This is a genomic window from Aciditerrimonas ferrireducens (genome assembly GCF_023130475.1).
Lineage (GTDB): Bacteria > Actinomycetota > Acidimicrobiia > Acidimicrobiales > UBA8190 > Aciditerrimonas > Aciditerrimonas ferrireducens.
The window spans coordinates 1-57,671 of sequence record NZ_JAKHEX010000006.1; the positions used below are offsets into that span (position 1 = coordinate 1).

Sequence of the window (57,671 nt, forward strand, 5' to 3'; positions counted from 1 at the left end):
GCTCGAACTGGTCCACGCCACGGCCGCAGCCCACCTGCCGACCCCCATGACCTGTGGTGCCACCACCGGTGCGGTGCTCCTGCTCGAGGGTGACGACTACGTGGGCCATGCGGTCAACGTGGCAGCCCGCCTCTGCGACCTGGCCGGCCCCGAGGAGGTCCTCGCCGAGCGCCAACTGGCCCCGGCCGTCCCCCGATGGGGCGAGGCCGTGCCCCTGCCCCCGCTCGAGGTCCGGGGCCTCGCCACCCCACTCGAGGTGGTGCGCCTTCGCCTCCGGCCAACGGGGCCCGAGGCCCACCCCGACCCGGTCTGCGGTCTGCCCCTGGTCAGCGCCACGGCGGCCGCCGTCCGACAGGACGCGGTCGGCCGGCCGGTCCTCCTCTGCTCGGCCAGCTGCCTGGAGACCTGGGAGGGCCGACCGGCCCCGACCCCCGAGGAGCAGGGCAGCCTCCGAAGCCCCTTCATCGGCTCCTGACCGTCGGCCGTCGGCTGGCGCGACACTCATCGACCGACTGATCAATCGAGATTCGACGGCTAGACTGGTCCCCGTGACGCTGCCCTCCTCCAGCGCCGTGCGCCACCCGCGGTCAGCGCCAGCACGGAAAGGACCAGCGCCGAAGGAGGCGCAGCGGGCAGTGGGTCGGCGGGCGTCGAGCCCCGAGGAAAAGGAGCGCCGCCGCCAAGACATCCTGGGGGCCGCCAAGCAGGTCTTCGCCGAGCGGGGCTACCACGCCACCACCATGGCCGATGTGGCCCGGGCCGCTGGGCTCTCCTACGGCTCGGTCTACTGGTACTTCGAAAGCAAGGAGATCCTGTTCCACGCCCTCATGGCCTCCGAGGAGCGGGCTCTTCGACGGCACCTGGCCCGGACCCTGGCGGCGGCCCCGAAGGACCCCCCCGATGCCGCTTTTCGCGCTGCGGTCCGGGCCACGTTCGAGTTCTTCGAGGACGACCGGGACGCGGTGAAGCTCCTGCTGCGTGACGCCACCGCCCTGGGCGATCCGTTCGAGCAGCATCTCTTCGGCATCAACGAAGGCTTCGTCGACGACATCGCCGCCGTCGTCACCGAGGCCCAGCAGCGCGGGGTCGTCATCGACGCCCCACCTCGGGTGGTGGCCTTCTCGATCGCCGCCTTGGTGGGGCAGCTGGCCTGCCGGCGGCTGGTCACCGACGACGGCTTGACGGCCGGGCAGCTGGCGGACTTCGCCGTCCGCTTGCTCCTCCACGGTCTGGTACCCCGTCAGCGACTCGCCCCGGTGGTCCGGGCTGGGCAAGACTGACGGGCCGATCGGGGAGCCGAGCCGGGAGCGCCCACGGGCGCCCCGTTCGGGCCGGGGGCCGGAGGGCCCACGACCGGGTCAGGACCAGGCCGGCGCACCGAAGCGCTGGATCGAGGAACCAACCGCACAGGAGGAGGGAAGTTCGTCATGGCAGTCGTCGAGCGTGAACGCCGGGGCCACGTGGAGATCCTGACCATCAACCGGCCCGAGGCCCGCAACGCCATCAACGCCGCGGTGACCACGGCCATGGCCGATGCCCTCGACGAGCTCGAGGCCGACCAGGACTGCTGGGTGGTGGTCCTGACCGGTGCCGGGGACAAGGCCTTCTCGGCCGGCATGGACTTGAAGGCCTTCGCTGCCGGGGAGGGCGCCGGCATCATGGGCAACCGAGGCGGCTTCGCCGGCATCACCCAGCGAGACTTCCCCAAGCCGATCATCGCCGCCGTCAACGGCTCCTGCCTGGCGGGGGGCTGCGAGATCATGCTGGCCTGCGACCTCGTGGTGGCTGCCGAGCACGCCGTCTTCGGCATCCCCGAGGTCAAACGGGGCCTCATCGCGGCCGGCGGGGGTCTCATCCGCCTGCCCAAGCGCCTGCCCCTGGCCGTGGCCCTCGAGCTGGCCCTGACCGGTGAACCCATCGACGCCGGCCGGGCCCTCCAGCTCGGCCTGGTCAACCGGGTCGTCCCCCTGGACCGCCTCCTCAGTGAGGCCCTCGTCCTGGCCGAGCAGATCGCGGCCAACGCTCCCCTGGCGGTCCGCTGGTCCAAGAAGGTCATGAAGGAAGCCATGGACCTCCCGGAGGCCGAGGCCTGGAAGCGCAACCAGGAGGCCACGGCCGTCGTGTTCACCTCGGCCGACGCCATGGAGGGGCCCCGGGCCTTCGCCGAGAAGCGCCCGCCGGTCTGGCAAGGCCGCTGACCGGGGCTCGGGGGGCCGCCGGCCCGGCCTCGTCGAGTCCGGCGTGCCGACGGCCTGGCCACGGTCCGGCGCGCTAGCCTTGGCGCGCGTGCCGTGGTGCCCGCGGCACCGTCGCCCCTGTCGGCGACCCGGAGCGTGGTGAAAGAGAGGGATGCCCATGCTCGCCGCCTTGGATTCGGACTGGGCCGTCATCCTCGTCGTCCTGGCCATCATCGTCTTCTTCGGGAGCAGCAAGCTGCCCAAGCTCTTCCGGTCGCTCGGCTCGGCCCAGGCCGAGTACAAGAAGGGGCTCGCCGAGGCGGGTCACCCGCCGGCTGAGGGCACCGCCTCGGCCCCCGGCCCCGACCAGGCCGCCACCCCTACCCCCTTGCCACCGGTGGGTCAGGCCCCCGCCTCCCAGCCGCCGGCAGCCCCCCAGCCCGTCCCCGGCCAGGTCGCCGTCCCACCCCAGGCCCCTGGCCAGCCACCTGCCGGCTGGGTCCCCACCCCGACCGGCTGGGTCCCAGCGCTGCCGGCTGGGTCCCCACCCCGACCGGCTGGGTCCCAGCGGCCCCCCAGCCCGTCCCCGGCCAGGGCCAGACCCCGCCGCCCGAGCAGCCGGGGGGCAGCACGCAGGCTGGTTGAGCTGGGCCTCGGCCCAGCAGAAGGGCCGAGGCCTCAACTAGTTCCGATCGGGTCGCGTTCGCTAGTGTCGGCGACGTGAGCGCTTCTCCCCTGTCCCCGACGCCCCCCGGCGACCAGCCGGCAGGGGTCGCGCCCGACACGGAAGCCGAGTCGTCGACGGCGGCATCGGCCGTCCCCGACCCCCGGCGGCGCTGGCGGCGTCGGCTGGCCGGCGTGGGCGGTCTGGTGCTCCTCGGCATCCTGCTCGGCGGCTGCAAGCTGCCGACCTTCTACGGCTACCGCGGGGTGACCAGCCAGTCGCACGACGAGTCCCTGCTCTACGAGGGCACGGTGATCGCGGCCATCGTCGTCGGTGTCATCACCGGGTCCCTCATCATCTGGTCGGCCCTTCGCTACCGCCGGAAGTCCGACACCATTCCTCGGCAGTTCCAGTACCACATCCCCCTGGAGATCTTCTACACGGTGGTGCCGATCGTCATCGTCCTGGCCCTCTTCGGCTTCACCGTCTACACCGAGAACAAGATCGACAACGTCGTGCCGAACCCGGCGTTGAACATCCGGGTCACGGCCTTCCAGTGGGGTTGGCGCTACGACTACACGAACTACCACGTCTTCGTGGAAGGGGTGCGGACCGAGGACCCCGATCCCGTCGGCCTCGACGGCAAGACCTGCGTCCAGAGCGCCCCGACCCCCAACGACTGCCTCGGTCCCGGCCTGGTCATGCCGGTCGGCGAAACCGTCCGGATCACCCTGCTCTCGAACGACGTGGTCCACGGCTTCTACGTCCCCCAGTTCAACTTCAGCCGCTACGCCCTGCCCGGGGTGGTGAACCGCTTCGACTTCAACGTGCAGAAGCCTGGCATCTACCGGGCCCAGTGCACCCAGCTCTGTGGCCTCTACCACGCAGAGATGTTCTTCCACGTCGTCGCCCTACCCCGGGCGCAGTTCCTCGCCTGGGTGCACGGGTCGCAGCCGCAACCCATCACGGACGCCGGGCCGATCCCCACCGCTGCCCAGTCCGCCAAGGCCTTCGTCCCAGCAGCCCCCGCCGCGACCACGAAGTCGTCGGCTGCGTCGTAAGGAGCACGTCGCCATGACCGTCCTTGCCGAGCGCCTGCCTGCCGGTGCCCACGCCGAGCACCACGATGAGCCGACGCTCATCGTCAAGTGGCTGACGACCACCGACCACAAGGTGATCGGCCTGTCCTACACGATCACCTCGGTCATCTTGTTCTTCCTGAGCGGCATCATGGCGCTGGCCATGCGGGTCCAGCTGTCCTCGCCCGGTGGCGCCGGCATGAGCCCCCAGACCTACAACGAGCTCTTCACCATGCACGGGGCGATCATGCTCTACCTGTTCGCCGGGCCCTTCGCCTTCGGTGGCCTGGCGAACTACATCGTGCCCCTCCAGGTCGGGGCCCCGGACATGGCCTTCCCCCGGCTGAACGCCTTCTCCTACTGGCTCTACCTGAGCGGCTCCATCACCATGCTGCTCGGGTTCTTCACCTCGACCGGGGCCGCCGCCTTCGGCTGGGTGGCCTACGCCCCGCTCTCCAGCTCGGTCTACTCGCCTGGACCGGGGGCTGACCTGTTCATCATGGGGCTCTTCCTCACCGGGTTCTCCGCCGTGTTCACCGCCGTCAACCTCATCACCACGATCTTCTACCTCCGGGCCCCGGGCCTCACCATGTTCCGGATGCCGATCTTCACCTGGAACATGCTCGTGACCGCCCTCCTCATCCTCATCGCCTTCCCGGTGCTCACGGCGGCCATGCTCCTGCTCTTCGCCGACCGCCACTTTGGGACCCACTTCTTCACTGTCTCCGGGGGCGGCGTGCCCGTGCTCTACCAAAACCTCTTCTGGTTCTTCGGCCACCCCGAGGTCTACATCCTGGCCCTGCCCTACTTCGGGATCATCACCGAGATCCTCCCGGTGTTCTCCCGGAAGCCCGTCTTCGGCTACAAGGGCCTGCCCTTCTTCTCCCTGCTCTCGCTCCTCATCGCCGTGCCGACCGGCATCAAGTTCTTCAACTGGATTGGCACCATGTGGCGGGGGCAGATCAGCTACAAGACCCCGATGCTCTTCGCCATCGGCTTCCTGCTCGGGTTCCTCATGGGTGGCCTGACCGGGGTCATGCTGGCCTCGCCGCCCATCGACTTCGCCACCCACGACACCTACTTCGTGGTGGCCCACTTCCACCAGGTGCTCCTGGCCACCGCGGTCTTCGCCGGCTTCGGCGGGATCTACTTCTGGTACCCGAAGATGTTCGGCCGCATGCTCCGGGACGGCCTGGGCAAGGCCCACTTCTGGACCCTCTTCGTCGGCTTCTGGCTGACCTACCTGCCCCAGTACGTCCTGGGCCTGAAGGGCATGCCCCGACGGGTCTTCATCTACCCGTCGGGCCTCGGCTGGGGCGCCCTCAACATGGCCTCGACCGTCGGGGCCTTCCTCATCGGCGCTTCCTTCCTCTTCATGCTGGTCAACCTCTTCGTCTCCTGGCGCAACCCCATCCCGGCGGGCGACAACCCCTGGGACGGCCACGCCCTCGAGTGGTTCACCAGCTCCCCGCCCCCGCACCACAACTTCGTGAAGCTGCCGCCGATCCGCTCGGAGCGGCCGACCTGGGACTTCAACCACCCTGACGCCCCGGTGCTGCCCCACGGCCGGCACGCCAAGGAGCAGCCGGCCCTCGTGGGCGTGGGCAGCCCGGCCGGCACCAGCGGCGGACCCGCCCAAACCCCCTCGGCCCCGGCCGACGGCGGGACCGCTCCGGGCGACGGATCTGGCGAGACCGGGCACTGAGCAGCCCGAGCGAAGGAGACCACCATGCGCACCGAAGCCCGTCTGCTCATCGGGGTGGCGATCTTCTTCGCCATCACCGGGGTCGGCTACTGGTTCTGGTCCTCCGAGCAGTCCGGCACGGCCATGCTCGTCGGTGCCGTGCTCCTCGGCATCGTGCCCGGGAGCTACTACCTCTGGTGGTCGCATCGGATGAAGCCCCGGCCCGAGGACCGGGCCGACGCCACCGTGCCGGAAGGTGCCGGCGTCATCGGGGCCTTCCCCGGCTCGAGCATCTGGCCCTTCGTCATGGGCATGGGTCTTTTCGCCTTGGTGCTCGCCGCCGTGTTCGGGCTCTGGCTGCTCGCCCCGGCCTTCGCGGCGATCTTCGCCGCAGCCATCGGCTACACCCGGGAGAGCCGCCGGGGCGGCACCGTGTAGGTTCCCGGGCGGCCAGCGGTCCGTTCGAACTCTCGGCCCCGCTCACCGAGCGGGGCCGAGTCGCGTCCGACGGACCCCGCCACCGCTGATCACCCCCTCCTCGGTACCATCGCCGACGTGCCCGGATCCAGTTGGGACGACAACCCCTGGCCGACACCCCCAGCCGCCAGCCCTCGGACCGTGGGGAGCACCCTGGCCAGCCCACCACCACCTCCGGGGGCCGCCGGCCCGGGTGCCAAACCCCCGGTGCGCGCCCGTCAGCGCCGCCGACGCTGGCCCCGGCGCCTGGTCATCGGCCTCTGCTGCCTGGTCGCCTTCCTCCTGCTCGTCGCCGGCGCCACCTACGGCTACCTCCGCTACCGCCTCGGCCAGGTCCACCGGGTCCAGGTCGCTACACTCCAGCCAGCGGCCAGCGGCCCTTTCAACGTCCTGCTCGTCGGCGCCGACGGGCAGGGCGGGGGCGAACGGGCCGACACCATGATCGTGGCCCGCATCGACCCCTTGACCGGTCGCGCCTCCCTGCTCTCCATTCCCTACGACTACTTCGCCCCCATCGCCGGCAGCGGCCAGTCCAACAAGATCAGCGACGCCCTGGATGGGGGCCCGAGCCGCATGGTGGCCACCGTCGAGCAGGACCTCGGCATCCCCATCAGCCACTACATCCAGGTCAGCTTCCAGGGCGTGGTGAAGATCGTGAACGCCCTCGGCGGCGTCCGCCTGGACTTCCCCTACCCGGCGAGAGACACCATGTCCGGGTTGAACGTCCCCGTGGCCGGCTGCCAAACCCTCGACGGCACCCAGGCCCTGGCCCTTGTCCGCAGCCGCTTCTACCAGTACGAGAAGGACGGCACCTGGTACGAGGACCCCACCGGGGCCTTCGGGCGGATCAGGCGTCAGCAGGCTTTCCTTCGGGCTCTCGTCCAGCGGGTCGAGCACTCCCTCCTCAGCGACCCCCTGCGCCTGAACGCCTTCATCGGGGCCACCGTGCACGACGTGACCGTCGACCAGGGCCTCGGGGTCGGCACCATCGTCCAGTTGGCCCAGGCGTTCCGCCACCTTGGGACGAAGGAACTGGACACCTACACGTTGCCGACCCAGATCGTGAACAACGACGGCCCGTACGGCGACGTGCTCTACCCGGTGCCCACCCTGGACGCCTCGACGATCCAGCAGTGGGAGCAGGCGGTCGCGCCTCACCGGACGGCAGCGAGCACCGCCAGCACCCCGAGCAGCGGCTCGAGCACCGTCAGCGGGGGGACGGACATCGCCACCCCGCCCCCGCCGCAAGCTCCCCGGGGCTCCCTGGCGATCGTCTCCGGCACGGTCTCCTACGACCCCACCCCTTGCTGAACCGTCCCAACCTTGGGCGTGCCGGGCCCCGGTGCGACCGTGGCCGGACGCGCCAGGGCGGCCCCGAGAGGACCGACACCCGATTCGGTCGGCGCCGGGTCCCCGTGAGGCCGCCCCGTCTCCGTGGCCCCCGCTCCGCTCGCCGAGTCGCCGGCGCCCCGGGCGAGGACCAGGTGGTTCAGCGGCGTCCTAGAGCAGCGAGCCTGCCTGCTTCGCCGCCTGGAACCGCCGGGCCACGTCCTCCCAGTTGACGACGTTCCAGACCGCGTTCACGAAGTCCGCCCGCACGTTCTTGTACTGCAGGTAGTAGGCGTGCTCCCAGACGTCGATGACGAACAGCGGGATGGCGCCGTTGGCGAGGTTGCCGTGGTGGTCGTAGATCTGTTCCACCAGCAGCCGCTGCCCGAGTGGGTCCCACGCCAGGGCTCCCCAGCCCGATCCCTGCACCAGGGTGGCCGCCTGGGTCAGCTGGGCCTTGAAGGCGTCGAAGGACCCGAAGTGCTCGTCGATCGCCTCCGCCAAGGGACCGGTGGGCTTGTCGCCGCCGTCGGGGCTCAGGTTCGTCCAGAAGATCGAGTGCAGGACGTGGCCCGAGAGGTTGAACGCCAGGGTCTTCTCCAGGCCGACCAGCAGGCTGCCGTAGTTCCCCTTCTCCCGGGCTTCCGCCAGTTGCTCACTCGCCGTGTTGGCCCCGTTCACGTAGGCCAGGTGATGCTTGTCGTGGTGCAGCTCCAGGATCTGGCCTGACATGTGGGGCTCGAGAGCTCCGTAGTCGTAGGGCAGGTCCGGCAAGGTGTACGCCATCAGCTTCCTCCTTCGCTCCGGCTCGGCCCGGCAGCGGACCGACAGACCTCAGCGTAGCGACGACCGTTGCGCACCGACCCGCCAGAGCGAGATTCGGGCGACCGGTCGTTCGGCCGGGATGGCCGTAGACCTCAGCGACCGACCCGCCGGACGCCCGGCTCCGTCTCGCCTGCGCCGTTGCCCTCGGCGATCCCCTCGATGAAGTCCGGCACTGGGGCCGGCTCGAGCTCCTCGTGGCCCTCGCCCGGTCGGGGCTCGGACTCGACGGTGTAGTACTCGCCCTCGGGGGTCCGCAGCACCACCATGGCCCGCTTCCGCTTGCCGACCCTCGGGGCGCCGGCCATGTCGAGGCAAATCCGGTAGGTGAACAGGCCGACGACGATCGGCACGATGATCACCAGGAACCGGAAGCTCCACAGGACGATGTTCAAGGAGATGCCGAAGAAGTTCGCCAGGAGGTCCGTGGAGCTGGCACAGAACAGCACGAAGTAGAAGCTCAGCGCCGCGGCCCCGATAGCCGTTCGCCGGGGCCGGTCCCGAGGCCGGTCCAGCAGGTGGTGCTCCGCCCGGTCACCGGTCAGCTTCTGCTCGATGAAGGGCCAGAGCACGAACAAGGTGGCCGTCAGACCGGGGAAGAGCACCCCGGGCAGGAAGACCTCGAACGGGATGGTATGCCCGAACCCGGCGAACTCCCAGGACGGCATGATCCGCAAGGCCCCGTCCAGCCAGCCCATGTACCAGTCGGGCTGGACGGCGTAGGAGACCTTGTAGGGGATGTAGGGGCCGAACTGCCAGATCGGGTTGATCTGGGCGAGCCCACCGAGGAGCCAGAGCACACCGGCCACCATGAAGAAGAACCCCGTGGTCTTCGCCATGAAGGTCGGGAACATCGGAGAACCCACCACGTTCTGCTCCGTGCGGCCCTTGCCCGGGAACTGGGTGTGCTTCTGCTTCACCAGCAACGCCAGGTGGGCGCCGATCAGCCCGGCGATGATCACCGGGATGATGAGCACATGCAGGATGAACATCCGCTGGATGATGTCCCCGTTCCCGGGGAACACCCCCCCGAAGACGAACTCGGCGAGGTACGAGCCGACCAGGGGGATGGAGAGGATGATCGAGTAGGCGATCCGAAGACCCGTCCCCGAGATGAGGTCGTCGGGGAGCGAGTAGCCGAGGAAGCCGTTCACGATCGCCAGGAACAGCAAGGTGACGCCGATGATCCAGTTCAGCTCCCGAGGCTTGCGGAACGCCCCGGTGAAGAAGATCCGGCACATGTGGACGGCGATGGCCCCGATGAACACGTCGGCCGCCCAGTGGTGCATCTGCCGGATGACGAGCCCCGAGCGCACCCCGAAGGAGATGTGGACCGTCGAGGCGTAGGCCGCCGACATCTTCACCCCGTCCAGGGGCTTGTAGCGGCCGTGGTAGACGACCTGGGCAGCCGAGGGCACGAAGTAGAGGGTGAGGAAGACGCCGGTGGCCACCAGGACCACGAATGAGTAGAGGGCGATCTCCCCGAGCAGGAACGACCAGTGGTCCGGGAAGATCTTGTCCAGGAAGGTGCGGCCGCCCTTCGCCACCCCCAGGCGGTCGTCCAGCCAGGTCAACCCGGCGTCGAGCGGCGACTGCTTCCGGCCGTTCCGCACGGCCACCGCTCCGTTGCCGCTGGCGGTGCCGGCGCTGGTCTCAGGCATAGTGGACACGGGTCGTACGCTCCCAGAATCCTGGTCCGATGGGCTGGTCGTAACCGGCCTGTGCGCGGAGGAAACCGTCCTCGTCGACGTAGAGCGGCAGCTGCGGTAGCGGCCTCGGCGCCGGCCCGAAGACCGGGTTGGCCGGCCGGCCCTCGCCGACGTCGAACAGGGACTGGTGGCACGGGCAGAGCAGCTGCAGGGTCTGGTGCTGGAACAGGCCCACGGGGCAGCCGGCGTGGGTGCAAACCTTCGAGAAGGCCAGGTAGCCGTCGGGCCCCCAAGTGGCCCGGTGGGGGGTGGTCACGACGTCCACGTCCGGCCCGGCCACCCGGATGAGGATGGTCTGGTCGACGGCCATGTCGACCTCGTCGTTCGTGAAGCCTTCCGGGAAGACCGTGAGGGCACCGCCGACCTCCAGGTCGGTCACGTGCACCCGCCGACCCAGGCTGTCCACCAGGTAGCTGCCCTTCGTCCAGTTGGTCGTGTCCAGGCTCTTTTTCGGCACCGGGCCGAGCGAGCGCAGCAAGGGGAAGGCCAGGACGACGCCCATGACCGTTGCGCCCAGGGCCAGGATGCCGCCCAGGAAACCCCGGCGACGCACGGCGATCCCACCCCGCTCGGTGATGACCGCCGCCATGGCCGCCCGCTCGTCGTCGGTCGAGCGCAGGGGGTGCCGCTGCTCGACGAAGGGCCCCTGGGGGAGCAGGTACTTCCCCCACGCGGCCAGGCCGAACCCGAAGGCGAAGAGCCCCACCCCGAGCGTGATGCCCTCGTAGGCCGCGAAGCCCAGGACGCCGATGGCCAGGAGGGCGGCCACGGCCACCTCGGCCCGGCGTGGGTGCTTCGCCAGGGGCTGCAGGTGGGGGTCGTCGAAGGAGGCCAGCGGGAGGGGCTCGGACCCGCCGTGCCCCTCGGTGGCCACCCCACCCTGGCTCGCCTGCTGCTCCTCGTCGCTCATGCCCGTTCTCCCAGCCAGAACGCCACGACCATCAGTCCTCCGACCCCGAAGAGCAGGGCCACGAAGCCCTCGGCCACCGGCCCAATACCGCCGAGGCCCAGGCCCCCTCGGTCGTCGGGGTGCTGGATCACCCCGGTCACGTAGGCCACGATGTCAGCCACCTGCCGGTTCGAGAGCGTGCCGGGCCCGAACACCGGCATGTTGCCCGGGCCGGTCCGGATGGCCTCGGCCACCTGGGTGCTGGTCGCCCGGTGCAGGCTCGGGGCGTAGGCCCCGTCGGCCAGGGCGTCACCGGCCCCGGTGATGGTGTGGCAGGCGGCGCAGTTCAGGACGAACAGCCGCATCCCCAGCTGCAGGTTGGCGTCCTTCGTGTTCACGTAGGGGATGCCGTCGGGATAGGACGGGGCCGTGGGAGCCAGCGAGGCCACGAAGGCGGCGATGTCGGTCGCCTGGGCCGACGAGTCGGCCAGGGGCATCCGACCGGTCGAGACCCAGAAGTCGACGGTGGCTGGCCCCAGGCCCTGGAGGTCGGGCGCCACGGCGCTGCCCTCGGCCCGGGTGCCGTGGCAGGTCGAGCAGTTCGCCTCGAAGAGGACCTCGCCCTCCTTCACCTGGCCGGTCGTGAAGTGGGTCACGTAGTGGATGGGCGGCGGCGTCAGGCTGTCCGCCGCGGTCTGCACCGAGGTGCTCCGCCCGACGGCGCCGGCGGTCAACGAGAAGGCCAACCCGCCGACCGCCGCCAGGGCGACGACCCCGGCAGGGAGCAGCGAGCGGAGATGGGGGCGACGCATCCGATCCTCTCCCCTAGCCCGTCTTGAGCAGGAACAGGCAGCTGAAGATGCCGATCCACATGAAGTCCACGAAGTGCCAGTAGTACCCGACGGCCTGGTAGACGTTCGTTTCCCCCGGGTCGCCCTTCAGGCCGGACATCCGCCCGAGGAGGAACAGCATGGCAACCAGGCCCAGCACCACGTGCAGCCCGTGGACGCCGGTCATCACGAAGAACAGCGACCAGTAGGCGTTCGTGTGGGGCGCGTACCCCTTGCTCAGGAAGTCGTGCCACTCGTAGAGCGTGTTGCCGATGAAGGCTGCCCCCATGAGGAAGCTGACGATCAGCCACGCCTTCGCCTTCTTCCGGTCACCCCGCTCGATGGCCCAGACGCCCAGCTGGTAGGTGGGGCTCGAGGCGATGAGGACGATGCTGAAGATCCCGGCCTGGACCAGGTCCAGGTGGGTCCCGAGGGGCGGCCACACCGGCGCGTGGGCCCGCAGGGTGAAGTAGGTGGCGAACAGCCCGGAGAAGAACATGAGGTCCGAGCCCAGCCAGATGAGCACGCCGATCGCCAGGAGCGGCGGGCGCTCGGGCACATGGCGCGTGGCAGCGGGCTGGTCGACCGTCAGGGCCTCGGTCACAGCCGCTTTCTTAGCGGACCGGCCCTCCGGCGTGCCAGCTGGCAGCCAGCCCCTGACGGACCGGCTCCGGCAGGGGCTGGTGGTGGACGAGGGTGAGACGCCGGGTCGGTCGGGTCAGGGCCACGTAGAGGCCCCGGAGGCCCTGGGGGGACTCCCCGACCACCACCCCCGGTTCCACCAGGACCACGGCGTCGAACTCCAGGCCGTTGGCCAGGTCGACCGGCAGGAGGCTCAGCGGGCCCCCCAGCCCGTCCCGCCGGGGATCACGCACCGCCACCCCTGCCCGGTCCAGAGCCAAGGCCACCTCGGCCACCAGCGAGCTGGGCACCAGCACCGCCGTGGTGCCCGGGGCCACCTCCGCGGCCAACTGGGCGGCGGCCTTCGCCACCTCCTGGCCCAGATCCTCAGGCCGGGCGACCTGGACCGCTCGGGGAGGCACCCCGGTTCGCCGCGCGGCGACCGGCGGCTCCAGCCCCGGTGCTGCCACCCGCAGGACCGGCGTGGCCACGGTCAGCACCTCGGCTGGCGTGCGGTAGCTGACGGTGAGCTCGACCACCCGGGGTGGCCGGTGGGCCGGCAGGTGGGCCGTCACCTCGTCCCAGCTGGCCGGCGCCCAGGGGCCCGTGGCCTGCCCGATGTCCCCGACCACGGTCAGGGAGCCCGAGAGGGATCGGCGGGCCACCATGCGGAGCTGCATGGGGGAGAGGTCCTGGGCCTCGTCGACCACGATGTGCCCGTAGGTGACCAGCCGCGCCTCGCCGGCCTCGGGTCGCCTCGGGCCGAGCCAGACCTCGGCTTCGTCCACCAGGGCCAGGTCGGCCTCGGTCCAGGGGATCTCCTCGAGGCGCCGGGCCCTCGGTCGGACCAGGAGCCGGACCTCGGCCGGCGAGAGGACCCCCCGTCCGGCCGCCGCCAGGAGGGCCGGGGCCCCGAGCAGGTCGTGGACCAGCTCCTCGGCCGACAGGCGGGGCCACATCCGGTCCAGGGCTTCCCGGACCACCGGGTGCCGTCGCAGGGCCCGACGGATCTCGGCGTCGTCGTCCTCGTCGCCCGCCTCCACCAGCCCGGCCAGTTCGGGGTCCTCGCCCCCCTGCCCCCGGTGTCCCGAGACCCGCCGGCGCGCCGCCAGCCGCTCCCGGTAGCGATCGGCCAGCCGACTGAGCAGGAGCTGCTCGACCACCCGGCGCCGGGCGTTATGGGTCCCGGGTCGGCGACGGACACTGGCCACGATGGCGGCGGTCTCCTCGGCGCCAAGACGCAGGACCACCGACCCGAAGGGCACCTCCAGGTCCCGCCGCAAGGGCCGCTGCCGCTGACGGACAGCCCGGGCGATGACGGTGGCCATCCGGGGATCCCCCTTCAGCCGGGCCACCTCGGCCGGCTCCTCCGCCCGTGGCGCCAGGGGTCGCAGGAGCCCGCTCACCGTCGAGAGGGTCACCCCGGTCTCCCCCAACGACGGCAGCACCTGGTCGATGTAGCGAAGGAACAGCGGGTTCGGCCCGATCACCAGCACCCCCTGGCGTTCCAGGGGGAAGCGGTGGGTGTAGAGAAGGTAGGCGGCCCGGTGGAGGGCCACGGCGGTCTTCCCGGTCCCCGGCCCGCCTTGGACCACCAGCACGCCCGGCAGCGGGGCTCGGACGATCTCGTCCTGCTCCGCCTGGATGGTGGCCACGATGTCCCGCATGGCCCCGGCGCGAGGCCGGTCCAAGGCGGCCAGCAGGGCCCCCGGACCGCCGAAGGGACGCTCGGCCACCATCGGGCCGGGCTCGGCGCCCTCCGGTGCTGGCGGGTCGCCCCCGTGGACTGCCTCGGGGGTCTGCTCGAAGCGCTCGTCCTCGAGGCCCACGAGCCGGCGACCCTCAGCGGCCAGGTGGCGGCGGAGCACCAGGCCCATGGGGTCCCGGCCGGTGGCGCGGTAGAAGGGCTCGGCCACCGGAGCCCGCCAGTCCACCACCAGGGGCTCCTGGTCCCGGTCGGAGACCCCGAGACGGCCGATGTGGAAGGTCTCGACCTCCCCGTCGGGCCGCCGACGATCGATCCGGCCGAAGCAGAGGGCCTGGTCCCCGAGGTCCAGCTGCTGCAGACGGGCCAGGCTCGTCCGGACGATGACGTCTCGTTCCTCCCGGAACTGGTGGGTGCCGCCCCGGCCTTCGGCCAACACCGCCCGCAGGGCTTCCTCGACCTCCCGGCGCAGCTCCTCCAGCCGCCGGTAGGCCCGGTCGACGTGCGCCTGCTCCGCTGCCAGCTCCGCGTCCACGACGAGGCCGCCTCCCTGACCCGTACCCGTGGGGAACGGACCATGCTACGCGTCTCGTCCCCCCCGGCGGACCGCGCCCAGGCCACACCCAGGCCACGCTGCCGACCGGCCCCGTCCCAGCCCGCCGGGTAGCGTCAGGGCCGTGCCGAGCGCGCCCGCCCCAGGTCGGAGCCCGACCGAGGGCCGTTTCCTGCGGGCCTGCCGCCGACTGCCCGTCGACCGGGTCCCGGTCTGGTTCATGCGCCAGGCCGGCCGGGCCCTGCCCGAATACCGGGCCCTTCGGGGCTCGGGCTCCATCCTCGAGGCCGCCGGCGACCCCGAGCTGGTGGCCGAACTGACCGTGCAGCCGGTCCGCCGCTACGGGGTCGACGCGGCCATCCTCTTCTCCGACATCGTGGTGCCCGTCGCCGCCCTCGGCTTCGGGGTCACCGTCGCCCCGGGCACCGGGCCCGTCGTCGCCGAGCCCTTCCGGGACCGGCGGGACCTGGACCGTCTGCCCCCCTACGACCCCGAGGTCCACACCCCCTTCCTCGGGGCCGCGGTCCGGGCCACGGTCGAAGCCCTCCGTCCCTTCGAGGTGCCCCTCATCGGCTTCGCCGGTGCGCCCTTCACCGTGGCCAGCTACCTCGTCGAAGGCGGTCCGACCCGGGTCTTCGCCCGGACCAAGGCCCTCATGCACGGGGACCCGGCCCTCTGGGCGGCCCTCATGGACCGGCTGGCCGACGTGGCTGCCGCCTCGCTCCTCGCCCAGGTGCGCGCTGGTGCCCAGGCGGTCCAGCTCTTCGACAGCTGGGTCGGCAACCTCTCCCCCGACGAGTACGCCCGCTTCGTGGCGCCCGCCAGCGCCAAGGTCCTCGCGGCCCTCGCCCCCACGGGGGTGCCCCGGATCCACTTCGGGGTCGGCACGGCCGAGCTCCTCCCCCAGATGGCCGCGGCCGGGGCGGACGTCGTGGGGGTGGACTGGCGAACCCCCCTCGACCGGGCCCGCCGCCGCCTCGGCCCGGCGGTCGCCCTCCAGGGCAACCTCGACCCGGCCCTCTGTCTGGCCCCTTGGCCGGTGGTGGCGGCGGAGGCCCGGGAGGTCCTCCGGCGAGGCGGCGGCCAGGGCCACGTCTTCAACCTCGGCCACGGGGTCCTCCCCGACACCGACCCCCAGGTCCTCGAGCGGCTGGTGGCCCTGGTCCACGACACGCCCCTGCCCGAGCCCCTGGCCCCCGCCCCACCGGGCGCGATCGGCGAGGGTGACGAGGACCCCACCAGGACCAGCCGCAGCCGGGCGACGACCCCCCACCTCGGCGCCGACGGGCCGATCGGCGTCCTGCTCCTGGCCCACGGCACCCCCGGGCGCCTGGAGGACGTCGAGCCCTTCTACACCGAGATCCGCCGGGGCAGCCCCCCGCCACCGGCCCTGCTGCAGGAGCTCGTCGACCGGTACCGGGCCATCGGGGGGACCTCGCCGCTGGTCGCCATCTCGGAGGCCCAGCGAGCCGGGGTGGCCAGGGCCCTGGCCGGCCGCCTGGGCCGCTGCCTGCCGGTCGCCCTCGGCCAGAAGTTCGCCGAGCCCCGCATCGAGGCCGCCGTGGACCGGCTGGTCGCCGCCGGCTGCCGCCGGGTGGTCGGGGTCGTCCTGGCTCCCCACTCCTCGGTGGTCAGCGTCGGCGAGTACCGCCGCCGGGCCCTGGCTGCCGCTGCTGACCGGCTCGAGCTCACGGTCGTGGACCGCTGGCACCTCCACCCCGGCCTGGTGGCCCTCCTGGCCCAGCGGGTCCGCCGGTCCCTCGAGGACCTCCGGCTCGCCCCGGGCGAGCGGACCTTCGTGCTCTGCACCGCTCACAGCGTCCCCGAGCGGGTGGTGGCCGGCGGGGACGACTACCCGGCCCAGGTCCGGGCCACCGCCGAGGCCGTCCTCGGGGCGGCCGGGGTGGCCGAGGGCGGGGTGTGCTTCCAGAGCGCCGGCCGGACCGCCGAGGCCTGGGTCGGCCCGGACCTGCTCCAGGAGATCGACCGCCTGGCCGCCGAGGGCTACCAGGCGGTCTTGGTCTGCCCGGTCGGCTTCGTCTCCGACCACCTCGAGGTGCTCTACGACCTCGACGTCGAGGCCGCCGCCCGGGCGGCGGCGGCCGGGATCCGCTTCGCCCGCACACCCTCCCTGAACGACGACCCCGGCTTCTGCGCCGTGGTGGCCGACGTGGCCCTCACGGCCCTGGCCGCCGAGGGGGAGCCGGCCGGTGCGTCCTGAGGGCGAGCACCGGGACCCCGTGGTCGTGGTCGGGGCCGGGGTGACCGGCCTGGCCGCCGCCTTCGAGCTCGTGGGGGCCGGCCAGCCGGTCGTGGTCCTGGAGGCCGGCTCGGCGGTGGGCGGCAAGCTTCGCTCGGTGTCGGTGGCCGGCATCCCGGTCGACGCCGGTCCCGACGCGGTCGTGGCCCGCCGGCCCGAAGCCGTGGGCCTCGCCAAGGAGGCCGGCCTCGGCGACGACCTCGTCCCGCCCGGGGTCTCGGGGGCCTTCGTCTGGGCCCGCCACCGCCTGCGCCGCCTGCCCGAAGGCCTGGCCCTCGGCGTCCCCACTCGCCTCGGCCCCTTGGCCAGAAGTGGGATCCTCGGTCCCCTCGGCCTGGCCCGCGCCGGCCTCGACCTGCTCGCTCGTCGGCCGGCCCACGAGGGCCCGGGCGACGCCGCGGTCGGGGCCCTCGTGACCCGGCGCCTCGGCCGGCAGGTGGCCGCTCGCTTGGCCGACCCGCTCATCGGGGGCATCCACGCTGGTCCGACCGCGGCCATGAGCAGCGCCGCGGTCTTCCCGCCGCTCCTCGCCGCCGCCCGGACCCCCGGGAGCCTCATGCGGAACCTCCGCCCCCCGGCCCCGCCGCCCAGCCCGCCAAGCGGCCCGGCGTTCCTGACCCTGCGCCAGGGGCTCTGGCACCTCGCCCCCGTCCTCGCCGAGCTGGTGGCCCGCCGAGGCGGCGAGGTCCGGTTGGACCAGCCGGTCGAGGCCCTCCACCCGGTCGGGGCGGGACGCTGGCGGGTCCAGGGCCCGGGCTTGGACCTGGAAGCCGCCGGGGTGGTCCTGGCCCTGCCCGCCTGGGCCGCCGCCCAGGTCCTCGCCGAAGACCCCACCACCGCCGGGCTCGGCCGCCGGCTCGGGGCCCTGGAGCACGCCAGCGTGGCCGTGGCCACCTTCGCCTTCCGCCCCGGGGGCCCGGCGGAGCGTTGGCGGCAGGCCTCCGGCACCGGCTACCTGGTCCCCGCCGAGCAGGGCCTGCTCGGTACCGGCTGCACCTGGTTGTCGAGCAAATGGCCTCACCTGGCCCCCGGGGGCCCCGTCCTCGTCCGGGTCTCGGCCGGGCGGGACGGCGACCGGCGGGCCGAGGCCCTCGACGACCAGCGCCTGGGCCGGCGCCTCCTGGCCGAGCTGCGGGCGGTGGCCGGCGACGTCGACGAGCCCCTGGACGCCGTCGTGGTCCGCTGGCCCGAGGCCTTCCCCCAGTACCGGGTCGGCCACCTCGACTGGGTCGCCCAGCTCGAGGCGGCGACCGCCCTGCACCCCGGCCTGGCCCTCGCCGGCGCCTACCTCCGGGGCGTCGGGGTGCCGGCCTGCGTGGCCGCCGGCCGGGCCGCCGCCCGGGCCCTGCTCGGCCAACCCGCCGGGTCCCGGGCATGAGCCGCCAGGCACGGGCCCGGGGACCGTCCCGGACCCGTCGGGTCCTCCGGGTCGGCGGCCCGGCCCTCGTGGGCGGGGTCCTTGGGGCCCTCTCGGTGCCCCCCTTCGGGTTCTGGCCGCTGGCCGCCCCCGGGATCGCCCTCCTGGCCTGGTCGGTTCGGGGCCGCGCCTGGCGGGGCCGCCTGCTGGCCGGCTGGGCATTCGGCCTGGGGCTCTACGTCATCGGCCTGTGGTGGGCCCTCTCGTTCAATGTCTACGGCGGCGTCGTCCTCATGCTCGTCGAGGCCCTCGCCCCGGGCATCGCCGCCCTCCTCGCCCCCCGCCGAGCCGGCCAGGCCCTGGCCCTGCCCGGTGGGCTGGTCCTCGCCGAGGCCCTCCGCACCCACTGGCCCTTCGGCGGTCTGCCCCTCGGCAGCATGGCCCTCGGCCAGGCCAAGGGTCCGTTGCTGCCCGCCGACCGCCTCGGCGGCCCGCTCCTGCTCGTCGGCCTGGCCGCCGTGGCCGGCGTAGGTCTGCTGTTCCTCGTCGAGGCGCTCCTCGGGCGCTGGCCGGCCCTCGCTTCGCGGCTCCGTCTCGGCCCCGAGGGCGGCCGCCGCCCACCCCGCCCCAGCCGGGCCCTCGCCGCGGGGCTGACCGCCGTCGCCGCCGCCGCCGCCGTGACCCTGGCCGGTGCCCTCGCCCCCAGCGGCGGGCCCAGCACCGCCCGGGTCACCGTGGCCAGCGTCCAGGGTGGGGGCCGTCGGGGCACCAGCGCCCTCCAGGTCCCCCCGGCCACGGTCTTCGCGGCCCAGGTGGCCGCCACTCGTCTCCTCCCGGCGGCAGCCCGCCACCGCCATCTGACCCTGGTCCTGTGGCCCGAGGACGTCGTGGCCCTCGGCGACGAGCACCTCCGGGGCAGCCCCCAGGAGGCGGTCATCGCCCACTTCGCCCGGCAGCTCCACGCCAGCATGGTCGTGGGGGTGACCGAGGACGTCGGGAGCACGCGCTTTCGGAACTTCGCCGCGGCCTTCTCCCCGACGGGTCGCCTGCTGGAGGAGTACGAGAAGGTCCATCGGGTGCCCTTCGGGGAGTACGTCCCCTACCGGTCCTTCTTCGCGCACTTCGCCAACCTCTCCGAGGTGCCCCGGAACGCCATCCCGGGGCACGGGACCGGGGTGCTGCGCATCCCCGGCGCGGTGCTCGGCACGACCATCTCCTTCGAGGTCTTCTTCCCGGCTCGGGCCCGGGACCCGGTCCGCCACGGCGCCGACCTGTTGATCGTGCCGACCAACACCTCCTCGTACCGCACCAGCCAGGTCCCGACCCAGGAAGTGGCCGCCGACCAGCTCCAGGCCGTCTCCGAGGGCCGCTGGCTGGTCCAGGCCGCCCCCACCGGCTACAGCGACGTCGTCACCCCCACCGGCCGGGTGGTCGCGAAGAGCGTCCTCGGGCGCCGGGCTGTTCTCGTAGCCACCGTCGGCCTCCGCCATGGCCTGACCGTCTTCGCCCGCTTCGGGGAGCTCCCGGTCCTGCTGGTCGCCGGGCTGGCCGTCCTGGCCGGCTGGGCACGGGCCCTCGGCCTGCGCCGGCGCTCCCGCCCGGTTCAGTCGTAGTAGCCGGAGTGGAAGTAGACGCAGGGCACCCCGAGCTGCTCGAACATGGCCCGGTTCCGGGGATCGTCCTCGACCGCCAGCCGGGGCTCGAGGCCAGCCGCCCGCAGCTCGCCGACCGCCTCGGCCTTGAACTCGGCCGCCGGGCCCCAGGCCGTCCCGGGCCGCATCACCAGCAGGTCCCAGCGCAGCTCATGCCGGGCCAGCCAGCCCAGGGTCTGGGGCCGGACCCGCAGCGGCCGGGCGGTCAGCAGCACCACGACCAGGGACGGGTCCAGCAGCTCGAGCAGCCGGGCCCCCTCGGCCACCACCGGGTCCTCCCCACAGGCGTCGAAGAAGGCCCGCCAGTCCCGGTGCTCCCCCCGCAGGAAGTGCTGGCGGCCCCGGGCGTCGGAGAGGACCCCGTCGAGGTCGAAGACCACCGCCGGGCCCGCCGGCAGCGGCGGGCGGCGAGGCAGCCAGTACGACGGCCAGGAAGGAGCGGACCGGACCACGCCGAAGACCCTACGGGCCGGGGTCGTGTCCCGTGGCAGGCCCGGGCGACCCCAGTCGGTCCCAAGAGGCCCCGGTGGCCCCGTCGGGTCGGCGGACCTGCCAGACTCGGCACCCATGTGCCCTGACGCCGCCGGTGGGCGGCTCACGGTCGTGCTGCCCCCCGGGGGCCAGGCCCTGGTCCTCGGGGAACCCGACCCGGCGGCCCCCGCCGAGCTGGATCGTCTGGCGGCCCACGCCCTCGCCCTGCGGTTGGACCAGCTCCAGGGGCCAGCCGTCCTGGTCCTGACCGGAGACCCTGGCTCGCTCCTGGCCGACCCGGCCCTCGCCGACGCCCTCGAGCGTTTCGCCGGTACGCCCGATCGCCGGGTCCTCTGGCTCTGGGCCACCCCGCTCGCGCCGGAAGACCGGCCGCCGGTGCCCGGGATCGAGGCGGCCGGCGAGATCGAGCTCTGCCTGACCCTGCCGACCGGGTCGACCCCGGTGCTCCTCCGGGCCGCTCCGCCCGCCCCGGCCTCCCCCGCCACCGCTCTTCCCGGTCCCGGCCCCCGTCGCGCACCCATCCTGGCCGGCCTGGAGCTCTGCTCGGACCGGACCCTGGCCAGGCGCCTGATCGCCTCCCGCCTCGCCTACCGCCGCTTCCTGCCCCTCGCCAGCCTGCTCGGCGCCCTGGCTCTCGGATCGGCGCTCGTGGCGCCCCACGCCTGGCACGGTCTGCTGCTCCTGCTCGCCCGGGTCCCGGCCCGTCGCCGGGCCCTGCCGCCCGGCTGGCTGGCCGGCGCCCTCCTCCTCGTCCTGGTCCTCCTCCTGGCCGGCCTCTTGAGCGCCCTCGGGGCCCTGCGGGGCCGACGGACCCTCGGTGCCCTGCCGGCCACGGGACCCCACCAGGAGGACCAGGTCGGACCCGACCCCACGAAGCTGCTCGACCCCGAGGAGCCCGCGCTCGGCCTGATCGTCCCCGGTCCGAGCCCAGCCGCCCTGGCCCTGGTGGAGGGTCGGCTGGTCGGGGCCCCTGGCCGCTGCGGCCGACGCCTCGAGGCCCGCCCCGCCCGCCTGGGCCTCCCGACCGTCTTCGAGGTCCAGGAGCAGGTCAGCTGGCTGGAGCTGGAAGCCGGGGCCAACCTCCACGGCCGGCTGCTCGCGGTGCGCCGGACCTTGCCGCGGCGCCTCGGAGGGCTCGGGCTCCTCGAGCGCGTGGCCTCGGGGCGACCGGTGCTGCCGGGAGCCGGTCTCGACGCCCACCCCCTCGCCGGCACCGACCTGGCTGCCGCCGAGGCCACCCCCGTGGTCCTGGCGGTCCTGCCCCACGGCACGCCCTGGCCACCCCCCGCCGACGACCACCGACGCCGGGTCCACCAGCGCCGGGTGCGCCGCTTCGCCTCGGGTGCCCTGGCCCTGGCCGGGCTGGCCGACCTCCTGAGCGCGGCCCGGGCACCCCTGGCAGCCCACCTGGACCCGGTCCTCACCGCCCTCCCCCTCAGCCTGGCCCAGGCGGCCGGGGCCCTCGAGGTCCTGGCCGGCGTCGGCCTGCTGGCCCTCGCCCGGGGGATCCGCCGCGGCCAGCAGCGGGCCTGGCGGGTGGCCCTGGGCCTGTTGACCGGCAGCCTCCTGCTCCACCTGGTCCGGGGCGGCGAGCCCCCAGCGCTCGTGGTGAACCTGGGGGTCCTGGCCATGCTCGCCACTGGCCGCCGGGCCTTCGGGGCCCGCTCCGACCGGCCCTCCCTGGCCACCGCTGGCCGGGCCGTGGGCGGCGGCCTGGCCGTCATGGTCGGGGCCGCCTGGGCGGCCGTCGCCCTCCAGGGCCACCTCGACGGGGACGGGCACCGCCCCATGCCGCCTGGCCGGGCCCTGCTGGCCGTCCTCGAGCGGCTCTGGGGGGACCGCCAGGTGGCCATCCCAGGCCGGCTCGACGGCTTCCTCTCCCCCAGCCTGCTGGCTGCCGGGGTGCTCGCCGCGGTGCTCCTGGCCCTCCTGGCCACCCGGCCGGTGGTGGAGCGGACCCGGGGCAGCAGCGCCGCCCGGGTCCGGGCCCGGGCGATCGTGGCTCGGCACAGTCGGGGCTCGCTGGACTACTTCGCCCTCCGGCACGACAAGCAGCTGTTCTTCCACGGGGAGAGCGTCGTGGCCTACCGCCACCTCGGCGGGATCTGCCTGGTCAGTCCGGACCCCATCGGCCCCCTGCACGAACGCCAGGCCGTCTGGACCGCCTTCCGGCGCTTCGCCGACGACCGGGGGTGGACGGTGGCAGTGCTCGGGGCCGGACCGTCCTGGCTGCCCGTGTACCACGCGGCCGGCCTCCGCTCGGTGTACCTCGGCGACGAGGCGGTGGTCGACGTCCAGGGGTTCTGCCTGGCTGGCAACCAGATGAAAGGCCTCCGCCAGGCCTGCACCCGGGTCGCCCGCCACGGCTACCAGGCCCGGCTCTGCTCACCCGCGGACCTCGACCCGCCCACCAGGGCTGCCCTGGCCCGGCTGGCCCGGGAGGGCCGCGAAGGGAGCCGGGAACGGGGCTTCTCCATGATGCTCGGCCGCTTCTGGGCGGAGGAGGACCCCGAGGTGCTCCTCTGCCTCGTCCTGGACCCCGAGGGAGTGCCGGTGGCCTTCTGCCAGTTCGTCCCGGCCCCCGGCATCGGGGGCTACTCGCTCGACGTCACCCGACGGGACCGCGGACCCCACCCCAACGGCCTGGTCGACTTCGCGTTGGTGGCCACCATCGAGCACCTCCGGGCCAACGGGGCCCGCAGCCTCAGCCTGAACTTCGCCACCCTCCGGGCGGTGCTGGCCGAGGAGACCGGCGGCGGGCTCGCCGCCCGGGCCCAGCGCTGGGCCCTCCTGCGCCTCTCCCACGTCTTCCAGATCGAGTCCCTCTGGCGCTTCACCGCCAAGTACCGGCCCCGCTGGGTTCCCCGCTACCTCTGCCTGGAGAACCCCGAGCACCTCCTCCCCACCCTGGCGGCCCTCGTACGGGCCGAGGGTCTCTGGGACGTCCCCGGCTTCGGCCGCCTGGTCGGCGCAGCGGCGCGTCTTCGCGGAAAGCTCCCGGGCGGCCGCCCCGGGCGGCGAACCGAGCCGGGGAGGTCCGGCAACGCGGCTCAGGGCCGGACCAGCAAGGTGGCGTGAGCAGCGAAGGAGGCCACCGGCTCCACCCAGATGCCGAAGAGAACGGTGAAGAGCACCGAGAGGACGATGGTGGTCACGGCACCGGCGGGCAGAGGGTCCGTCTCGTCCTCAGCGCCACCGGCCGCCACCGTGGGCGCTTCGGCTTCGGCGACCGCCACCGCGGCGAGCGTCCCGGCCTGCCCGGCGCCCAGCCCCTCGGGGACCGGGGCGGCGAGGGCGACCGAGCCCGGCAGGGACGAGGACGGCTCCGCACCCAGGTCGGCCAGGGCCAGGGTCGGCCCGCCGAGCGCCTGAGGAGCCTCGGGCGCCGACGTGCCCTCGACCGGGCGGGCCGGCTGGTAGCAGAGCAGGACGACCCGGAGGTAGAAGAACGCCGCGATGGCCGCCGAGCCCATGGCCACCACCGCCAGGTCGGTCGACCCGGCCGACGCGGCCGCCCGGATGACCTCGAGCTTGGCCACGAACCCGGTGGTGAAGGGCACCCCGGCTTGGGCCAGCAGCAGGACCGTCAGGGCGCCGGCGAGGAGCGGCTGGCGAGCGGCGAGGCCCCGGTAGGCCTCGAGACCGTGGCGACGGTCGCCCCGGCCCCCGACGACGGTCACGACGGCGAAGGTTCCGATGACCATGACGCTGTAGACGAACAGGTAGTAGAGGGCGGCGCTCACCCCCCGGCTGGTGGCCGCCTGGAGGCCCAGGAGCACGAAGCCGGCGTGATTGATCGACGAGTACGCCAGCATCCGCTTCACGTCCTGCTGCCACAGGGCCACCACCGCCCCGAGCAGCAGGGTCACGCAGGCCAGCACCCAGATGGGCGGACGCCAGTCAGGGGCCAGCAGGTGGAACGAGGAGGCGAAGACCCGGAGGAAGGCGATGAACCCGCCGGCCTTGGCCACCGCCGCCATGAAGCCGGTGACGGGCGTGGGGGAGCCCTCGTAGACGTCGGGGGTCCAGAGGTGGAAGGGCACCAGGGCCACCTTGAAGCCGAAGCCCACGAGCAACAGGCCCAGGCCCGCGAGCAGCAGGCCGTCGTGGAGCAAGACGTTGCGAGCGAGGTAGGCGGCGATCTCGGGGAGGTTCGTGGTGCCGGTGGCGCCGTAGACCAGGGCGATGCCGTAGACGAAGATGGCGGAGGAGAAGCCGCCGAGGACGAAGTACTTGAGCCCGGCCTCCCCCGACTTGGCCCGCCGGGCGTCGAAGGCCGCCAGGACGTAGAGGGCGATGGAGAGGATCTCCAGGCCCAGGAAGATGACGATGAGGTCGTTGGCCGAGCCCATGATCATGGCCCCGGCCCCGGAGACCAGCAGGAGGACGTGCAGCTCGGGCCCCTCGACCCCTTCGCGTTTCAGGAAACTGTCGCCCACCATGGCGGTCAGGAGGACCGCCGAGCTGACGAGCACCCCGATGAGGACGCTGGCCCCGTCCATGACGACTGCCCCGTCGATGTGGGTGTGGGCGCCGCTGGTCAGGACCGAGTCCCACTGGAACAGGGACAGCACCAGGGCCGCCGTGGCGGTCAGCACCGTCAGGCTGCTCACCCAGGCGACGTCCAGCGGACGACGCAGCAGCGAGGACCAGACCAGGATGACCACGCCGCCGCCCACCATGACCATGACCGGCAGGATCGACAGGTAGTCGATGTGGGGCAGCCGCAGCCGCCCCGTGGTCACGGCCAGGGCGACGGCGGCGCGCACGGCGACGCTCACGGCAGCCTCCTCTGCTCGGGGAAGGGCGGCAGCGCCAGATCCAACGGGCCTCCGGCGCGCGCCGGGCCCAGGGCGGCGGCGGTCACGACCGGCACCCCGGCGGTCGACGCGGCGGCCGGGGTTCGGCGACCCGCAGCGGTCACCGCCGCCACCCCGCCGTTCGCCACCGCCGGCTGGTGCCGCCCGGTGGCCTGGTCGACCTGGTGGACCAGGGCCTCCACGCTCGGGGTGATCCGGTCGAGCACCGGCTTGGGGTAGACGCCGAGGAAGACAATGAGGCCGGCGAGGGGCACCATGACCGCGATCTCGCCCCAGCGCAGGTCCTTGGTCTGGCTGGTCTCCGGGGTGGGACGGTGGTGGAAGGCCCGCTGGAAGGCCCAGAGGAGGTAGACGGCGGCCAGGACCACCCCGAAGGTGGCGACCACCGCCCACCAGCGATGCGTCAGGAAGGTGCCCGAGAGGACCAGGAACTCGCCCACGAAGCTGTTCAGGCCGGGCAGGCCGATGCTGGCCATCATGGCCAGGGTGAAGAAGCCGGCCAGGACCGGAGCGGACCGCTGCAGGCCCCGGAGCCGACCGGCGTCCACGGTGCCCCGGCGCTCCCAGACCCAGCCAACGAGCAGGAAGAGCGCCGCCGTCACCAGGCCGTGGTTCACCATCTGGAGGACCCCGCCGGTCACCGCCTCGGTCGAGAGGGCGAAGAGCCCGAGGACGATGAAGCCGATGTGGGCCAGGGAGGAGTAGGCCAGGATCCGCTTCAGGTCCCGCTGGACCGCGGCCACGATGGCCCCGTAGAGGATCCCGGCGACCCCGAGAGACAGCAGGACGGGTGCGGCGTCGACCACCGCCCGGGGGAAGAGGGTCAGGTCGAAGCGGATCACCCCGTAGGTGCCGAGCTTGGCCATGACCGCAGCCAGGGCCACCGCGCCGCCGGTCGGCGAGGAGCCGTAGGCGTCGGGGGACCAGGTGTGGAACGGGAAGATCGGGGCCTTCACGGCGAAGGCGGCCGTGAAGGCCAAGAACAGCAGGACCTGGGTGCTGAGCCCCAGGCGGGTGTGCTCCAGGGCCAGCAGGTCGAACGTGAACCGGCCGGTCTGCTGGTCGTGGATGACCGCCACGGCCACGATGCCCACGAGCAGGAAGGCCGAGCCCAAGAAGGTGTAGAGGAAGAACTTCGTGGCCGCTGCGGCCCGTCGACCGGTGCCCCAGCCGGCGATGACGAAGTAGGCCGGCACCAGGGTGATCTCGAAGAACAAGAAGAACAGCACGAGGTCCAGGGCGACGAAGCTGCCCAGGCACGCCGCTTCCAGGAGCAGCAGCCAGGCCACGTAGGACGGGGCCCGCTCGGACTCCCGCGCCCCGAGCAACGCCAGGGGGAAGAGCACCGCGGCCATGAGCACCAAGAACAGCGAGATGCCGTCCACCCCGAGCTGCCAGGAGATGCCGAGGGCCGGGATCCACTCGTGGGCCGAGACGAACTGGTAGCCGCTGTCGCCGACCCGGAACTCCACGGCCATGGCCAGGGCCACCGCCAAGGTGGCCGTCATGGCCAGGGCGCCCACGAGGATGGCCACCGGGCGGCGGTGCGCCGGCTGGACCAGGCGAGGGGCCGCCATGGCGGCGACCGCCCCGCCGACCGGCAGGAACACCAAGGTGGTGAGGAACGGGAAGACGGGCTGGCTCATCGTCCGCTCACCTCCAGGCCTGCGCGGCCATCCACGCCAGCAGGGCCACCGCGCCGAGCACGATGCCCACGGCGTACTGCCGGACGTAGCCGGTCTGGACCCGTCGGACCACCCCGCCGACCAAGGCAGCGAGCCGGCCGGCCCCCATGACCGCCCCGTCAATCACCCCCTGCTCCACCGGGCCGCCGGCCACCGCTGCCACCTGCTGCCCGCCGTGGCTGGCCAGGGTGTCGATGGCCGCGTCGATGTACCAGCCCCGCTGGAGGAAGGTCGGCTCCAGCTGCGGCCGGTGCCACTGGCGAGTCCACAGCGGGAAGGCGACACCGAGGCCGACCAGGGCGGCTGCGCTGTCGACCACTCCGAGGGCCCACTTCGTGGTGCCGCTCAGGTGGGCGGCGTAGAGCCGCGACCCGAAGACCGGGGAGAGCCAGCCGAGGGGATCCCACGAGGGGTGCCAGGGCAGGTTCAGGGCCCCGCCGAAGAAGGCCAGGACGGCGAGCACCACGAGGGGCAGGGCCATCACCCAGGGGCCTTCGTGGGGATCCCCGTGGGGCCCCTCGCCGTGGTGGGCCGGGGCCGGCCCGTCGTGCAGCAGGTTCGCCACCTCCGGGTCCGCTTGGCCGGCACGCTCGGCAGCCACCGCCTGGGCGGTCGGGAACACCTTGCGCCAGCGCTCCTCTCCGAAGAACGCCAGGGCCATGAGCCGGCTCAGGTAGTAGGCGGTGACCACGGCGGCCGCGAGGCCCACCGCCCAGAGGCCCTTGTTGAACGCGAAGGCGTTGTCCAAGACGTCCCCCTTTGCCCAGAAGCCCGAGAGCGGGGGGATGCCCGAGATGGCCAGCCAGGCCACCCCGAAGGTCACGGTGGTCAGCTTCAGGTAGCGCCGCAGGTTCCCCATGCGCTTGAGGTCCTGCTCGTCGCCCATGGCGTGGATGACCGAGCCGGCCCCGAGGAACAGCAGTCCCTTGTAGAAGGCGTGGGCCACCATCAAGAAGATGGCGGCGATGTAGGCGTGGACCCCGACTGCCAGGAACATGTAGCCGAGCTGGGAGACCGTGGAGTAGGCCAGGACCTTCTTGATGTCCTGCTGGGTGGCCCCGATGGTCCCGGCGATGAAGGCCGTGGCCACGCCGATGGAGGCGATCACCAGGCTGGCGTCGTGGGCCCGGGCCAGGAACGGGTTCATGCGGCACATGAGGTAGACGCCCGAGGTGACCATGGTGGCGGCGTGGATCAGGGCCGAGACCGGGGTCGGGCCCTCCATGGCGTCGGCCAGCCAGGGGAACAGGGGCAGCTGGGCGGACTTGCCGACCGCGGCGAGGAACAGCAGGAGGACCACGGCGGTGGTGGCCGCCGGTCCGAAGTTCGACAGGTGGGCGAAGATCGTCCGGTAGTCCAGGCTGCCGGTCTTCTCGAAGACCAGGAACATGGCCAGCAAGAAGCCCACGTCCCCGACCCGGTTGTAGATGAAGGCCTTCTTGCCGGCCGAGGCGGCCGCGTCCCGGTCGAACCAGAACGAGATGAGCCAGTAGGAGCAGGCCCCCACCCCCTCCCAGCCGACGAAGGTCAGGAGGAGGTTGTCCCCGAGGACCAGGATCAGCATGGCGGCCACGAAGAGGTTCAGGTAGACGAAGAACTTCGAGAAGTCCTCGTCCCCGTGCATGTAGCCGATCGAGTAGAGGTGGATGAGGGCACTGATGCCGGTGACGAACAGCACCATGGTCATGGACAAGGGGTCCACCAGGAAGCCCACGTGCACCTGGAAGCCGGCCACCGGGATCCAGGACCACAGGACCTGCACCACCGTCCTCCCGCCCGGTCCGTGGCGGCCGAGCAGGGCGGCGTACTCGATGCAGGCCACCACGAAGGAGCCGAGCACGGTCCCCGTGCCCAGCCATCCGGCCAAAGGCTCGCCCAACCGGCGGCCCAGGAGCGCCAGCACAGTGCCTCCGGCCAGGGGCAAAAGCGGCAGCAGGTAGGCGAGGTGGGTCATCGGGGCTCGTTCCTCGGTCCGTTGGGGTTCGTCGTCATCAGCCGTCGTTCGAGGGGTTCGCTCGGGTGGTGGGCCACGGGGCCCGACGGGGGCGCCTCACCCCCGCATGGCCCGCAGGTCGTCGGCGACCACACTGCGTCGCCGGCGGTAGATGGCGACCACGATGCCCAGGCCGACCACGACCTCTGCGGCCGCCACCACCAGGACGAAGAAGACCAGGACCTCCCCACCGATGTCGTCGAGCATGCGGGCGAAGGTCACGAAGGCCAGGTTGGCGGCGTTGAGCATGAGCTCCACGCACATGAACATGATCAGGACGTTCCGCCGCACCAGGACCCCGAGGGCCCCCATGGCGAAGAGCACGGCGGAGAGCGCCAGGTACCAGCTGCCCGGCACGCTCACGACACCACCTCCTCCTCGCTCGGCTCGGACTCCTCCCTGGACTCAGGGCTCGGGGGCAGGATGCCGGCGGGCTGCGTCAACTCTTCGGGCTGCTCCGGGGTGTCGTCGGGCTCCGGCCGGGGTGGCCGACGAGCCAGGACGACGGCGCCGACCACGGCGATGATGAGCAGGCCAGCGGTGATCTCGAACGGCCAGAGGTAGTCGGTGAACACCGCTCGGCCCAAGGCGGCCACGTCTCCACCGGGCTGGCCCCGGGCCGGACCGACCACCTCGGGAGCTCCGACCGCCCAGTGGGCGGTGGCCCCGAGGAGCAGGACCACGGCCAGGGCCATCGCCACCAGGACCGGGGCCAGCACGCGCTGGCTGCGCAGCGGTTCGACCCGCAGGTCCTCCCGGCGGTCCACGCCCAGGAACATGATGACGAAGAGGAACAGGACGACGATGGCCCCCGCGTAGACGATCACCTGCACCGCCGCCAAGAAGTTGGCGTCCTGGGCCACGAAGAGCACGGCGATGCCGAACATGGTGAGCACCAGGGACAGCGCGGCGTAGACCGGCTGGCGGGAGAGCACCACCCCGACCCCGCCGGCCACGACGATCACGGCGCAGACCCAGAAGACGGCGAAGTCCACGCGGGTCACCCCGAGGAGCGCGCCCATCAGCCCTCGCCTCCTTCCATCGGGCCAGCGGCCTGCGGGGCGACAGCCGGCGCCGCTGCGACCTCGTCGGGCTCGTCCAGCTGGTCCTCGGGCAGCCCGGGCGGCACCGGGGGCGGCACCGGGAAAGCACCGCCTGGCGGGCGATGCCCCGGCAGCTTCCGCTCGGCCCGGGTCCGCGCCCGCTGGAGGGCACCCCGCAGGCCCCGCTGCTCCGGGGGTCGCTCCCAGTCGTCCAGGTGCAAGGCCAGCATCTCCCGCAAGGAGCGGTTCCCGGTCCGGGCGTCGTCCCGACGGCCCGACTGCCCGCCCTCGGGGGCCCGGACCCCGTAGCCCAGCTCGCCCGACCAGCCGACCACGCCCTCGTACGCCGGGTCCCCGGCCGGGGAGGTGGCCCGCATCCAGGCCGAGGTGTAGAGGTCGTCACCCTCCCGCCAGTCCTCCCAGGGCTGGCGCCGGGGCTTGCCCTCGTCGTCGACCACGAGCTCTCGCTTCGTGTAGATGGCGTCGGTCCGGTTCGTGAAGGAGAACTCGAAGAGCTTCGACTCGGTGATAGCCTCGGTGGGGCACGCCTCGACGCAGAGGTCGCAGTGGATGCAGCGCAGGTAGTTGATCTCGTAGACGTAGCCGTAGCGCTCGCCGGGCGAGGTCGGGTGCTCGGGATCGTTGTCCTTGCCCCGCACGTAGATGCAGTCCGCCGGGCACACCCCGGCGCAGAGCTCGCAGCCGATGCACTTCTCCATGCCGTCCTCGTAGCGGTTGAGGACGTGCCGACCGTGGGCCCGCGGCGGCTTGGGCCGCTTCTCCTTGGGGTACTCCACGGTCACCCGGGGCAGGAGCATCTGCTTCAAGGTGACCTTGAACCCCCCGAGGGGACCGACGGGGATGCGGGGCAGGCGTCGGCGAGTCGGGCTCATCGGGCCCCACCCCCCTCACCGGGCCCCAGAGCGCCCGCCCCGGGGGACAAGGAGAGGATGGTGCCCTCCCCCGCCTCGACCGCGCCGGTCGACCACCGGCCGGCCAGGGGCGCCCGGGGCCGCAGGGCCCGGGCCGCTTCAGGGCCGAAGTCGCCGGCCGCCTGGCGCTGGCGGCCCACCCACACGGCCCGGTAGAGCAGGCCACCGCCCACCAGCATGGCGCCGCCCAGGCCGACCACCCACCAGGCCGAGACCAGCCCGCCGGCCACGATGAGCAGCCAGACCAAGGACAAGGGGATGAGGACCTTCCAGCCCAGGTTCATGAGCTGGTCGTAGCGCAGCCGGGGCAGGGCCGCCCGGAACCAGATGTAGGCGAAGAGGAAGATGAAGGTCTTGCCGAGGAACCAGAGCACCGGGACGAGCTGGTTCAGCACCATGATGTGGGGGCTCGGACCGTCGGGCCCGCCGAGGAACAGGGTCACGATCACCGCCGACATGGTGATGGTGTTCATGAACTCGGCCAGGTAGAAGAGGGCGAAGCGGATCGAGGAGTACTCGGTGTTGAACCCGCCCACCAGCTCCGAGTCGGCCTCCACGAAGTCGAAGGGCGGGCGGTTGGTCTCGGCGGTCACCGCCGCCAGGAAGATGAAGAACGGCACGATGCCGGTTCGGATGAGGCCCCAGCTGGCGAAGAACGTGCCGGCCTGGGCGTCCACGATCCCCCGAGTGGAGAGGGTCCCGGCCATGAGGACCACCATGATCACCGACATGCCCATGGCGGCCTCGTACGAGATCATCTGGGCCGAGGCCCGGACCGAGCCCAGCAGCGGGTACTTCGACCCCGAGGACCAGCCGGCCAGCATGACCCCGTAGACCGAGATGGAGGACATGGCAAGGAGCAACAGGATGCCGATCGGCGGGTTGGCCACCTGCAGGTGGAAGCGGTAACCGGCCACCGACATGGTCGCCCCGACGGGCACGATGGCGAAGGCGATGAAGGCCGGCAGGATCGAGAGGTAGGGGGCCAGCTTGAAGACGAAGCGGTCGGCCCGCTCGGGGACCAGGTCCTCCTTGAAGAACAGCTTCACGCCGTCGGCCAGCGTCTGGAGCAGGCCGTAGGGCCCAGCCCGGTTCGGCCCGATCCGGGCCTGCATGTCCGAGATGACCTTGCGCTCCAGCCAGATCATCATCATCACGGCCACCATGAGCCCGGCGAAGGCCACGACGACCCGCACGATGGCGATGACGACCTCCTGCCAGTGGACGCCCCGCAGGAACAGCAAGGACTCGTAGTTCACGACCGGTCCTCCCTCGAGGAGTCTTCGCCGGCGACCGCCTCCAGGGTCACCTCGGTGACCGGGGACCGCAGGTCCACCAGGTCGGCGACCCGACCGCCCTGCCCGTCGGCGGGGACGTTGGCCGCCACGAGCACGGTGCCCCGGGCCACCCCTGGGTCGGCCTCGGTGCCGAGGACCACCGAGCCGTTCCCGCTCCGCACCCGGACCCGGGTGGCCCCGAGAACGGCCAGGTCCTCGGGGTGGAGCCGGGCCGCCGCCGGACGCACCAGGGCGGCCAGCTCCGGCACGAGGTCGACGGCCACCCCCTCGTCGTAGAGGGCCCGGCTCGCGGCCAACCGGAAACGGCCGGGGGACGGAGCCGGGAGGGCCGGGGCCTTGATCGCGGGGAGCGGCACGCCGGGCTGGGCGGTCCCCTGGTCGGCGCCGGCTCGGTGGGTCGCAGGGGGTTCGCCGTCCCCGCTCGCGGGCTCGGAGAGTGTCCCCTCCCCGAGCGCCCCGGCCTCCCTCGCCCCGAGGGCAGCCGGAGCAGCCCGACCGCCCAGGCTCGGCAGCTCGCCCCCGCCGAGGGGCACCGCCCGACCGGCCACCAAGGGAGCCCCCTGCTGCTCGACCTGCAGGATGCCCGGGGTGGCCATTGGGTCGAGCCGAGCCGGCCGCCGAGTGGGCAGCTCGAGCGGGACGGCGCGCAGGGGCACCACCACGCCGTCGGCCAGCTCCGGCCGGGCCAGGACCGCGCCGCCGAGGCCCCGGTAGGCGGGGGCCAGGCGCTCCACCTCCTCCCAGATCTCGCTCAGGTTCTGGTAGGGCAACGGGGACCCGAGCCGCTCGGCCAGGGCCACGGCCACCATCCAGTCGGGCCAGCTCTGCCCGGGCGGGGTGACCTTCGGGGCCACCCGGCTCACCCGGCCCTCCAGGTTCGTGACGGTGCCGGCCCGCTCGTGGTGGACTGCGACCGGCAGGACCACCTGGGCCCGGGCCGCCGAGGGGGTGAGGACCCCGTCGAGGGCGATCAGCAGCTCGGCCCGACCGAGCGCCGCCTCGGCCAGCTGCCGGTCCGGCAGGTCGCCGAGCGGGTCGGCACCGAGCAGGACCAGCCCGGCCATCTCGCCCTCGGCCAGGGCCCGGAGCATGCCGGCGGCGTCCCGACCGGGCCGGGCCGGCAGACCACCCCAGGCGGCCTCGAACCAGCCCCGGCCGGCCTCCAGCGTGACCCGGCCCGGCAGGAGACCCGGGGCCAGGCCCATGTCGAGGGCCCCGTGCACGTTGCCCCGTCGGAGCGCCGGGAGGAACCGGGCCTCCGGCCAGCGACGGGCCAGGGCCAGGGCGGCAGCCGCCGTGGCCTCCGGGCCCTCGGCCAGCGACGGCCGGCCGAGCACCACCACCACCCCCTCCCCGGCCTCCCCGGCGCCGGCCAGCTGCTCTCGGGCCTGGGCCAGCGCGTCGGGGTCGACCCCCTCGGGGACCGGCCCCTCGCCGAGCAGGGCGGCCACCACCGCGGGGGCCTCCCCGGGGCGGTGCACGAGGTTCGTCCCGAGCCGCCCGAGCGGCGTGGCGTAGGGAGCCACTTGGACCAGCCGGGTCCGGCCCTCGTCGACCGCCTGGCGGAGCCGCAGATGGAGCACCGGGAGCTCCTGACGGAGGTCCCCCGCGAGGACCAGGACCACCGGGGCGTCGCACGCCTCGGCCACCGTCGCTCGAGGCAGGCCCAGCACCAGCTCGGGCGGCAGGCCATCGGCCAGCTGGCAGTCCACCGAGTCCGTGCCGAGGACCGCCTTCGCCAGCCGGGCCCAGACGTAGGCGTCCTCGTTCGCCAGCCGGGCCCCGCCCAGGACCCCGATGGCCTCGGGGCCCCGGCGGTCCCGGAGCTCCCGCAGGCGTCGAGCCGCCTCGTCGAGGGCCTCGGCCCAGCCGACCGGGACCAGCTCGTCGCCCCGGCGCACGAGAGGTTCCCGAAGCCGCTGCTCGGCGTTCACCGCCAACGAGGCGAAACGGCCCTTGTCGCAGAGCCAGCTCTGGTTCAGCGGCTCGCTGTCCACCCCGAGCAGCCGGGTCAGGCGGTCGGCCGAGGACTGCACGGCCACCCGGCAGCCCAGGGCGCAGGTCGTGCAGGTGGACTCGACCTGCTCCACGTCCCAGGGCCGGGCCACGAACCGATAGGGGGTGGCGGTCAGAGCACCCACGGGGCAAATCTGGACGGTGTTGCCGCTGAAGACCGAGTCGAAGGGTTGGCGCTCGAAGATGGCCACCTCCACCCGGTCGCCCCGCCCGAGGAAGTCGATCTCGGCCTCCCCGGCAACCTCGGCGGCGAAACGGACGCAGCGGCCGCACTGGATGCAGCGCTCCCGGTCCAACAGGACCAGCGCCGAGATGGGCGTGGGCTTCGCCCAGTGCCGCTTCTCCTCCACGAACCGGCTCTCCCCCGGGCCGTAGGAGAGGGCCTGGTCCTGCAGGGGGCACTCCCCGCCCTTGTCGCAGACCGGGCAGTCCAGGGGATGGTTCACCAGCAGGAACTCCAGCACCCCGTCCTGGGCCTTCTTGACCCGGTCCGACGTGGTCACCACCTCCATGCCCTCGGCGACCGGCACGAAGCAGGCCGGCTGGAGGCTCGGACCTCGCGGCCCGCTGACCTCGACCAAGCACATCCGGCACATGCCCACCGGCTTCATCCGGGGGTGGTAGCAGAAGCGCGGGATGAACGTCCCGGCCCGCTCGGCCGCGGCGATCAGGAACTCCCCGGCCTCGGCCTGGACCTCCCGGCCGTCCAGGGTGAAGGTGACCGTCTGGCCGGGCTCGGCCGCCGGGGCGATGCCGTGGTGGGAGGTGACGACCGGGTCAGCCATGGGGACAGCCGCCCTCCTTCAGGTGCTGCAGGAACTCGTCGCGGAACATGCGGATGCCCGAAGCGATCGACGAGGGGATGGAGGGCCCCAGCACGCAGATGGTCGTCTGGGCCGGCGGCCAGCTCACCCCCGGAGCGATGTTGTCGCAGACGTCCATCAGCAGGTCCAGGTCCTCCTCCCGACCAGCCCCGTCCTCGATCCGCCGCAGGACCTTCTCCAGCCAGCCGCCGCCCTCCCGGCAGGGCGTGCACTGCCCACAGGACTCCCGGTGGAAGAACTTCGTGATCCGCCAGGCGGCCCGCACCGCGCAGGTGGTCTCGTCCATGACCACCACCGACCCCGAACCCAGCATCGTGTCGAGGGCGGCCACCTCGTCCTGCCCGAGGGGGGTGTCGAGGTGCTCGGGCCCGAGCCAGGGGGCCGAGACCCCTCCGGGGATGAAGGCCTTCAAGGCCCGGTCCTCGGGAATCCCGCCGCCCAGGGACGGGTCGTAGATCAGGTCTCGGAAGGTGGTCTTCACCATCTCCAGCTCGTAGACCCCCGGCCGCCGGACGTGACCGGCCAAGGCGAACAGCCGCGTCCCCGCCGAGCGGCCCCCGCCGAGGGCGGTGAAGGCAGCAGCACCCTGGCGGATGATCCAGGGCAGGTTCGACACGGTCTCGACGTTGTTCACCACCGTCGGCTGCCCGTAGAGGCCGATGGCCGCCGGGAAGTAGGGCGGCTTGATCCGGGGAAAACCCCGCTTGCCCTCCAGGCTCTCGAGCAGGGCCGTCTCCTCCCCGCAGATGTAGGCCCCAGCCCCGGGATGGACCACGATGTCGAGACTGAAGCCCGAGCCGAAGATGTCCTCCCCGACGGCCCCGTGCTCGTAGGCCTCGTTCAGGGCCTCCTGGACCCGCTCGAGGCCCAGGGCGAACTCGCCCCGGATGTAGATGAACGCCTGGGCGACCTGGAGGGCGTAGGCCGCGATGACCACCCCCTCGATGAGCTGGTGGGGGTCCCGCTCGATCAGCAGGTGGTCCTTGAAGGTGGCCGGCTCGCTCTCGTCCCCGTTCACCACCAGGTAGGGCAGAGGACCCTTCCGGAGCATGGACCACTTCCGCCCGGCCGGGAACCCGGCACCGCCCCGACCGAGCAGGCTGGCCGCGTCGACCTCGGCGGCCACCTCGGCCGGGGACATCTGGAGCGCCTTGCGCAGGCCCTCGTAGCCCCCGGTGGCCAGGAACCGGGCCAGGGTGTGGCTGTCCTCGTAGCCCATGCGGGAGGTCACGATCCGGGGGGCTTCGGTGACCGTCACCGACCGTCCTCCTTCCCACCCTGGCCGCTCGCCGCCTCCTCGGCGGCCACCCGTTCGGCCATGGCCCGTCGTTCCGCCGCCACCCGGGCCGGGTCGACCCGCAGACCCCCGGCCCGCCGGACCCGGATGAGCGTCCCGTGCGGCGGCACCTCCCCGTCGAGCCGCCCCGCCCGCAGGTCCTCGACCAGCTGGTCGAAGGCCGCCGGGTCGAGGTTGCCGAAGAACCGGTGGTTCACCTGCAGGCAGGGAGCCCGCCCGCAGTCGGCCAGGCACTCGGCGTCCTCGAGGGTGAAGAGGCCGTCGGGGGTGGTGTCGCCCACGCCGATCCCCAGCCGCTCCTCGGCATGGGCCAGCAGCTCCTCGGCACCCCGCAGCAGGCAGGCGATGTTCGTGCAGATCGCCACCAGGTACCGGCCGACCGGCTCGGTGTGCAGCATGTCGTAGAAACCCGCCGTGCCCAGCACCTCGGCCGGGGTCACCCCGACGAGCTCGGCGACCTCGGCGATCGCCTCCGGCGTCAACCAGCCGTCCTGCTCCTGGGCGACGTGGCAGATCGGGATGAGCGCGGAGCGGGGATGGGGGTAGAGCGCCAGCAGCTCCTCGCACCGGGCCCGGATCTCGGGGGAGAGGTGGCTCACCGGTCCACCTCCCCCATGACCGGGTCCACCGAGGAGATCGAGGCGATGGCGTCGGCGATCAGGCCGCCGTGCAGCATGACCGGCAGGCTCTGGAGGTTCACGAACGACGGGGCCCGAATGTGCATCCGGTAGGGCTTGCCGGTGCCGTCCGAGACCATGTAGCAGCCCAGCTCGCCCCGCGGGGACTCCACGGCCACGTAGACCTCGCCCTCTGGGACCCGGATGCCCTCGGTGAACAGCTTGAAGTGGTGGATGAGGGCCTCCATGGACTCGTCGATCCGGGCCCGGGGCGGCGGGGTGACCTTGCGGTCCAGGACCCGGTAGGGGCCCGAGGGCATCTTCTCCACCACCTGCCGCACGATCCGGATGGACTCCCGGATCTCGTTCAACCGCACGGCGTAGCGGTCGAAGTTGTCCCCGTACGTGCCGACGATGACGTCGAACTCCACCTGGTCGTAGGCCAGGTAGGGCATCGTCCGCCGCAGGTCCCAAGGCACCCCCGTCGAGCGCAGGATCGGACCGGTGGCCGACAAGGCGATGGCCTCGGCCGCGCTGATGGCCCCGACCCCCTCGACCCGCTCCCGGAAGATCGGCTGGCCGGTCAGCAGCTCGTCGTAGTCGTCCAACCGGGCCTCGATGGTGTCGCAGAGGACCGTCACGTCGTCCTCCCAGCCGTCGGGCAGGTCGGCCGCCGTGCCCCCCACCCGGATGAAGTTGTGGTTCATCCGCAGCCCGGTGGTCTTCTCGAAGAAGGCCAGCACCATCTCCCGCTCACGGAAGCCGAAGATCATCATCGTGGTGGAGCCCAGGTCCATGCCGTTGGTGGCCATCCACATGAGGTGCGAGGAGATCCGCTGCAGCTCGGCCAGGAGCATCCGGATCCACACCGCACGCGGCGGCAGCTCCACCCCGAGCAGCGCCTCAGCGGCCAAGGCGTAGACCAGCTCGTTGGTCAGCGGCGAGAGGTAGTCCATGCGGGTGACGTTCGTCCCCCCCTGGACGTAGGTCAGCTCCTCGGCCGTCTTCTCCATGCCGGTGTGCAGGTAGCCGATCACCGGCTTGGTCCGCAGCACCGTCTCGCCGTCCAGCTCCATCATGAGGCGCAGCACCCCGTGGGTCGAGGGGTGCTGAGGCCCCATGTTGATGATCATCGTCTCGTCCTCGGCCCCCGCCTCGGGCAGGTCGGCCAGGTCCACCGCCGGGTGGCTCTCGGGCACCCGCAGGATCGCCCCCCGCTCCCGCCGGCGCTCCTCCGGCGGCGTGGCTGCCGCCGGCCCGAGCTCCTGGCCCCCCTCGGAGGTCTCCTTGACCAAGTCCTTGTCGGTCATCGTGGCCCCGGTGCCTCCTTGAACTGCACCGGCACCCGGCCCACCCCGTAGTCCTTCCGCAGCGGGTGGCCTTCCCAGTCCTCGGGCATGAGGATCCGGGTCAGGTCCGGGTGCCCGACGAAGCGGATGCCGAACATGTCGAAGCACTCCCGTTCCATCGCCTCGGCCCCCGGGTACAGGTCCCAGGCCGATGCCAGCACGGGGTCCGCCTCGGGCACCTGGACCCGGATCCGGACCATGCCCGGGGGATCCAGGCGCCGCAGGACCACCGCCACCTCGAACCGCTCCGGCTCGACCCCCGCCGGCAGCGTCCGCCCCGGGTGGGTCAGGTAGTCGACCCCGCAGAGGTCGGCCAGCATCTCGAACCCCTCGACCTGGAGCTCGGCGAGGAGGTCGTGGTAGCGCTCCCGGCTCGGGAAGAAGATCTGGACGCCGGCCCGGCCGACGAGCTGGGGGACGTCCGACCCTCCGCCTCCTGCCACGCCTCGGCCGCTGGCCCCGGCCAGCCCACCCTCAGTGGCTCCGGTGGCTGGCGGCGTGCCGGTCTCAGGCTCCGGGCCGCTCATCGCGGCGTCCCCAGCCGGACGGCCTCGGGCTCCTCCCGCAGCCAGCCAGCGGTCCGCTCGACCGGCGGCGTCGTGGCACGCCGCCGCGTGATCTGTCCGGTCCGGATCTTCTCGTGGAGGGTCAAGATGGCGTGCAGCAGGGTCTCGGGGCTCGGCGGACACCCGGGGGCGTAGACGTCGACCGGCACCACCTGGTCCACGCCCTGCACGATCGCGTAGTTGTTGAACATGCCGCCGCTCGAGGCGCAGACCCCCATGGAGATCACCCACTTGGGCTCCATCATCTGGTCGTAGACCTGCCGCAGCACCGGCGCCATCTTCTGGGAGACCCGGCCCGCCACCACCATCAGGTCCGCCTGCCGGGGCGAGGCCCGGAAGACCTCCATCCCGAAGCGGCTCACGTCGAAGTCGGCCGTCCCGACGGCCATCATCTCGATGGCGCAGCACGCCAGGCCGAACGTCGCGGGCCACACGCTGTTCCGCCGGGCCCACTTCACCAGGTCCTCGAGGCGGGCCGTGAAGAAGTTCCGGTTGAGGTCCTCGAGCCCCATGGCCTCAGGCCGCCTCGTCGCTCGAACGCCCGCTCGGCACCCGCCCCACCGTCGAAGCCGTCGTCCGCTCCGGGGCAGCCGGCCGCAGCCGCTTGGCCGGACCCCAGTCCAGGGCCCCGTTGCTCACCAGGTACAGGAAGGAGCCGAAGACCACCACGGCGAAGACCAGGACCTCCACCAGCCCGAAGGTGGCCAGCTGCCGGAAGATGACCGCCCAGGGGTAGAGGAAGACGATCTCGATGTCGAAGATGATGAAGATCATCGCCACCAGGTAGAAGCGCACCGGGAAGCGCTGGGGCGGCTCCCGGTCGGGCACGATCCCGCACTCGTAGGGGGCGACCTTCGCGGCGTGCGGCCGCTTCCTCGGCCCGAGGAGGGACGAGGCCACGAACGACAGGACCGCGAAGAGCAGCCCCAGCACCAACAGGATGAAGATCGGCAGGTAGGTCTTCATGGCCGAAGCCGGTTCTACCACGCCCTCTCGTCCAGGGCACATTCGGTCCTCCCAGGCCACGGGGCCCCGCCGACGAGGTGCTGGGCCGAAGCCTCTAGCATCAGGCCGTGGCCCCCGTGGACCCCCAGGCCGCCTCGCCCCTCCTCGACGATCCCGACCCGCCCATCCCTGACCGCAGCCAGGTCCTGGTCGTCGGGGCCGGCCCCGCCGGCTCGGCCTGCGCCTTCTGGCTGGCCCAAGCCGGCTGGCAGGTGACCGTCGTCGAACGCAAGCGCTTCCCCCGGGCCAAGACCTGTGGGGACGGCCTCACCCCCCGATCCGTCCGCCAGCTCGCCGACATGGGACTCGAGGGCGCCCTGGACGGCGCCCACCGCTACCGGGGCCTCCGGGCCTGCGCCTACGGCCTCGAGCTAGAGCTGCCCTGGCCCTCCCACCCCACCTTCCCCTCCGAGGGCTACGTCGTGACCCGCTACGACCTCGACCGCCTCGTGGCCGAGCGAGCCAGGCAGGCCGGCGCCACCGTCCTCCAGGGAACCGAGGCCCTCGAACCGGTCCTCGCCGACGGGCAGCAGCCCGCGGAGGCCGGGGCCCGGACCTTGCCCCGGTGCCGAGCCCTCCGGGTCCGCCGGGCCGCCACCGGGGAAACCGCCACCATCGGGTTCGACTACCTCGTCCTCGCCGAAGGGGCCAACGCCCGGGTCGCCCGGGCCCTCGGCGCCCAACGAGAGCGCCGCTGGCCCCTCGGCCTCGCCCTCCGTGGCTACTACCGCTCCCCGGCGCACGACGAGCCCTTCATCGAGTCCCACCTCGACATCCGGGACGCCTCGGGGGCGGTCGTCCCCGGCTACGGCTGGATCTTCCCCCTCGGGGACGGCCGGGTGAACGTCGGCGTCGGCCTCCTCTCGGCCGAGGGTCGCTGGCGGGGGGTGAACACCACCCGGCTCCTCGACGCCTTCCTGGCCCAGGCCCCGGCCCGGTGGCAGCTCTCGCCCGACGCCGCCCTCGGCCAGGCCACCGGGGGCAAGCTGCCCATGGGCCTCTCCATCGCCCCCCGGGTCGGGCCCAACGTGCTCCTCGCCGGGGACGCCATGGGCGCCATCAACCCCTTCAACGGGGAGGGCATCGCCTACGGCTACGAGACCGGCCGCCTCGCGGCGGCCGTCGTGGCCGAGGCCCTGGCCGGAGCCGGCGAGGCCGCCCTGGCCAGCTACGAGGACCGCCTCCAGGCCGCCTACGGCCACTACTACCGGGTGGCCCGGGACTTCGTCCGCCTCATCAGCCACCCCCGCGCCATGCAGGTCTGCGTCCGCACCGGCATGCACAGCCGGCCCCTCATGGCCGCCCTGCTGCGGGTCATGGCCAACCTCCTGCGCCCCGACCGGCTCGGCGCCGGCGAGGCCACCTACGCCGTGGCCGCGGCCCTCGCCGCCGTCGGTCCTGGGAGCTGAGGCGGCGCCGGCAGCGGCCCCGCGCCGGCCCCCGGCTCGGCGCTCCTCGCCCCCCAGGCCACCGGGGGCGGGTCGGGAAGGGGAGGAAGGGGCCGGGGGGTGTGGGCCCGCAGCGTGGCGGCCAGGTCCTCCACCCAGCCCGGGTCCTCCTCATCGGCGACCCGGAGCCGCAGCTCAGCGGTCGGCAGGTCCAAGACGACCTCGCTGCCACCGGGGGTGTCGAGCACCCGCTCCCGCCGGAGGTCCCCGACCGCCCGCCAGGGCACCACCAGGACCCGCCCGGCCCGACGGTCGCAGACGGTCACCCCGAAGTCGTCCATCTGGGCGACCGCGTCGGGCCGGCCGTGGCCGTCCCCGAGGGTCAGCCGACGGATGCCCCCACCCCGGCCTTCGCCGGTCAGCGCGCCTTGGAAGGTCGGGCCCAGCCCGAAGCGCTCCTCCTCCACCCCCGACACATCGGCGGGGTGGGGCTGGCTCTTGAGCGGCCCGTCGGCGAACGCCCGGCTGGTGCGTGCCCAGTCGGCTGCAAAACACAACAATTCACACAAACTCCACAACGGCCGGCGGCACGGCCGGGCGGCAAGGGGTTGGACGGAGCCGTCGGCCCCCGACGGCTCAGTCCGAGGTGGGCTCCTCGGCCACCACTGCCGCCGCCGCCTGGACCGCCTCGAGGACCTGGCCGAGGACAGCGTCGTCGTGGGCCATGCCCGGGAACCACGTCTCGAAGGGGCTGGGCGGCAACAGGACACCTCGGCGGGCCATCTCGTGGAAGAACCGCCGGTAGCGGCGGGCGGAGGCCGCCCGGGCCCCCGCCCCGTCCCGGACCGGCTGCTCCGTGAAGAAGACCGACAGGAGCGGCCCGACCACCGGCACCTGGGCCGCGACCCCCGCGGCGGCGAACACCTCGGTCAGCTCCCCGGCCAGGGCCGCCACCCGGCGGCTCAGGGCCTCGTAGTCCGCTGGCTGGACCGCCCGGAGCACGGCCAGGCCAGCGGCGGTGGCCAAGGGGTTCCCCGAGAGGGTGCCGGCCTGGTAGACGGGGCCGCTCGGGGCCACGGACCCCATGAGCTCCCGGGACCCGGCGAAGGCCCCGATGGGCAAGCCACCCCCAATGACCTTCCCGAAGCACCACAGGTCGGGCCGAACCCCGGCGCTCGCCGTCGCCCCACCTGGCCCGAGGCGGAACCCGCTGATGACCTCGTCGAAGACCAGCAGGGCGCCAACCCGGTCGCAAGCCTCCCGGAGCCCTGCCAGGAAGCCCGGTTCTGGAGGGACGAGGCCCATGTTGGCGGCCACCGGCTCCACGATCACGCAGGCCACCTGCTCGTCGAGGTCCGGCACCTGGTTGTAGGGGACCACCAGGGTCTCAGCCACGGCGGCCCGGGGCACCCCGGCCGAGCCCGGCAGCCCCAAGGTGGCCACGCCGCTGCCGCCCCCGGCCAAGAGGGCATCCGCGTGGCCGTGGTAGCAGCCGTCGAACTTCACGACCCGGTCTCGCCCGGTCACCGCCCGGGCCAGGCGCAGGGCGCTCATGGTCGCCTCGGTCCCCGAGGAGACCAGCCGGACCTGCTCGACGCCGGGCACCCGAGCGCAGATGGCCTCGGCCAGCTGGACCTCCCCGGGGGTCGTGGCCCCGAAGGTGGTTCCCTTGGCGGCCGCTTCCGCCAGGGCGGCGGTCACCGCCGGGTGGGCGTGGCCGAGGAGGACCGCCCCGTAGGACTGCACGAGGTCCAGCCAGCGTCGGCCGTCGACGTCCACCACGTAGGGTCCCTCGCCCCGCTCGATCACCACCGGCGTGCCGCCCACCGCCTGGTGGGACCGAACCGGGGAGCTGACCCCGCCGGGCAGGACCCGACGGGCCCGGGCCCACCAGCCAGCCGTGGCCGAAGAGGCCTCCTGCTCGGCGCTCGCCTCGGTCTCCACCACCCCGCTCCTCGCTCGCCGCCCGCTCAGTTCGCCAGCAGCTCGGCCAGCTCGCCGGCGAAGTAGGTCAGGATGAGGCGGGCCCCTGCCCGCTTGATGGCGGTCAGCTGCTCGAGGAGGACCGCCGTGCCATCCAGCCAGCCGTTGGCCGCCGCTGCCTTCACCATGGCGTACTCCCCACTGACGTGGTAGGCGGCGACCGGCACCGCGACCCGGGCGGCGACGTCGGCCAGGACGTCGAGGTAGGGCAGGGCCGGCTTGACCATGACCAGGTCGGCTCCCTCGGCCACGTCCTGGGCGACCTCGGCCCAGGCCTCCCGCCGGTTGGCGGGGTCCTGCTGATAGGAGCGCCGGTCGCCGCCGGCGGCGATGGTGACGTCGACGGCGTCCCGGAAGGGCCCGTAGAGCGCCGAGGCGTACTTCGCTGCGTAGGCCAGGATCCCGACCTCCTGGAACCCTTCGGCGTCCAGTGCCGCCCGGATGGCCGCCACCTGGCCGTCCATCATGCCGCTCGGGGCGACCAGGTCGGCCCCGGCCCGGGCTTGGGCCAGGGCGGCTCGCTGGTAGAGGGCGACGGTCCGGTCGTTGTCCACCTCGCCCCGGGGACCGAGCACACCGCAGTGGCCGTGGTCCGTGTACTCGTCCAGGCAGAGGTCGCTGACCAGGACCATGCGGTCGCCGAGGGCCGCCCGCAGCTCGGCCAGGGCCACCTGGACGATGCCGTCGGGGTCGTACGCCCCGCTCCCCTCGGGGTCCCGCCGGGTGGGCACCCCGAAGAGCACCAGGCCCGGCACCCCGAGGTCGGCCAGGCGTTTGGCTTCGGCGACCAGGGAGCCCACGGTGTGCTGGGCCTGGCCGGGCAGGGACGGGATGGGGCGGGGAGCGTCGATGCCCTCGCGCACGAAAAGGGGGGCGAGGACGTCCTCGACCCCGAGGCGGGTCTCGGCCACCAGGCGCCGCAGCGCCGGGGTCCGCCGCAGGCGCCGCAGGCGCCGGGCCGGGGCCTGCCAGGGGACGGTCCCCTCCCCGAGGGTCACCCGGGGTCCTGCGGGGCTGCGGGGGGTCTCGCTCGACACGACCGGGAGCCTATTGGGGGTCCGCGGGCGCCGGGCCTGCGGGGAGCGGCCGGCCGAGCGCCCTGGCCAGCGCCGAGGCCACGGCCGCCGGTTCGGGTCGGGCCGCCACCGCCTGGACCGCCAGACCCAGGTCGGCGGCGGCCGCTGCCGTGGTCGGGCCCAGGCAGACCACCCGGGGGGACGCCTCGGTCCCGAACAGTTCCCGGTAACGGGCCACCGCCGAGGGAGCGGCCAGGACGACGGCATCGGCCGTCCGGGCCTCCTCGAGGGCCTTCGAGGGCAGGTCCTCGAGCGGCACGGGCTCGGTCCGGTAGGCCTCGACCTCCACCACCTCCCAGCCCTTGGCCCGCAGCCCGTCGGGCAGCTCGGGGCGGGCCTGGGCCGCCCGGGGGAACAGGACCCGACCCGGCCGGTCCCCCGGCGGATCGGGGAAGGCCGACGCCAATCCGCTGGCCCGCTCCGCTCCGGCCGGTGGCCGGAGGTCGGCGACCAGGAACCGTCGGGCCAGGGCGGCCTCGCTGGCCGGCCCGACCACCGCCAGTCGGGGACCCGCCAAGGCCCGACCGTCCCGGACCCGGCTGAGCACGGCCTCCACCGCCTCGACCGAGGTGAAGGCGAGCCAGTCGAAGGCCGGCAGCTCGCCGAGCCGGGCTGCCAGGGCGGCCCCGCCGTCCGCCGGCGGGCCGATCCGCTGGAGGGGCAGGCCGATGACCTCGGCCCCGTACTCGGCCAGCGCCTCGGCCAGCGGGCCGATCCGCCCCTCGGGCCTCGTCAGGACCACCCGCGCCCCGTGCAGGGGCCGGTCCTCTGCGGACCAGAGGCGCAGCCCCGCCACCGGCCCCACCACGATGACCGCCGGCGCCTCGACCGCCAGGTCGCCGAGGCCCGCCAGGGTGGTCCGCTGGGTCCGCTGCCGGGGACCGGCGGCCCGCTCGACCACGGCCACGGGGGTCTGGGCGTCCCGGCCCCCGGCCAGCAGGGCCGCCGCGATCTCGGCCCGACGCTCGACCCCCATGAGCACCACCAGGGTGCCCCCCGCGGCAGCCAGGGCCGACCAGTCCACCCCGCCGGGGGTGCTGGGCTCCCCGACGTGCCCGGTGACCACGGTGACCGAGGTGGCCAGGCCCCGATGGGTGACCGGCACCCCGGCCAGCTCCGGGCCGGCCACCGCCGAGGTCACCCCGGGCACCACTTCGACCGGCACCCCGGCGGCCTGGAGGGCCTCGACCTCCTCCCCGCCTCGGCCCAGGACGTAGGGATCCCCGCCTTTCAGGCGGACCACGAGGGCCCCCCGGCGGCCGTGCGCCACGAGCTGCTCGCTGATCCAGGCCTGCCGGTGTGCCTCGCCTGGTCGCTTGCCCGCGTCGACGAGCAGCGCCCCGGGGGGCGCCAGGGCCAGCAGCTCGGGGTGGACGAGCCGGTCGTAGACCACGACCTCGGCCCGGCGCAGCAGCGCCTCGCCGCGCCGGGTCAGCAGGCCGGGGTCCCCCGGGCCGGCCCCCACCAGGTAGACCGTCACGTGCCCAGCGTCACCGACCGGGCCCGATCACCGCAAGGGCCCGATCACCGCAAGGGGCCCGTCACCAGGTCGGCCCCGGCCGCCGCCAGGGCCTGGGCGCCCGCCGTCCCCAGAGCGGCAGGGTCGGTGCCGACCAGCCGGCGGCGGCACAGCAGGTGGCCGTCGGGGCTGGCGGCCAGGACCTCCAGGGCGAGTTCCTCCCCGGCCCCGGTCGGCGTGGCCAGGGCACCGACCGCGGCCTGGCAGCCGCCGCCCATGGCGGCGAGGAAGGCCCGCTCGGTGAGGACGGCCAGTCGACTGGGCCGGTGGTCGAGAGCGGCGAGGAGGCCGAGCAGCGGCTCGTCCTCGACCCGGCACTCGATGGCCAGGGCCCCTTGGCCGACCTGGGGGAGGACGATCGAGGTGGGCAAGACCGACGCCCGCTCGGGCGCCAGTCCCAGCCGGTCGAGGGCGGCCGCAGCGACCACGAGGGCGTCGACCTGGTCGAGGCGGCCGAGGCGAGTGCCGATGCTGCCCCGGAGCTCGACGAAGCGCAGGTCCGGTCGCCACCAGGCCAGCTGGGCCCGCCGCCTGGGTGCGCCCGAGGCCACGACCGCGCCGGGCCGGAGACCCTGGAGGGAGCCGCCGACCAGGACGTCCCGGGGGTCGGCCCGGGGCGGGACCGCGGCCAGCACCAGGCCCGGCACCGGGGCGGCCGGCAGGTCCTTGGCCGAGTGGACTGCCAGGTCGGCTCGCCCCTCGAGCAGGGCGGCGCGGACCTCGGCCACGAAGACACCCTGGCCGCCCAGTTGCCAGAGGGGCACGCTGGCCCGCTGGTCGCCGGTGGTGCGCACCACGACCGTCTCGACGGCCACCCCGGCCAGGGCTGCCAGGCGCTCAGCCACCTGGGCTGCCTGCTGGCGAGCCAGCGGCGTGGCACGGGTGGCGAGCCGAAGGGCCCGACCGGCAACCACCGGCCTCAGAGCCCGAAGAGCGCTCGGGCCGCCTCGACCAGCCGTTCGCCCCGGCTGGTCCCGGCCGCCTCCTTCAGGACCACGCTGGGCTGGTGGAGCAGTCGGGCCACCAGGTCGCGGCTGACCGTGGCCACCGCCGCCCACTGCTCCTCGGTCAGGTCCGGATGGCGCCGACGGGCCCGGGCCAGGGCCTCCTCCTGCCAGCCCTCGACCCGTCGCCGCAAGGCGGCCACCACGGGAGCCGCCCCCCGGGCCCGCTGCTCGGCCCGGTAGCGGGCCAGCTCCTCGGCTACCACGGCCTCGGCGCTCGCCACTTCGGCCCGCCGACCCCCGAGGGTTTCCTGGGCCCGGGCCCGGAGGTCCTCGAGGTCGAAGAGCCGGACGCCGGGCAGCTGCCCCACCGCCCGCTCGACCGCCCGGGGCATGCCCAGGTCCACCACCACCAGCGGCGTCTGGGCATCGGGCCGCAGCGCCTGAAGCGTGGCGGCTTCGAGGACCGGGACCCCACCAGCGGTGCAGACCGCGACCACCTCCGCGCTCGGCAGGACTCGACGCAGCCCGCCCAGACCGAGGGCCCCGGCGGCCCCGACCTCGGCCACGAGCGCCTCGGCCCGCGCCAGGGTCCGGTTCACCACCTGCACCCGGGCCCCGGCGGCCACCAGGGCCCGGGTGACCCCCTGGCCCATCTCGCCGGCTCCCACCACCAGGGCCGAGCGGCCTGCCAAGGTCCCGCCGAGCTGCTCGGCGGCCAGCTCGGCGGCGACGTGCGAAAGGGACAGGGAGCCACGGCTGATGGCCGTCTCGCTCCGCACCCGCCGACCAGCCAGCACGGCTCGGCGGAACAGCTCCCGGAGGACCGGGCCGGCGGCCTGGGCGGCGACCGCCTGTTCCCCGGACCGTCGCACCTGCCCGAGGACCTCGCTCTCGCCGAGCACAGCCGAGCGCAGGCCGGCCGCGACCCGGAAGAGGTGGTCGGCGACCTGGTCGTCGAAGCCCACCGTCATCCGATCCGCCAGCTGCCCGAGATCCAGACCCGCCCGCTCCGCCAGGAAGCGCTGGAGGTGCCCGACCCCGTCGTGGAACCGGTCCACCACGGCGTAGACCTCGGTCCGCAGGCAGGTGGAGACCACGGCCACCTCGGTCACCTCGGCGGCCTCGGCCAGGTCGGCGAGCACCTTGGCCAGGTCGTCCTCGTGGACGGCGACCCGCTCCAGGAGATCCAAGGGCACTCGATCGGGCTCCAGACCCACGACCACCAGCGACACGGCAGCTCCTCTACGACCCTGGGCCCAACCGAGCGGGGCCCTGCCGGGACCCCGCACCCGGCACCGCTGGACGTCTCGGGTCGGCCGGAGCCCACTACCAGGATGCCGGGCGGCCGCCGACCGAACCAGTCGGGGCCGGGCTCCCCGGCTCGCCGACCCGGCCTCAGTCGACCGCGGCCATGGCCGCCCCGTCGACCGCCGCTGGGGCCGTGGTGCCGTGACTCAGGTGGAAACTGATGACCTGCAGCTCGATGGACAGGTCGACCGAACGCAGGAGGACCTCCTCGGGCACGCTCAGCACCCGGGGGGCGAAGTTCAGGAGGGCCTTCACCCCTGCGGCCACCAGCCGGTCGGCCACCGCCTGAGCCACCCCGGCGGGGGTGGCCACGACGCCAATGGCCGGCGGGTCCTCGGCCATGACCCGTTCCAGCTCGTCGACGTGCCGGACCAGGACGCCGCGGACGCGCGTGCCGACCACCGACGGGTCGACGTCGAAGAGCCCGCAGATCCGAAAACCCCGCGAGGAGAAGCCCGGGGCGGCCGCCAGGGCCCGCCCGAGGTTGCCGATGCCGACGATGACCATGGGCCAGTCCTGGTCCAGGCCCAGTTCCCGGTCGATCTGGCCCAGGAGGAACTCAGCGTCGTAGCCCGAGCCCCGCGTCCCGAAGGAGCCGAGGAACGAGAGGTCCTTGCGGACCTTCGAGGCGTTGACCCCGGCGAGGGTCGCCAGCTGTTCCGAAGAGACCGTCGCCGCCCCCGACCGGACCAGCTCCAGGAGGAGCCGCTGGTAGATGGGCAGGCGGGCCACGGTGGCCTCGGGGATCCGTCGTGCGGGCGGCATGGTCCGCGGATCGTACCCAGCCGCCCAGGGCGCGCACCACGTGGCGTTCCTCGCCACCCCTCGGGTCCCAGAGGGCGAGGGCCTCAGGCGAAGCTGGCGGCCACCACGTGACGCTGCAGCTCCCCGCTGGCGCTCCGCGGCAGGTCCGGGACCACCCGCACGACCGTGGGGCACTTGTAGCGGGCGAGGTGACCCGCGCAGTAGGCCCGCAGCGCCTCGGGGTCCGGCGGTCGGGTGGGGTCCACTGGCACGACGGCCGCGGCCACCGCCTCGCCGGTTCGGGGGTCGGGCACCCCGACGACGGCCACCGCAGCCACCCCTGGGGCCCCTGCCAAGACCGCCTCCACCTCGGCCGGGGCAACGTTGAAGCCGCTCACCACCACGAGGTCCTTGCGGCGGTCCACCACCCAGAGCTCGCCCTCTTCGTCCAAGACCCCGAGGTCCCCGGTCCGCAGCCACCCGTCGGGACCGAGCACGGCCGCCGTGGCCCGGGGATCGTCGAGGTAGCCAGCGAAGACGTTGGGCCCCCGGACCCAGATCTCCCCCGGGTCTCCCTCCTCGACGGGCGTCCCGTCCGCCTCGACCACCTTCAGGGCCACCCCGGGAAGCGGTCGGCCCGAGGAGCCGGGCCGGAGGACCTCGCAGCCCACCGTCGTGGCCACGGCCGGCGACGCCTCGGTCAAGCCGTACCCCTGGTGCAGGGAGAGACCCAGCTCGTGGTGGGCGATCTCGGCCAAGCCGGGGGGCAGCGCCGCGCCCCCGGCCACGGCCAGGCGCAGGCACCGCAGGGCTGCCAAGCGATCGGCCCGCCCGGGCCCCTCGGCCAGCCAGTCGACGAAGACCGTCGGAACGGCCACCACCATGGTGGCCCGCTGGGTCAGCACCCAGGCGGCCAGTTCCTCGGGGTCCAGCCGCTCGGCCACGACGACCGGCCGGCCGCTGGCCAGGCCCAGGCCGAGGCCCACGTTCAGACCCAGGACGTGGCAGAGGGGCACCGGCACCACGAGCACGTCCTGGGGACCGGGCCGCACCCCGGGCACCGCCTGCAGCTGGTCCAGATTGGCCAGCAGGTTACCGTGGGCGAGCACCGCTGGTTTCGGCAGGCCAGCGGTCCCCGACGTCATGAGCACCAGGGCCGGGTCGCTTCGGGCCCGGTCGGCGACGACCAGTGGCGCCGTCCGGACCCCGGCTGCGCCCGCCGGGACGGCATCGGGCGCCAGGGCGGCGACGGCGGCCCTGGCCAGCCGCCGGGCCTGGTCGACCTCGCTCTGGGTCAGCGGGTCGGCCACGACGAGGGCCGGTCGGAGCAGGTCCAGCTCCCGGGCCAGCTCGGTCGCCGGACTGGTGGGGTTGAGCGGCGCCGCCACCGCGCCCAGCGCCAGGATCGCCAGGTAGCGGGCCACGAGCTGCCGGGAAGCCGGGGCCACCAGCGCCACCCGGTCCCCCGGACCGACCCCGGCGGCCGCCAGGACCTCGGCCCAGGCGGCTGCGGCGGCCCGAAGTTCCCCCCAGGTCCAGGACCCGTCGCGGTCGACCAGCGCCAGCTGGTCCTCGGGATGGTCCAGTACCGGTCGGCAGAGGTTCACCGTGCCTCCTGCGCCCACGGATCGCGCTCGGGCGGCGCGCCCGGCGCCCCGCGGAGCCGCAGGCGCTGGCCGGCCGCCAGGCCCAAGGTCGAGGCCGCCGAGCCACGGTCTTCGACCACGGCCAGCTGTCCGTTCGCGTCCACCAGCAGGCCCAGGGCCGGCGCCCCGTGCGGGGCCCGGTACTGCCGGAGTTCCTCGAAGGCCCCGACTCGGACCAGGGGCTGCTGACCGCCGGGATGCTCGAGGAGCACGACCCCTGCCGAGCCGAGCCCCGCGTCAGCCAGGTCCTCGGGCCGGGCCGCCAACTGGAGGTTGCCGAAGCGATCCACCCAGAGGACCTCCGCCTCGAGCCAGCCCTCCCCGCTCGCCAGCCAGGGCGAGGGCAGGTCGACCAGGCTGACCGGGTCGAGGGGAGGCCCGAGGGCGCCGAGGGGCTCACCGGCCCAGAGCCGAGCAGCGGCCGGCGCGAAGACGTCCCGGCCGTCGAAGGTCACGCTCCTGGTCGGTCGGGGCAGCTCGACCGCTTCCACCACCCCGCCGAGCACCTCGGCGGCCCCCAGCAGCAGGCCGTTGTCGGGGCCCACCAACCGGGTCGGGCCGGTCGGCCCCCCGGGACCGGGCCGGCCGGGGCACCCGAGCGCCACCGGTCGCCTCGCCGTGCCCACCCCGGGGTCGACCACGCCGACCAGGACGCCGGGGCCGAGGTGGGGGGCGCAGCGCACGAGGGCCCGGCTGCCGGCCACCACGTCGAAGGGGGGAATGCCGTGGGTCAGGTCGACCACGGGGGCCAGCGGGGCCAACCGGCGGATCGCGGCGTGGAGCATGCCCACGAACTCGTCCTGAAGGCCGTAGTCCGTGAGCAAGAAGATCGCCCCCGGCCCTGGGCTGGCGGCTCGGCCTGGCACTGGCCCTCCCGGTCCTCGCTGCGGCCCTCAGTGGCCCCCGGCCAGCTCGGCCGCCCGGGCCGTGGCCGCGGCGACGGCTTCCAGGAAGGCCGCCCGGGCGGCTCGCCGCTCGAGCGCTGCCAGGCCAGCAGCCGTCGTACCCCCAGGCGAGGTGACCTGGGCGCGGAGGGCGGCAGCGTCCGCCGTCCCCTCCAGGAGCAACCGACCGGTACCGGCCACCGTCCGTGTCGCCAGGCGGCGGCTGACCTCTCGGGGCAGGCCAGCGAGCACGCCGGCTTCCTCCAGGGCCTCCACGACCAGGCAGACGTAGGCCGGCCCGGAGCCCGAGAGGCCGGTGACGGCGTCGAAGCGGTCCTCGGGCAGCTCGACGAGCTCCCCCAAGGGTTCGAGGACCTGCCGGGCCCAGGCTCGGTCCTCGGCCGACCCGCCGCAGAGGGCCGTCACCCCTTCCCCGATCAGACCGCAGACGTTCGGCATGGCCCGCAGCGCCGTGCCCGGCCCGACCCAGGCCGCCAGGCGCGCCAGGGGCACGCCCGCCATGACCGAGAGCACCCGGGGCACCCCCAGGGCCCCGAGTGCCCGGCAGGCCGGCTCGGCGTCGGCCGGCTTCACCGCCACCACTGCCCCCTCGGCCTCCTCGGGCACGGCCTCGATCCGCACCCCCGGCAGAAGACCGCCCAACTCGTGGCGCCGCTCGGCCCGCTGCTCGACGACCACCAGGTCGCCAGGGTCGAACCCGGTGCGCAGCAGACCGCCTACCAGCGCCGTGCCCATGGCGCCACCACCCACCACCAGCAGGCCTGGCCGGCCCCCTTCGCTCACTGGCACGCCACCAGGCGCCCGGTGGTCTGCTCGGCCACGATGGCCAGCAGCCGGGACGCCGCCTCGTCCCAGGTGTAGCGACGGGCGTGCCGGACCGCGGCGACCGCCAGGCGCTCGGCCAGGTCCGGGCTGGCCAGGACGGCGTCGATGGCCTCGGCGAAGCCCGCCGCGTCCGGCGGGTCGACCAAGAGCCCGGTCACCTCGTCGACCACCACCGTCGTGAGCCCTCCGACCGCCGAGGCCACGACCGGGACCCCACAGGCCGCGGCTTCCAGGGCCACAAGCCCGAAGGACTCCGAGCGGCTCGGCACGACGCAGACGTCCGCTGCCCGGTAGTAGCTGGAGAGCAGCTCGTGGGCCCCAGCTCGGCCACCTGGGCTCGCAGCTCGGCCACGTGGGCCGGCCCGGCCGGGCCCGAGGGCCCCCCGACCACCACCAGGGACAGGTCCGGCCAGCGCTCCCGCAGGAGCTCCAGCGCGCCGAGCGCCACCGGCGCGCCCTTCAGCGGCTGGAGCCGCCCCACGAAGAGCAGCAGGCGGCCCTCGACCGGCAAGCCGACCGCCCGGCGGGCCTGGGCCCGGTCCCCGGGGGCGAAGAAGGCGTGGTCCACCGCCGGGGGCACCACCCGGATCCGTCGGCGTTCGACCTCGTACGCCTGGACCAGCTGGCCGGCCTCGACGCTGCAGCTGGCCAGCACGGCTTCCGAGCAGGCCATGACGGCCGCCTCGGCCTCGGCTCGCTGCCGGGGCTCGTCGGCCGAGACGGCTTCCGGGCTGGCCTCGGCCTTCACCCGGTCCAGCGTGTGGAAGGTGCACAGCAGCGGCACCGCCAGCTCGTGCTTCAGCCGATGGCCGACCAGGCCCGAGAGCCAGTAGTTGGCGTGGACGGCGTCCACCGGCTCCCGTTCGGCCAGGTCGGCGAGCACGGCCTCCGCGAACGCCTCCGTCAAGGGTGCCAGGGCCTCCTTCGGCACCGGCTCGACCGGCCCGGCCGGCAGGTAGTGGACCCGCAAGCCCGGCTCGACGGCGACCATCCGGGGCAGCCCCGGATCGTCCTGCCGGGTGTAGACCTCGCACTCGGCTCCCTGGCGAGCCAGGGCCGAGGTCAACTCCCGCACGTAGACGTTCATGCCTCCACCGTCCCCCGTCCCGGGCTGGGCGAGGGGCGAGGTGTGCAGGCTGATGACCGCCAGGCGTCGCACCGGGCCGCAGCCTACCGGTCGGCCCCTTCCGGCTCCGTCGCCCGAGCTCCCTGGTCGGTCCCGACCTCGGGGACCCTCGTCTCGGCTCCCCGGGCCTCGGCCGCCTGGCGGACGAAGAGCTCGTAGACCCGGACCAAGGTGGCCTTCTGCTCGTCTTGGAGCCGCTCGTCCGCCAAGATGGCCTCGACCACGTCAGGCCGCTCCCGCTCGCCGTCGAGGAACCCGGCGTGCACATAGAGCGTCTCGGCCGAGACCTGCAGGGCCCTCGCCAACTGCTGCAGGATCTCCGCCGAGGGCCGCCGCAATCCCCGCTCGATCTGACTCAGGTAGGGGTTCGAGACCCCGGCCAGTTCGGCCAGCCGGCGAAGCGAGAGCCGGTGCCGGGCCCGCTGCTGGCGGATGAAGGCACCGAGATCGGGACGGGGGACGGTGCTCACCGCCCCTGGCGGTGCTGGCGCCTAGGCCAGCAGCTCATCGACGGTCGCCTCGCCCGACTTGTAGCGGCTCACGATCTCCTGTTCCAGTCGGTCGATGCGCTCGTGCAAAGCCCGTCGGGCGCTCGAGAGGGCGGCCTCCAGGTCACCCAGCCGGGCGGCGTCCGCGGCCAGCTCCTCGTCCGAGCGTTCCGCGAGGACGGCCAAGGTGGCGGCCGGCACCATGGCGTCCAGCTCGGCCACCAGCCGGTCCTGCTCCTCCTCGCTCGGCTCCACCAGGACCGCCTGCCGGCCGGCCTGGGGCCGCGGGGGGCCGGCGGCGAGGATGGCCGGCAGTTCCTCGACCAGGCTGGCCAGGTCCGCGCCGGCACCGCCGTCCTCCCGGTGGTCCAAGACCGCGTGCAGGACGTCCAGCCTGCCCTGCACGAGGCGCCGGAGGAACGAGACCGAGGCCTCGACCGACTGGCAGCGGGCCCGCATCGCCCGGATCTCGGCCAGCGGCCGCCCCTCGAGGTCCGTCAGGGCAACGTCCGCCAGCACTGGCTGCACCACGTCGTCGAGCCAGCTCACGTGGTGATGCTACCTGACGGGGGGACGGCCGGCGGGGGGACGGGAGCCCCGGCCGGGAGCTCGGTGCCATGCGCCGGGCAGCGCCGGCTCCACGGATCCTGGGCGACCTCGGCGGGGTCCCGCTCGACCCCGCAGACCGTGCACGACCAGAGCGTGCCCCGCTCGAGACCCTCGAGCACCTCGGCCACCGCGTCGACCGCTTCCCTGAGGGCGGCGAGGTCCTGGTCCTGGGCTTCTTCCTCGTCGGGAGCCATGGCAGCGACCCTAGCCAGCGGCCGCCCCGGCAGACCCCGGCTTCTCTGCCTCGAGGCGGACCCCCTCTGCCGGGGTGGGAGGATGCCCGCCGGGTGTTCGGGCAGGACGAGGAGAGCGATGGTGGCTGGCAACCTGGTGCGACGGCGGCGAGCCCTCGGGGTCCTCGCGCTGCTCGCCGTCGCCGCCAGCGCCTGCGGCCCCGCGGCCGCCCTGCCCCGGGGCGAGGCCCGGAGCAGCCCGGCCCCCCGCGTGGCCTACGTGGCGGCCTTCGGGGACCCTGCTGAGCCCGGGGCCCTGGTGCCCCGAGTCGGCCTCCACCCCCTGCGGACCCTCCGACCCCTGGCCACCACGGCGGCCCAGGCCGCAGTCGTCGGCACCTGGCACGCCGACCTCGTGGTCCTCGGCGAGGCCGACGACCAGCTGGTCGTCCTCTCCCCCGGAGGCCAGGTCCTGCGCCGGGTGGTCGTGGGTTTGGAGCCCGACGCCCTGGCCGTCCGCGGCGATCTGGCGCTGGTGGCCGACAGCGGCAGCGGGCAGCTCCAAGGGGTCGACCTGCAGACCGGGCGGGTCCTGTGGTCCGTGGCAGTCGGGGCGGTCCCCGACGCCCTGGCGGTCGCCGGGTCCTCGGTCCTCGTCGCCGACCTGACGTCGGGCCGGGTGGTGGCGGTCAGCCTCGTGAGCCACCGCGTCACCGCCTCGGCCGACGTCGGACCCGAGCCCGACGCCCTGGCGGTCGCCGGGTCCTCGGTCCTCGTCGCCGACCTGGGCGCCGACCAGGTGCTGGCCCTGCACCTGCCCGGCTTGAGCCAAGGGCCGAGGGTCACCGTGCCCTTCGACCCCACCGGCCTCGCCCTTGGGCCTGGGCCGGCTGGCACGCCGGTGGCCTGGGCGGTGGGCGGGGCGGCCCTGGTCCCCCTGCGGCTCCCCGGCCTGCTACCCGGTCCGGCCATTCCCCTGGGCCATGTGGCCGAGGCCCTGGCCCTTCGCCCCGGGGGCCGGATCGCGTGGGTGGCCGAGGAGGACGGCTTCGTGGCCGCCGTGAACCTGGCCACAGGACGGGTCCTTGGCCGGACCTACGTCGGCGGCCGGCCCAGCGCGCTGGCCCTCGGCCCGAGCCAGGCCTAGGGGGCCAGCGGCCGGCCCAGGCGGGCGAGGAGGCTGCGGGCACAGACCAAGACCCGTTCCCGGTCGTGGGTCACGGTGTAGGCGAAGCGTCGACTGGCCCACGGTCCACGATCCCCGAGCGAGCGTCCGATGAGGGCCGCGGCGTAGTGGGGACCGACGACTGCCACGGTCCACTCCTCCCGCAGGGGGTCGTCGAGGTCCAGGGCCACCCCCCGGACCCCCGGCAGGGGGTCGGGCGCCATGCCGACCCCGTAGGCCACGACCAGCGGACTGCGGGCCCCGAGCCGCCGATAGGTGTCGGCAGTGACCCCGGCCAGGCGCCGGGCCTCCTGGAACACGCCGAGGACCGCCGGGGGCAGGGTGTCGACCAGGGCCGACTGCTCGAGGTGCCGGGAGATGGCCAGGACGAGGTGGGCCGGCGCCACCCGCAGCTCGGCGTCCTTGACCAGGTCGAAGGGCGAGGCCACGGTGGCGACCGGGTGGACGGCGGCGCCGAGCCGCCGAGGCGCCAGACGGTCCGGGGGCACCAGGGGCCCTGGCCGACCGAAGCGCCACCCCTGCCCGAGGTGGGCTCCGAAGGCCCGGGCCCGCTCCTCGTCCTCCTCGGTCTCGATGCCCTCGGCCACCACCACGGCACCCGTGGCCTCGGCGTAGGCCATGACCGCGGCCAGCACTCGTACGATGGCGGCGTCCGGCTGGTGCCGGACGAGGTTCAGGTCCAGCTTGACCACCTCGGGCCGCAGGATGGGCAGCACCGCCAGGGAGGCCGGGTCCGCCCCGACGTCGTCCAAGGCAATGGGCCAACCCCGGGATCGGATCCGCTCGACCGCGTGGAGCAGGAGCGCCGGGGCCCGCAGGAGGGCCCGCTCGGTCAGCTCCACCACCGGTCGGAGCCGCCGGGCCATGTCGTCCATCCAGCGGGCCGCCCAGGGGGGCGGCTCGCCCACAGCAGCCGGCTCGACGTTCACGAACAGCGCCGTCTCCCGCCCCAGGCCAGCGGCCACCGCGTGCTCGGCCGCCGCCACGCGGCACCGCCAGTCCAGTTCGACCAGGGATCCGGCCTCCCGGGCAACGGCGAACGCGGCTGCCGGGGAGCACCCGAGGTCCGGCCAACGAGCCAGGGCCTCGTAACCGACCACCCGGCCGGTGTCCAGCTCGACGATGGGTTGGTAGGCGGGGACGACAGCCCCCTCGGCGAGCAGAGCCTCGAGCACCGGCCGCTCTTCGCTCGTCGTGCCTTCCCCCCCGACCATCGTTCTCCCTTCCCCGCGCCCGGTCCGGCACCGCCGTGCCCCTGCTGCGAGTGCACCCGGCTCGGCCAGCACGACGCGCCCCCCGCCAGCCCGCTTGGCGGCCAGCACCCCCTGGTCGGCCGCTTCGAGCAACGCCGACCCGTTCCGCCCGCCGCCGCTGGCCACCCCGACCGAGCAGCCGATCCGGACCCGCAGGTCCTCGGCCAGCTCGACCGGTTCGGCCAGCACGGCCACCATCGCCTCGCCCAAGGACCTCGCCGCCGCCTCGTTCGCCTCGGCCACCACGACCAGCTCGTCTCCCCCGAAGCGGGCCACCACGCCCCGCCCCCCGGTCGTCTCGGCCAGGCGTCGCGCCGCCTCCCGGAGGACCCGGTCCCCGGCCTCGTAGCCGTAGCGGTCGTTCACCGCCTTGAAGCCGTCCAGGTCGACGAAGAGGACCGCGGTGCCCGGGCCGGCGTGGCGCAGCAGCCCCTCGAGGGCCGCCCGGTTCGGCAAGCCGGTCAGGGGATCCCTGCCGGCCGCCCCCAGGGCCTCCACGGCAACGGCCGCGCTGACCAGCACGCCCGAGGCCACCGCCGCCAGACCCCGCAGGATCTCCTCGTCTTCGGCTCGCCAGCACCGGGGCCGCTGGTCGATGGCGCAGAGCGCGCCGAGCGTCGCCCCGGTGGGCCCCCGCAGGGGCACCCCCAGGTAGGCCTCGACCTGCAGGCCGGTCACCGCCGGGTTGTCCGACACCCGAGGGTCGAGCCGGGCGTCGTCCACCACGAAGGCCGCCCCGGTCTCCACCAC

50 protein-coding genes and 2 pseudogenes (1 of these 52 running past the window's edge) are annotated in these 57,671 nt (G+C 73.9%); 15 read left to right on the forward strand and 37 right to left on the reverse strand.

Translation table 11 applies throughout. The features are described 5' to 3' along the window. The 8 genes and pseudogenes from Acit_RS05285 to Acit_RS05315 form a co-directional block, all read left to right on the forward strand. Nucleotides 1-475: pseudogene (locus Acit_RS05285) on the forward strand (hypothetical protein); the annotation flags it as partial. 73 nt (nt 476-548) lie between these two features. Next, nucleotides 549-1,280: a TetR/AcrR family transcriptional regulator gene (locus tag Acit_RS05290; RefSeq protein ID WP_248106575.1), complete on the forward strand. Its 732-nt coding sequence runs from the start codon at nt 549-551 to the stop codon at nt 1,278-1,280. A 147-nt stretch (nt 1,281-1,427) separates the two neighbouring features. Continuing rightward, nucleotides 1,428-2,198: a crotonase/enoyl-CoA hydratase family protein gene (locus tag Acit_RS05295; protein WP_248106577.1), complete on the forward strand. Its 771-nt coding sequence runs from the start codon at nt 1,428-1,430 to the stop codon at nt 2,196-2,198. A gap of 157 nt (nt 2,199-2,355) precedes the next feature. Beyond that, nucleotides 2,356-2,901 carry a Sec-independent protein translocase subunit TatA gene (locus Acit_RS13865; protein ID WP_376746011.1) on the forward strand — a complete coding sequence of 182 codons (546 nt, stop codon included), beginning with the start codon at nt 2,356-2,358 and terminating at the stop codon, nt 2,899-2,901. Beyond that, nucleotides 2,898-3,902 (forward strand): cytochrome c oxidase subunit II, encoded by a 1,005-nt coding sequence (gene coxB, locus Acit_RS05300; protein ID WP_248106582.1) that lies wholly within the window; start codon nt 2,898-2,900, stop codon nt 3,900-3,902. The genes Acit_RS13865 and coxB overlap by 4 nt, the downstream gene beginning before the upstream one ends. A gap of 13 nt (nt 3,903-3,915) precedes the next feature. Then, nucleotides 3,916-5,625, forward strand: a complete 1,710-nt coding sequence (locus Acit_RS05305) for a cytochrome c oxidase subunit I (protein WP_248106594.1) — start codon at nt 3,916-3,918, stop codon at nt 5,623-5,625. A gap of 24 nt (nt 5,626-5,649) precedes the next feature. Continuing rightward, a complete protein-coding gene (gene ctaF, locus Acit_RS05310) occupies nt 5,650-6,042 on the forward strand; it encodes an aa3-type cytochrome oxidase subunit IV (protein WP_248106598.1) in 393 nt (130 codons plus the stop codon). Between the two features lie 117 nt (nt 6,043-6,159). After that, complete coding sequence (locus tag Acit_RS05315; RefSeq protein ID WP_248106600.1) at nt 6,160-7,392, forward strand: LCP family protein; 1,233 nt, start codon at nt 6,160-6,162, stop codon at nt 7,390-7,392. Between the two features lie 189 nt (nt 7,393-7,581). Here Acit_RS05315 and Acit_RS05320 read toward each other — a convergent pair whose 3' ends face one another. The 6 genes from Acit_RS05320 to Acit_RS05345 all read right to left on the reverse strand — a co-directional run bounded on the left by Acit_RS05320 (nt 7,582) and on the right by Acit_RS05345 (nt 14,521). Beyond that, nucleotides 7,582-8,199: a superoxide dismutase gene (locus tag Acit_RS05320; protein ID WP_376746013.1), complete on the reverse strand. Its 618-nt coding sequence runs from the start codon at nt 8,197-8,199 to the stop codon at nt 7,582-7,584. 128 nt (nt 8,200-8,327) lie between these two features. After that, on the reverse strand, nt 8,328-9,893 hold the full coding sequence (gene qcrB / locus Acit_RS05325; protein ID WP_248106864.1) for a cytochrome bc1 complex cytochrome b subunit: 1,566 nt from the start codon (nt 9,891-9,893) through the stop codon (nt 8,328-8,330). Beyond that, on the reverse strand, nt 9,886-10,851 hold the full coding sequence (locus tag Acit_RS05330; protein ID WP_248106614.1) for a ubiquinol-cytochrome c reductase iron-sulfur subunit: 966 nt from the start codon (nt 10,849-10,851) through the stop codon (nt 9,886-9,888). The genes qcrB and Acit_RS05330 overlap by 8 nt, the downstream gene beginning before the upstream one ends. Beyond that, nucleotides 10,848-11,642, reverse strand: coding sequence for a cytochrome bc1 complex diheme cytochrome c subunit (gene qcrC / locus Acit_RS05335; protein WP_248106617.1), 795 nt, complete (start codon nt 11,640-11,642; stop codon nt 10,848-10,850). The genes Acit_RS05330 and qcrC overlap by 4 nt, the downstream gene beginning before the upstream one ends. A gap of 13 nt (nt 11,643-11,655) precedes the next feature. Beyond that, on the reverse strand, nt 11,656-12,264 hold the full coding sequence (locus Acit_RS05340; protein ID WP_248106620.1) for a cytochrome c oxidase subunit 3: 609 nt from the start codon (nt 12,262-12,264) through the stop codon (nt 11,656-11,658). Between the two features lie 10 nt (nt 12,265-12,274). Then, nucleotides 12,275-14,521, reverse strand: a complete 2,247-nt coding sequence (locus tag Acit_RS05345; protein ID WP_248106622.1) for a HelD family protein — start codon at nt 14,519-14,521, stop codon at nt 12,275-12,277. 142 nt (nt 14,522-14,663) lie between these two features. Between Acit_RS05345 and hemE the strand changes: the two are divergent. From hemE to lnt, 4 genes and pseudogenes are all read left to right on the forward strand, one after another. Continuing rightward, nucleotides 14,664-15,710 (forward strand): annotated as a pseudogene (gene hemE / locus Acit_RS13870) (uroporphyrinogen decarboxylase); the annotation flags it as partial. After that, the gene (gene hemH, locus Acit_RS13875; RefSeq protein ID WP_376746014.1) at nt 15,693-16,760 is read left to right on the forward strand and encodes a ferrochelatase; all 1,068 of its coding nucleotides are present in this window, start codon (nt 15,693-15,695) and stop codon (nt 16,758-16,760) included. The pseudogene hemE and the gene hemH, both read left to right, overlap by 18 nt. Beyond that, entirely contained in the window at nt 16,750-18,177 is a 1,428-nt protein-coding gene (gene hemG / locus Acit_RS05355) for a protoporphyrinogen oxidase (RefSeq protein ID WP_312709777.1), read from the forward strand. Before hemH ends, hemG begins: the two co-directional genes overlap by 11 nt. Then, nucleotides 18,174-19,769 (forward strand): apolipoprotein N-acyltransferase, encoded by a 1,596-nt coding sequence (gene lnt / locus Acit_RS05365; protein ID WP_248106865.1) that lies wholly within the window; start codon nt 18,174-18,176, stop codon nt 19,767-19,769. Before hemG ends, lnt begins: the two co-directional genes overlap by 4 nt. On the opposite strand, the gene Acit_RS05370 is transcribed toward lnt, so the two are convergent. After that, nucleotides 19,760-20,260: an HAD family hydrolase gene (locus Acit_RS05370; protein ID WP_248106628.1), complete on the reverse strand. Its 501-nt coding sequence runs from the start codon at nt 20,258-20,260 to the stop codon at nt 19,760-19,762. The genes lnt and Acit_RS05370 overlap by 10 nt on opposite strands. A 115-nt stretch (nt 20,261-20,375) precedes the next feature. On the opposite strand from Acit_RS05370, the gene Acit_RS05375 reads away from it, so the two are divergent. Continuing rightward, nucleotides 20,376-23,378: an MprF family protein gene (locus tag Acit_RS05375; RefSeq protein ID WP_248106632.1), complete on the forward strand. Its 3,003-nt coding sequence runs from the start codon at nt 20,376-20,378 to the stop codon at nt 23,376-23,378. Here Acit_RS05375 and Acit_RS05380 read toward each other — a convergent pair. The 14 genes from Acit_RS05380 to Acit_RS05445 all read right to left on the reverse strand — a co-directional run bounded on the left by Acit_RS05380 (nt 23,351) and on the right by Acit_RS05445 (nt 39,727). Beyond that, nucleotides 23,351-25,081 (reverse strand): NADH-quinone oxidoreductase subunit N, encoded by a 1,731-nt coding sequence (locus Acit_RS05380; RefSeq protein ID WP_248106635.1) that lies wholly within the window; start codon nt 25,079-25,081, stop codon nt 23,351-23,353. The two genes, Acit_RS05375 and Acit_RS05380, sit on opposite strands and share 28 nt — an antisense overlap. Further along, nucleotides 25,078-26,766, reverse strand: coding sequence for a complex I subunit 4 family protein (locus Acit_RS05385; protein WP_248106637.1), 1,689 nt, complete (start codon nt 26,764-26,766; stop codon nt 25,078-25,080). Before Acit_RS05385 ends, Acit_RS05380 begins: the two co-directional genes overlap by 4 nt. 7 nt (nt 26,767-26,773) lie before the next feature. After that, on the reverse strand, nt 26,774-28,759 hold the full coding sequence (nuoL, locus tag Acit_RS05390) for an NADH-quinone oxidoreductase subunit L (protein WP_248106640.1): 1,986 nt from the start codon (nt 28,757-28,759) through the stop codon (nt 26,774-26,776). Nucleotides 28,760-28,855: 96 nt separating this feature from the next. After that, complete coding sequence (gene nuoK / locus Acit_RS05395) at nt 28,856-29,161, reverse strand: NADH-quinone oxidoreductase subunit NuoK (protein ID WP_248106642.1); 306 nt, start codon at nt 29,159-29,161, stop codon at nt 28,856-28,858. After that, on the reverse strand, nt 29,158-29,820 hold the full coding sequence (locus Acit_RS05400) for an NADH-quinone oxidoreductase subunit J (protein WP_248106644.1): 663 nt from the start codon (nt 29,818-29,820) through the stop codon (nt 29,158-29,160). The genes nuoK and Acit_RS05400 overlap by 4 nt, the downstream gene beginning before the upstream one ends. Continuing rightward, on the reverse strand, nt 29,820-30,734 hold the full coding sequence (gene nuoI, locus Acit_RS05405; protein ID WP_248106645.1) for an NADH-quinone oxidoreductase subunit NuoI: 915 nt from the start codon (nt 30,732-30,734) through the stop codon (nt 29,820-29,822). Before nuoI ends, Acit_RS05400 begins: the two co-directional genes overlap by 1 nt. Next, a complete protein-coding gene (gene nuoH / locus Acit_RS05410; RefSeq protein WP_248106647.1) occupies nt 30,731-32,032 on the reverse strand; it encodes an NADH-quinone oxidoreductase subunit NuoH in 1,302 nt (433 codons plus the stop codon). Before nuoH ends, nuoI begins: the two co-directional genes overlap by 4 nt. Then, nucleotides 32,029-34,872, reverse strand: a complete 2,844-nt coding sequence (gene nuoG / locus Acit_RS05415) for an NADH-quinone oxidoreductase subunit NuoG (protein ID WP_248106649.1) — start codon at nt 34,870-34,872, stop codon at nt 32,029-32,031. Before nuoG ends, nuoH begins: the two co-directional genes overlap by 4 nt. Then, complete coding sequence (nuoF, locus tag Acit_RS05420) at nt 34,865-36,169, reverse strand: NADH-quinone oxidoreductase subunit NuoF (protein ID WP_248106650.1); 1,305 nt, start codon at nt 36,167-36,169, stop codon at nt 34,865-34,867. The genes nuoG and nuoF overlap by 8 nt, the downstream gene beginning before the upstream one ends. Beyond that, nucleotides 36,166-36,807 carry an NADH-quinone oxidoreductase subunit NuoE family protein gene (locus Acit_RS05425; RefSeq protein WP_248106651.1) on the reverse strand — a complete coding sequence of 214 codons (642 nt, stop codon included), beginning with the start codon at nt 36,805-36,807 and terminating at the stop codon, nt 36,166-36,168. The genes nuoF and Acit_RS05425 overlap by 4 nt, the downstream gene beginning before the upstream one ends. Next, a complete protein-coding gene (locus Acit_RS05430; RefSeq protein WP_248106663.1) occupies nt 36,804-38,135 on the reverse strand; it encodes an NADH-quinone oxidoreductase subunit D in 1,332 nt (443 codons plus the stop codon). Before Acit_RS05430 ends, Acit_RS05425 begins: the two co-directional genes overlap by 4 nt. After that, complete coding sequence (locus Acit_RS05435; RefSeq protein ID WP_248106676.1) at nt 38,132-38,701, reverse strand: NADH-quinone oxidoreductase subunit C; 570 nt, start codon at nt 38,699-38,701, stop codon at nt 38,132-38,134. Before Acit_RS05435 ends, Acit_RS05430 begins: the two co-directional genes overlap by 4 nt. Next, nucleotides 38,698-39,252, reverse strand: coding sequence for an NADH-quinone oxidoreductase subunit B (locus Acit_RS05440; protein ID WP_248106689.1), 555 nt, complete (start codon nt 39,250-39,252; stop codon nt 38,698-38,700). Before Acit_RS05440 ends, Acit_RS05435 begins: the two co-directional genes overlap by 4 nt. A 4-nt stretch (nt 39,253-39,256) precedes the next feature. After that, nucleotides 39,257-39,727: an NADH-quinone oxidoreductase subunit A gene (locus Acit_RS05445; RefSeq protein ID WP_248106691.1), complete on the reverse strand. Its 471-nt coding sequence runs from the start codon at nt 39,725-39,727 to the stop codon at nt 39,257-39,259. Nucleotides 39,728-39,813: 86 nt separating this feature from the next. Here Acit_RS05445 and Acit_RS05450 point away from each other — a divergent pair, with 86 nt between their 5' ends. Continuing rightward, nucleotides 39,814-41,154: a geranylgeranyl reductase family protein gene (locus Acit_RS05450; protein ID WP_248106694.1), complete on the forward strand. Its 1,341-nt coding sequence runs from the start codon at nt 39,814-39,816 to the stop codon at nt 41,152-41,154. On the opposite strand, the gene Acit_RS05455 is transcribed toward Acit_RS05450, so the two are convergent. The 15 genes from Acit_RS05455 to Acit_RS05525 all read right to left on the reverse strand — a co-directional run bounded on the left by Acit_RS05455 (nt 41,109) and on the right by Acit_RS05525 (nt 54,503). After that, nucleotides 41,109-41,690: a hypothetical protein gene (locus Acit_RS05455; protein ID WP_248106697.1), complete on the reverse strand. Its 582-nt coding sequence runs from the start codon at nt 41,688-41,690 to the stop codon at nt 41,109-41,111. The genes Acit_RS05450 and Acit_RS05455 overlap by 46 nt on opposite strands. Before the next feature lie 79 nt (nt 41,691-41,769). After that, nucleotides 41,770-43,077, reverse strand: a complete 1,308-nt coding sequence (hemL, locus tag Acit_RS05460; protein WP_248106700.1) for a glutamate-1-semialdehyde 2,1-aminomutase — start codon at nt 43,075-43,077, stop codon at nt 41,770-41,772. Between the two features lie 26 nt (nt 43,078-43,103). Beyond that, entirely contained in the window at nt 43,104-44,114 is a 1,011-nt protein-coding gene (gene hemB / locus Acit_RS05465) for a porphobilinogen synthase (protein ID WP_376746015.1), read from the reverse strand. A gap of 49 nt (nt 44,115-44,163) precedes the next feature. Beyond that, nucleotides 44,164-45,672 carry a uroporphyrinogen-III C-methyltransferase gene (gene cobA / locus Acit_RS05470; RefSeq protein WP_248106712.1) on the reverse strand — a complete coding sequence of 503 codons (1,509 nt, stop codon included), beginning with the start codon at nt 45,670-45,672 and terminating at the stop codon, nt 44,164-44,166. A gap of 44 nt (nt 45,673-45,716) precedes the next feature. Continuing rightward, on the reverse strand, nt 45,717-46,625 hold the full coding sequence (gene hemC / locus Acit_RS05475; RefSeq protein WP_312709805.1) for a hydroxymethylbilane synthase: 909 nt from the start codon (nt 46,623-46,625) through the stop codon (nt 45,717-45,719). A gap of 5 nt (nt 46,626-46,630) precedes the next feature. Beyond that, on the reverse strand, nt 46,631-47,890 hold the full coding sequence (gene hemA, locus Acit_RS05480; protein WP_248106716.1) for a glutamyl-tRNA reductase: 1,260 nt from the start codon (nt 47,888-47,890) through the stop codon (nt 46,631-46,633). A gap of 163 nt (nt 47,891-48,053) precedes the next feature. Next, nucleotides 48,054-48,731, reverse strand: a complete 678-nt coding sequence (locus tag Acit_RS05485) for a redox-sensing transcriptional repressor Rex (RefSeq protein WP_248106719.1) — start codon at nt 48,729-48,731, stop codon at nt 48,054-48,056. A gap of 83 nt (nt 48,732-48,814) precedes the next feature. Then, on the reverse strand, nt 48,815-50,317 hold the full coding sequence (locus Acit_RS05490; RefSeq protein ID WP_248106722.1) for a class I adenylate-forming enzyme family protein: 1,503 nt from the start codon (nt 50,315-50,317) through the stop codon (nt 48,815-48,817). After that, a complete protein-coding gene (locus Acit_RS05495; protein WP_248106725.1) occupies nt 50,314-51,222 on the reverse strand; it encodes an SAM hydrolase/SAM-dependent halogenase family protein in 909 nt (302 codons plus the stop codon). Before Acit_RS05495 ends, Acit_RS05490 begins: the two co-directional genes overlap by 4 nt. Before the next feature lie 27 nt (nt 51,223-51,249). Then, the gene (proC, locus tag Acit_RS05500) at nt 51,250-52,050 is read right to left on the reverse strand and encodes a pyrroline-5-carboxylate reductase (RefSeq protein WP_248106728.1); all 801 of its coding nucleotides are present in this window, start codon (nt 52,048-52,050) and stop codon (nt 51,250-51,252) included. Then, nucleotides 52,041-52,355, reverse strand: coding sequence for a glycosyltransferase (locus Acit_RS13525; RefSeq protein ID WP_248106731.1), 315 nt, complete (start codon nt 52,353-52,355; stop codon nt 52,041-52,043). Before Acit_RS13525 ends, proC begins: the two co-directional genes overlap by 10 nt. After that, nucleotides 52,241-53,245 carry a glycosyltransferase gene (locus Acit_RS13530; protein WP_248106734.1) on the reverse strand — a complete coding sequence of 335 codons (1,005 nt, stop codon included), beginning with the start codon at nt 53,243-53,245 and terminating at the stop codon, nt 52,241-52,243. The genes Acit_RS13525 and Acit_RS13530 overlap by 115 nt, the downstream gene beginning before the upstream one ends. A gap of 11 nt (nt 53,246-53,256) precedes the next feature. Then, nucleotides 53,257-53,682, reverse strand: a complete 426-nt coding sequence (locus tag Acit_RS05515; protein WP_248106736.1) for a helix-turn-helix domain-containing protein — start codon at nt 53,680-53,682, stop codon at nt 53,257-53,259. A 21-nt stretch (nt 53,683-53,703) separates the two neighbouring features. Then, entirely contained in the window at nt 53,704-54,249 is a 546-nt protein-coding gene (locus Acit_RS05520; protein WP_248106738.1) for an RsiG family protein, read from the reverse strand. Then, entirely contained in the window at nt 54,246-54,503 is a 258-nt protein-coding gene (locus Acit_RS05525; RefSeq protein ID WP_248106741.1) for a hypothetical protein, read from the reverse strand. The genes Acit_RS05520 and Acit_RS05525 overlap by 4 nt, the downstream gene beginning before the upstream one ends. A gap of 121 nt (nt 54,504-54,624) precedes the next feature. On the opposite strand from Acit_RS05525, the gene Acit_RS05530 reads away from it, so the two are divergent. Further along, complete coding sequence (locus tag Acit_RS05530) at nt 54,625-55,629, forward strand: YncE family protein (protein ID WP_248106744.1); 1,005 nt, start codon at nt 54,625-54,627, stop codon at nt 55,627-55,629. Here the strand turns inward: Acit_RS05530 and Acit_RS05535 are convergent. Further along, nucleotides 55,626-57,671, reverse strand: partial view of an EAL domain-containing protein gene (locus tag Acit_RS05535; protein WP_248106747.1) — the 3' portion only. The gene runs 234 nt beyond the window's last position; only the last 2,046 of its 2,280 coding nucleotides appear in the window; its start codon lies beyond the right edge, outside the window; its stop codon occupies nt 55,626-55,628. The two genes, Acit_RS05530 and Acit_RS05535, sit on opposite strands and share 4 nt — an antisense overlap.

What these genes read in the sequence shown, in the direction of transcription:
- Acit_RS05295 (WP_248106577.1), top strand. Translation starts at nt 1,428, where the DNA reads ATGGCAGTCGTCGAGCGTGAACGCCGGGGCCACGTGGAGATCCTGACC.
- Acit_RS13865 (WP_376746011.1), top strand. Translation starts at nt 2,356, where the DNA reads ATGCTCGCCGCCTTGGATTCGGACTGGGCCGTCATCCTCGTCGTCCTG.
- Acit_RS05305 (WP_248106594.1), top strand. Translation starts at nt 3,916, where the DNA reads ATGACCGTCCTTGCCGAGCGCCTGCCTGCCGGTGCCCACGCCGAGCAC.
- ctaF (WP_248106598.1), top strand. Translation starts at nt 5,650, where the DNA reads ATGCGCACCGAAGCCCGTCTGCTCATCGGGGTGGCGATCTTCTTCGCC.
- qcrB (WP_248106864.1), bottom strand. Translation starts at nt 9,893, where the DNA reads ATGCCTGAGACCAGCGCCGGCACCGCCAGCGGCAACGGAGCGGTGGCC.
- Acit_RS05330 (WP_248106614.1), bottom strand. Translation starts at nt 10,851, where the DNA reads ATGAGCGACGAGGAGCAGCAGGCGAGCCAGGGTGGGGTGGCCACCGAG.
- qcrC (WP_248106617.1), bottom strand. Translation starts at nt 11,642, where the DNA reads ATGCGTCGCCCCCATCTCCGCTCGCTGCTCCCTGCCGGGGTCGTCGCC.
- lnt (WP_248106865.1), top strand. Translation starts at nt 18,174, where the DNA reads ATGAGCCGCCAGGCACGGGCCCGGGGACCGTCCCGGACCCGTCGGGTC.
- Acit_RS05375 (WP_248106632.1), top strand. Translation starts at nt 20,376, where the DNA reads ATGTGCCCTGACGCCGCCGGTGGGCGGCTCACGGTCGTGCTGCCCCCC.
- Acit_RS05385 (WP_248106637.1), bottom strand. Translation starts at nt 26,766, where the DNA reads ATGAGCCAGCCCGTCTTCCCGTTCCTCACCACCTTGGTGTTCCTGCCG.
- nuoL (WP_248106640.1), bottom strand. Translation starts at nt 28,759, where the DNA reads ATGACCCACCTCGCCTACCTGCTGCCGCTTTTGCCCCTGGCCGGAGGC.
- Acit_RS05400 (WP_248106644.1), bottom strand. Translation starts at nt 29,820, where the DNA reads ATGGGCGCGCTCCTCGGGGTGACCCGCGTGGACTTCGCCGTCTTCTGG.
- nuoI (WP_248106645.1), bottom strand. Translation starts at nt 30,734, where the DNA reads ATGAGCCCGACTCGCCGACGCCTGCCCCGCATCCCCGTCGGTCCCCTC.
- nuoG (WP_248106649.1), bottom strand. Translation starts at nt 34,872, where the DNA reads ATGGCTGACCCGGTCGTCACCTCCCACCACGGCATCGCCCCGGCGGCC.
- Acit_RS05430 (WP_248106663.1), bottom strand. Translation starts at nt 38,135, where the DNA reads ATGACCGACAAGGACTTGGTCAAGGAGACCTCCGAGGGGGGCCAGGAG.
- Acit_RS05435 (WP_248106676.1), bottom strand. Translation starts at nt 38,701, where the DNA reads ATGAGCGGCCCGGAGCCTGAGACCGGCACGCCGCCAGCCACCGGAGCC.
- Acit_RS05440 (WP_248106689.1), bottom strand. Translation starts at nt 39,252, where the DNA reads ATGGGGCTCGAGGACCTCAACCGGAACTTCTTCACGGCCCGCCTCGAG.
- Acit_RS05485 (WP_248106719.1), bottom strand. Translation starts at nt 48,731, where the DNA reads ATGCCGCCCGCACGACGGATCCCCGAGGCCACCGTGGCCCGCCTGCCC.
- Acit_RS05525 (WP_248106741.1), bottom strand. Translation starts at nt 54,503, where the DNA reads ATGGCTCCCGACGAGGAAGAAGCCCAGGACCAGGACCTCGCCGCCCTC.